The sequence below is a fragment of the Sagittula sp. genome (assembly GCF_052825245.1).
Genome location: NZ_JBRBWD010000020.1, coordinates 1 through 55,456, shown reverse-complemented (window position 1 = coordinate 55,456; position 55,456 = coordinate 1). Strand labels below are relative to the sequence as shown.

At 65.4% G+C, this 55,456-nt stretch carries 56 protein-coding genes (1 of these 56 cut by a window edge); 17 read left to right on the top strand and 39 right to left on the bottom strand.

Translation table 11 applies throughout. The features are described from left to right. The 4 genes from ACU0DV_RS07310 to ACU0DV_RS07295 all read right to left on the bottom strand — a co-directional run. On the bottom strand, positions 1–57 hold the start of the coding sequence (locus tag ACU0DV_RS07310; RefSeq protein ID WP_100931231.1) for an ExbD/TolR family protein. Its footprint begins 393 nt before the window's first position; only the first 57 of its 450 coding nucleotides appear in the window; its start codon is at positions 55–57; its stop codon lies beyond the left edge, outside the window. Between the two features lie 13 nt (positions 58–70). Further along, positions 71–712 (bottom strand): MotA/TolQ/ExbB proton channel family protein, encoded by a 642-nt coding sequence (locus ACU0DV_RS07305; protein ID WP_100931230.1) that lies wholly within the window; start codon positions 710–712, stop codon positions 71–73. Positions 713–774: 62 nt separating this feature from the next. After that, the gene (locus tag ACU0DV_RS07300) at positions 775–1,218 is read right to left on the bottom strand and encodes a hypothetical protein (RefSeq protein WP_370312035.1); all 444 of its coding nucleotides are present in this window, start codon (positions 1,216–1,218) and stop codon (positions 775–777) included. Between the two features lie 132 nt (positions 1,219–1,350). Further along, complete coding sequence (locus tag ACU0DV_RS07295) at positions 1,351–1,890, bottom strand: hypothetical protein (protein WP_446241466.1); 540 nt, start codon at positions 1,888–1,890, stop codon at positions 1,351–1,353. Positions 1,891–2,039: 149 nt separating this feature from the next. Here ACU0DV_RS07295 and ACU0DV_RS07290 point away from each other — a divergent pair, with 149 nt between their 5' ends. The 6 genes from ACU0DV_RS07290 to ACU0DV_RS07265 all read left to right on the top strand — a co-directional run bounded on the left by ACU0DV_RS07290 (position 2,040) and on the right by ACU0DV_RS07265 (position 9,121). Beyond that, positions 2,040–2,456: a DUF1036 domain-containing protein gene (locus tag ACU0DV_RS07290; protein WP_446273536.1), complete on the top strand. Its 417-nt coding sequence runs from the start codon at positions 2,040–2,042 to the stop codon at positions 2,454–2,456. Between the two features lie 149 nt (positions 2,457–2,605). Continuing rightward, on the top strand, positions 2,606–4,099 hold the full coding sequence (locus ACU0DV_RS07285) for a hypothetical protein (RefSeq protein WP_446241464.1): 1,494 nt from the start codon (positions 2,606–2,608) through the stop codon (positions 4,097–4,099). 173 nt (positions 4,100–4,272) lie between these two features. After that, complete coding sequence (locus tag ACU0DV_RS07280) at positions 4,273–5,775, top strand: hypothetical protein (protein WP_446241463.1); 1,503 nt, start codon at positions 4,273–4,275, stop codon at positions 5,773–5,775. A 137-nt stretch (positions 5,776–5,912) separates the two neighbouring features. Continuing rightward, entirely contained in the window at positions 5,913–8,480 is a 2,568-nt protein-coding gene (locus tag ACU0DV_RS07275; RefSeq protein WP_446241462.1) for a peptidoglycan DD-metalloendopeptidase family protein, read from the top strand. A 30-nt stretch (positions 8,481–8,510) separates the two neighbouring features. Next, positions 8,511–8,738 carry a type II toxin-antitoxin system Phd/YefM family antitoxin gene (locus ACU0DV_RS07270; RefSeq protein WP_370312041.1) on the top strand — a complete coding sequence of 76 codons (228 nt, stop codon included), beginning with the start codon at positions 8,511–8,513 and terminating at the stop codon, positions 8,736–8,738. Beyond that, positions 8,735–9,121, top strand: a complete 387-nt coding sequence (locus ACU0DV_RS07265; protein WP_100931223.1) for a type II toxin-antitoxin system VapC family toxin — start codon at positions 8,735–8,737, stop codon at positions 9,119–9,121. The genes ACU0DV_RS07270 and ACU0DV_RS07265 overlap by 4 nt, the downstream gene beginning before the upstream one ends. Positions 9,122–9,198: 77 nt before the next feature. Here ACU0DV_RS07265 and ACU0DV_RS07260 read toward each other — a convergent pair whose 3' ends face one another. The 19 genes from ACU0DV_RS07260 to ACU0DV_RS07170 all read right to left on the bottom strand — a co-directional run bounded on the left by ACU0DV_RS07260 (position 9,199) and on the right by ACU0DV_RS07170 (position 30,141). Further along, a complete protein-coding gene (locus ACU0DV_RS07260; protein ID WP_100931222.1) occupies positions 9,199–9,771 on the bottom strand; it encodes a hypothetical protein in 573 nt (190 codons plus the stop codon). 67 nt (positions 9,772–9,838) lie between these two features. Continuing rightward, positions 9,839–10,642, bottom strand: a complete 804-nt coding sequence (locus tag ACU0DV_RS07255; RefSeq protein WP_446241461.1) for a papain-like cysteine protease family protein — start codon at positions 10,640–10,642, stop codon at positions 9,839–9,841. 349 nt (positions 10,643–10,991) lie between these two features. Next, positions 10,992–13,721: a type VI secretion system ATPase TssH gene (gene tssH, locus ACU0DV_RS07250; protein WP_446241460.1), complete on the bottom strand. Its 2,730-nt coding sequence runs from the start codon at positions 13,719–13,721 to the stop codon at positions 10,992–10,994. A 75-nt stretch (positions 13,722–13,796) separates the two neighbouring features. Beyond that, complete coding sequence (tssG, locus tag ACU0DV_RS07245; protein WP_446241459.1) at positions 13,797–15,542, bottom strand: type VI secretion system baseplate subunit TssG; 1,746 nt, start codon at positions 15,540–15,542, stop codon at positions 13,797–13,799. Then, positions 15,539–17,467, bottom strand: a complete 1,929-nt coding sequence (tssF, locus tag ACU0DV_RS07240; protein WP_100931218.1) for a type VI secretion system baseplate subunit TssF — start codon at positions 17,465–17,467, stop codon at positions 15,539–15,541. Before tssF ends, tssG begins: the two co-directional genes overlap by 4 nt. Beyond that, positions 17,464–18,066, bottom strand: a complete 603-nt coding sequence (gene tssE, locus ACU0DV_RS07235) for a type VI secretion system baseplate subunit TssE (RefSeq protein ID WP_254698493.1) — start codon at positions 18,064–18,066, stop codon at positions 17,464–17,466. Before tssE ends, tssF begins: the two co-directional genes overlap by 4 nt. Positions 18,067–18,200: 134 nt before the next feature. Beyond that, entirely contained in the window at positions 18,201–18,698 is a 498-nt protein-coding gene (locus ACU0DV_RS07230; protein ID WP_100931217.1) for an Hcp family type VI secretion system effector, read from the bottom strand. Positions 18,699–18,756: 58 nt separating this feature from the next. Further along, positions 18,757–20,259, bottom strand: coding sequence for a type VI secretion system contractile sheath large subunit (gene tssC, locus ACU0DV_RS07225; protein ID WP_100931216.1), 1,503 nt, complete (start codon positions 20,257–20,259; stop codon positions 18,757–18,759). Between the two features lie 32 nt (positions 20,260–20,291). Next, positions 20,292–20,801 (bottom strand): type VI secretion system contractile sheath small subunit, encoded by a 510-nt coding sequence (gene tssB, locus ACU0DV_RS07220; protein ID WP_100931215.1) that lies wholly within the window; start codon positions 20,799–20,801, stop codon positions 20,292–20,294. 130 nt (positions 20,802–20,931) lie between these two features. Then, entirely contained in the window at positions 20,932–22,281 is a 1,350-nt protein-coding gene (locus ACU0DV_RS07215; RefSeq protein ID WP_446241458.1) for a type VI secretion system protein TssA, read from the bottom strand. Between the two features lie 41 nt (positions 22,282–22,322). After that, positions 22,323–23,957 carry a type VI secretion system-associated FHA domain protein TagH gene (gene tagH / locus ACU0DV_RS07210; RefSeq protein WP_446241457.1) on the bottom strand — a complete coding sequence of 545 codons (1,635 nt, stop codon included), beginning with the start codon at positions 23,955–23,957 and terminating at the stop codon, positions 22,323–22,325. A gap of 68 nt (positions 23,958–24,025) precedes the next feature. Continuing rightward, on the bottom strand, positions 24,026–24,625 hold the full coding sequence (locus ACU0DV_RS07205) for a DUF6931 family protein (protein ID WP_100931212.1): 600 nt from the start codon (positions 24,623–24,625) through the stop codon (positions 24,026–24,028). 149 nt (positions 24,626–24,774) lie between these two features. After that, the gene (locus ACU0DV_RS07200) at positions 24,775–25,368 is read right to left on the bottom strand and encodes an ABC transporter ATP-binding protein (RefSeq protein WP_198521921.1); all 594 of its coding nucleotides are present in this window, start codon (positions 25,366–25,368) and stop codon (positions 24,775–24,777) included. Beyond that, on the bottom strand, positions 25,365–26,117 hold the full coding sequence (locus ACU0DV_RS07195; protein ID WP_446241456.1) for an ABC transporter permease: 753 nt from the start codon (positions 26,115–26,117) through the stop codon (positions 25,365–25,367). Before ACU0DV_RS07195 ends, ACU0DV_RS07200 begins: the two co-directional genes overlap by 4 nt. A 13-nt stretch (positions 26,118–26,130) precedes the next feature. Beyond that, entirely contained in the window at positions 26,131–27,108 is a 978-nt protein-coding gene (locus ACU0DV_RS07190) for an ABC transporter substrate-binding protein (RefSeq protein WP_100931209.1), read from the bottom strand. A gap of 102 nt (positions 27,109–27,210) precedes the next feature. Next, positions 27,211–27,474, bottom strand: coding sequence for a PepSY domain-containing protein (locus ACU0DV_RS07185; RefSeq protein ID WP_100931208.1), 264 nt, complete (start codon positions 27,472–27,474; stop codon positions 27,211–27,213). A gap of 11 nt (positions 27,475–27,485) precedes the next feature. After that, positions 27,486–27,926, bottom strand: coding sequence for a hypothetical protein (locus ACU0DV_RS07180; RefSeq protein ID WP_198521920.1), 441 nt, complete (start codon positions 27,924–27,926; stop codon positions 27,486–27,488). 44 nt (positions 27,927–27,970) lie between these two features. After that, positions 27,971–28,942 (bottom strand): YVTN family beta-propeller repeat protein, encoded by a 972-nt coding sequence (locus tag ACU0DV_RS07175; protein WP_100931207.1) that lies wholly within the window; start codon positions 28,940–28,942, stop codon positions 27,971–27,973. A gap of 11 nt (positions 28,943–28,953) precedes the next feature. After that, complete coding sequence (locus ACU0DV_RS07170; protein ID WP_370312051.1) at positions 28,954–30,141, bottom strand: ABC transporter substrate-binding protein; 1,188 nt, start codon at positions 30,139–30,141, stop codon at positions 28,954–28,956. A gap of 156 nt (positions 30,142–30,297) precedes the next feature. On the opposite strand from ACU0DV_RS07170, the gene ACU0DV_RS07165 reads away from it, so the two are divergent. The 4 genes from ACU0DV_RS07165 to ACU0DV_RS07150 are packed head-to-tail and all read left to right on the top strand — an operon-like array spanning position 30,298 to position 33,077. Beyond that, positions 30,298–30,786: a DUF3280 domain-containing protein gene (locus ACU0DV_RS07165; protein WP_446241455.1), complete on the top strand. Its 489-nt coding sequence runs from the start codon at positions 30,298–30,300 to the stop codon at positions 30,784–30,786. Continuing rightward, positions 30,783–31,331 (top strand): SRPBCC family protein, encoded by a 549-nt coding sequence (locus ACU0DV_RS07160; RefSeq protein ID WP_100931204.1) that lies wholly within the window; start codon positions 30,783–30,785, stop codon positions 31,329–31,331. The genes ACU0DV_RS07165 and ACU0DV_RS07160 overlap by 4 nt, the downstream gene beginning before the upstream one ends. Further along, positions 31,297–32,271, top strand: a complete 975-nt coding sequence (locus ACU0DV_RS07155; protein WP_446241454.1) for a beta-propeller fold lactonase family protein — start codon at positions 31,297–31,299, stop codon at positions 32,269–32,271. The genes ACU0DV_RS07160 and ACU0DV_RS07155 overlap by 35 nt, the downstream gene beginning before the upstream one ends. Continuing rightward, entirely contained in the window at positions 32,268–33,077 is an 810-nt protein-coding gene (locus ACU0DV_RS07150; protein WP_446241453.1) for a quinoprotein dehydrogenase-associated SoxYZ-like carrier, read from the top strand. The genes ACU0DV_RS07155 and ACU0DV_RS07150 overlap by 4 nt, the downstream gene beginning before the upstream one ends. 82 nt (positions 33,078–33,159) lie before the next feature. Here the strand turns inward: ACU0DV_RS07150 and ACU0DV_RS07145 are convergent, their stop codons facing one another. The 8 genes from ACU0DV_RS07145 to ACU0DV_RS07110 all read right to left on the bottom strand — a co-directional run bounded on the left by ACU0DV_RS07145 (position 33,160) and on the right by ACU0DV_RS07110 (position 40,781). Next, positions 33,160–34,158 carry a hypothetical protein gene (locus ACU0DV_RS07145; protein WP_446241452.1) on the bottom strand — a complete coding sequence of 333 codons (999 nt, stop codon included), beginning with the start codon at positions 34,156–34,158 and terminating at the stop codon, positions 33,160–33,162. Between the two features lie 333 nt (positions 34,159–34,491). Beyond that, positions 34,492–35,040: a PQQ-dependent catabolism-associated CXXCW motif protein gene (locus tag ACU0DV_RS07140; protein WP_446241451.1), complete on the bottom strand. Its 549-nt coding sequence runs from the start codon at positions 35,038–35,040 to the stop codon at positions 34,492–34,494. Beyond that, on the bottom strand, positions 35,037–35,882 hold the full coding sequence (locus ACU0DV_RS07135) for a substrate-binding domain-containing protein (RefSeq protein WP_446241450.1): 846 nt from the start codon (positions 35,880–35,882) through the stop codon (positions 35,037–35,039). Before ACU0DV_RS07135 ends, ACU0DV_RS07140 begins: the two co-directional genes overlap by 4 nt. Next, positions 35,866–36,405 carry a c-type cytochrome, methanol metabolism-related gene (locus ACU0DV_RS07130; RefSeq protein WP_370312055.1) on the bottom strand — a complete coding sequence of 180 codons (540 nt, stop codon included), beginning with the start codon at positions 36,403–36,405 and terminating at the stop codon, positions 35,866–35,868. Before ACU0DV_RS07130 ends, ACU0DV_RS07135 begins: the two co-directional genes overlap by 17 nt. Before the next feature lie 85 nt (positions 36,406–36,490). Next, positions 36,491–38,293, bottom strand: a complete 1,803-nt coding sequence (gene xoxF5, locus ACU0DV_RS07125) for a lanthanide-dependent methanol dehydrogenase XoxF5 (RefSeq protein WP_100931198.1) — start codon at positions 38,291–38,293, stop codon at positions 36,491–36,493. A 112-nt stretch (positions 38,294–38,405) separates the two neighbouring features. Next, positions 38,406–38,810: a c-type cytochrome gene (locus ACU0DV_RS07120; RefSeq protein WP_100931197.1), complete on the bottom strand. Its 405-nt coding sequence runs from the start codon at positions 38,808–38,810 to the stop codon at positions 38,406–38,408. A 27-nt stretch (positions 38,811–38,837) separates the two neighbouring features. After that, a complete protein-coding gene (gene fghA / locus ACU0DV_RS07115; protein WP_100931196.1) occupies positions 38,838–39,662 on the bottom strand; it encodes an S-formylglutathione hydrolase in 825 nt (274 codons plus the stop codon). A gap of 6 nt (positions 39,663–39,668) precedes the next feature. Next, a complete protein-coding gene (locus ACU0DV_RS07110; RefSeq protein WP_100931195.1) occupies positions 39,669–40,781 on the bottom strand; it encodes an S-(hydroxymethyl)glutathione dehydrogenase/class III alcohol dehydrogenase in 1,113 nt (370 codons plus the stop codon). A 166-nt stretch (positions 40,782–40,947) separates the two neighbouring features. Between ACU0DV_RS07110 and ACU0DV_RS07105 the strand changes: the two genes are divergently transcribed. Beyond that, positions 40,948–41,556, top strand: coding sequence for a hypothetical protein (locus ACU0DV_RS07105; RefSeq protein WP_370312057.1), 609 nt, complete (start codon positions 40,948–40,950; stop codon positions 41,554–41,556). On the opposite strand, the gene ACU0DV_RS07100 is transcribed toward ACU0DV_RS07105, so the two are convergent. Next, positions 41,557–42,597 (bottom strand): quinoprotein relay system zinc metallohydrolase 2, encoded by a 1,041-nt coding sequence (locus tag ACU0DV_RS07100; protein WP_446241449.1) that lies wholly within the window; start codon positions 42,595–42,597, stop codon positions 41,557–41,559. It abuts the gene before it with no gap. 123 nt (positions 42,598–42,720) lie between these two features. On the opposite strand from ACU0DV_RS07100, the gene ACU0DV_RS07095 reads away from it, so the two are divergent. After that, a complete protein-coding gene (locus tag ACU0DV_RS07095) occupies positions 42,721–43,527 on the top strand; it encodes a quinoprotein dehydrogenase-associated SoxYZ-like carrier (RefSeq protein WP_446241448.1) in 807 nt (268 codons plus the stop codon). A gap of 4 nt (positions 43,528–43,531) precedes the next feature. Here ACU0DV_RS07095 and ACU0DV_RS07090 read toward each other — a convergent pair whose 3' ends face one another. The 7 genes from ACU0DV_RS07090 to ACU0DV_RS07060 all read right to left on the bottom strand — a co-directional run bounded on the left by ACU0DV_RS07090 (position 43,532) and on the right by ACU0DV_RS07060 (position 51,659). Continuing rightward, entirely contained in the window at positions 43,532–43,846 is a 315-nt protein-coding gene (locus ACU0DV_RS07090) for a hypothetical protein (RefSeq protein WP_446241473.1), read from the bottom strand. A 224-nt stretch (positions 43,847–44,070) separates the two neighbouring features. Next, positions 44,071–44,745, bottom strand: a complete 675-nt coding sequence (locus tag ACU0DV_RS07085) for a hypothetical protein (protein ID WP_283983794.1) — start codon at positions 44,743–44,745, stop codon at positions 44,071–44,073. 14 nt (positions 44,746–44,759) lie between these two features. Next, positions 44,760–47,018 carry a PAS domain-containing hybrid sensor histidine kinase/response regulator gene (locus ACU0DV_RS07080; RefSeq protein WP_283983795.1) on the bottom strand — a complete coding sequence of 753 codons (2,259 nt, stop codon included), beginning with the start codon at positions 47,016–47,018 and terminating at the stop codon, positions 44,760–44,762. Beyond that, the gene (locus tag ACU0DV_RS07075; RefSeq protein ID WP_100931190.1) at positions 47,015–48,181 is read right to left on the bottom strand and encodes an FIST N-terminal domain-containing protein; all 1,167 of its coding nucleotides are present in this window, start codon (positions 48,179–48,181) and stop codon (positions 47,015–47,017) included. Before ACU0DV_RS07075 ends, ACU0DV_RS07080 begins: the two co-directional genes overlap by 4 nt. Before the next feature lie 3 nt (positions 48,182–48,184). Next, entirely contained in the window at positions 48,185–48,913 is a 729-nt protein-coding gene (locus ACU0DV_RS07070; RefSeq protein WP_100931189.1) for a LuxR C-terminal-related transcriptional regulator, read from the bottom strand. A gap of 472 nt (positions 48,914–49,385) precedes the next feature. Then, positions 49,386–50,078, bottom strand: coding sequence for a response regulator transcription factor (locus ACU0DV_RS07065; protein WP_446241447.1), 693 nt, complete (start codon positions 50,076–50,078; stop codon positions 49,386–49,388). 9 nt (positions 50,079–50,087) lie between these two features. Next, positions 50,088–51,659: an ATP-binding protein gene (locus ACU0DV_RS07060; RefSeq protein ID WP_446241446.1), complete on the bottom strand. Its 1,572-nt coding sequence runs from the start codon at positions 51,657–51,659 to the stop codon at positions 50,088–50,090. A gap of 164 nt (positions 51,660–51,823) precedes the next feature. Here ACU0DV_RS07060 and ACU0DV_RS07055 point away from each other — a divergent pair, with 164 nt between their 5' ends. From ACU0DV_RS07055 to ACU0DV_RS07035, 5 genes are all read left to right on the top strand, one after another. Further along, positions 51,824–52,036, top strand: a complete 213-nt coding sequence (locus ACU0DV_RS07055) for a hypothetical protein (RefSeq protein WP_100931186.1) — start codon at positions 51,824–51,826, stop codon at positions 52,034–52,036. Between the two features lie 182 nt (positions 52,037–52,218). Next, a complete protein-coding gene (locus ACU0DV_RS07050) occupies positions 52,219–52,929 on the top strand; it encodes an ABC transporter permease (RefSeq protein ID WP_446241445.1) in 711 nt (236 codons plus the stop codon). Beyond that, positions 52,922–53,665, top strand: coding sequence for an ATP-binding cassette domain-containing protein (locus tag ACU0DV_RS07045; protein WP_446241444.1), 744 nt, complete (start codon positions 52,922–52,924; stop codon positions 53,663–53,665). The genes ACU0DV_RS07050 and ACU0DV_RS07045 overlap by 8 nt, the downstream gene beginning before the upstream one ends. A gap of 27 nt (positions 53,666–53,692) precedes the next feature. Continuing rightward, positions 53,693–54,514, top strand: a complete 822-nt coding sequence (locus ACU0DV_RS07040; protein WP_446241443.1) for a substrate-binding domain-containing protein — start codon at positions 53,693–53,695, stop codon at positions 54,512–54,514. 38 nt (positions 54,515–54,552) lie between these two features. Further along, a complete protein-coding gene (locus ACU0DV_RS07035) occupies positions 54,553–55,422 on the top strand; it encodes a helix-turn-helix transcriptional regulator (RefSeq protein WP_283983800.1) in 870 nt (289 codons plus the stop codon). Positions 55,423–55,456 lie beyond the last annotated feature (34 nt).

Here is a 55,456-nt window from a genome sequence, read left to right as displayed (position 1 = left end):
CATCGCAAAGCGATAATTCCGGGGCCGGACGGGCAGCTTGATCTTCGGTTGAGACATCTCGGATGCCCCGTCAGAGTTTCTTGGTCGGGTCGAGCCGGCCGTGGATCGCCGCCGAGATGACGGTCTCGATCATGTTGCGTTCCCGCTCGATCCGGGATTCGAAGTAGTTGGCGACGAAATAGGCCACCAGCGCGATGGCAAGGCCCGCAGCGGTGGTGGTCAGGGCGGTGTAGATGCCCGCGGCGAGGATCGTCGGGTCGACGGCACCCTCGGCAACCGCAAGGGCCGAGAAGGCGTCGATCATGCCGATCACGGTGCCGAGCAGACCCAGCATCGGGGCGGCCTGCACCACCATTTCCAGCGTGCGCATGCGGTCCGTCATGGTCGCGAGCTCGATGATCGCGGTCTGGCGGCCCAGCTCTTCGGCGTAGGTCGAGTCGCCCGGTTTCGCCTGCACGCCCGAGAACACGGCCTGGAGGATGCGGGCGAGCACGGACTTGCGCTTCTGCGCCTGCTGCAGCGCCAGGTCGGCGCGCCCGGACAGCCAGTTGTCGAGGATCTCTTCGGCGCGTTTGCGGCGGCCGACGCCCAGCATCATGAACTGCACCCATTTGTAGATCGCCACGGCAATCGCGAGGAGCGACAGGAGCCCCAAAGCGCCGAAGACGATGAGGGACGCGATGTTAAAGGACTCGGGGAGAAAGGACTCCATCAATCACTCCTTGAGCGGCGCGCGGGGCGGAATGTGCCCCGGTCGCGCGGATCGTTCTGACGTTAGATACCGAATTGAATCGCGGTGCGCGAGCTTGCGCTGAGCGCCGACATGCATACGTCTGCCTCATTGCCCGTTTCGGCGTCAATGCAGGCCGAGCTGTCGTTGATGACGATACGCGAAATGTCGGAGCACGCGGCCCCGGGCAGCTCGAACTGCAGGACGCGGGTCTTGCCGTCGATCAGGGCGCCGAACTTCAGTACCAGCAGCCGGGTGACGACCCCTTCGCCGTCGAAGATCGCCACTTCGTACTCCGTCCGGTCGAGCGCGGTGCCGGAGTTGTTCTCCGCCACGTAGGTCAACCGGCAGTTGCCGTTTCCGGTTTCGGCGGCGGCGTTCAGTTCCAGTTTGAACAGGTCAGACGCCGGCGTTTCATCCTGGGCGGCCGCGGCCACGGGAACCGCTGCCAAACCCGCAATCCACAAAGCAAAAATACGGTTCTTCATGTTTCACTCCCCCTGAAAATGCATGAAGCCCGGGTAAAACCACCGGGCCCGTTATAGCATCATATTGGCGGGGAAGGTCGCCATCATGTCAACCCGGTTTGCCGGGAATTCACGATCGCGCCTTGCGCTGTGTCAGCGGAACACGCCGTGCATGCCCGACGCGGTGAACGCGCTCGGGTCGGGACGGGAGACGACCGGCACCGGCTGCGGCTGGAAGATCCGCTGGATCAGCGGACGGCTTTCCCGCTCGAACGTGGCGCGGGTCGTTGTTCGGCGCGGAGCCACGACCTGACCATCGCCGCGCGTCACCACTGCGGACTGTGCGACCTGCTCGAAACCGTCGTCGCGCGACACCGGACGCAGGGTCCGGTAGGGGGCGAGACCGTCGCTCAGATCGGCCTGCTGGCTCGACACCGTCGGCTGCGTCAGGCCGCGAGGCTCTGCAACACGGTCGTTGTTCTGAACCTCTGCCTCGACCACACCCTTGGCTTCACTCTCGAACGAGACTGCAACCGCCTGCGTCGACTTGGAGGCCGCAACCGCATGGGCAAGCACGACACGCTCGGGCAGGCGCGGACCGGCGGCCATGGCCGAGTGGCTCGCGAACAGCGCGAGCCCGGTTGCCGCGGAAAGGCCTACGAGGCCGGCACAGGTGAGAATGATGCGTTTCATGGCTTCCAATATAGCGGAAAAGTCGTCAATTTCTTGTCCAAAATGTGGCGACTTTCAGGCTGGATCTCTACGTTGCGAAAAACACACAAGAATTTGGAGCGCGCGTGCCCCGTCACACCCTCTATATAAGGCTTTTTCGCGTCATTGGAGTGCTTCGGGCACTTTTTCGGCTGATTTCTGCCGGTTGTCTGGTCATCCTTTTCTCGCCCACTCAGTCCGCCGCCCAGTTCGCCGTCTGCAACCAGACGCTCAACGTGCTGAACATCGCCGTCGGACGGTACGCCTATGAGAACTTCACCACCTCCGGCTGGTGGACCGTCGGGCCGAACCGCTGTGCCAACGTGATCGATCGCGTGCTGGACGTGCGCTACGTCTACGTCTTCGCTCAGGACGTCTTCGGCAAGGAAATCATGCGCGGCGCGACTCCCATGTGCATCGACACCAAGCGCTTCGACATCGTGGGGGAGGAAGACTGCCTCCTGCGCGGCTACCTCGAGGCGCGGTTCCACGAGGTCGACACCTTCAAGAGCGAACGCTGGACGCTGTTCATCTATCCGCCCTCCTGACCGAAGCGATCGGCGCTTCCTTGCGCTATGGAAAGTCTGACTGGCAAACGGTGCGGCAAGGTTGCAAGATGCGCGGCGCATTCGTGTTGCGGGCCGCGCCCGCGCGAATGCCAGACTGACTGTTTCTCGTTCCGGGAAGGGATTGACCCATGCGCACCGCCGCTCTTGCCCTCACGCTCCTCGGCCTGTCTGCCGCGCCGCTGACCGCGCAGGAGTGGAAGGCCATTGTCGTCGGCCAGCCCGGGCCGGGGACGGAGGTGTCCTATGCCGACGCCCTGCACGCCGGGGCGGCGCTGGAGAAGGGCGGCCTGACGCTGGTCGACACGATGCGCGACAAGCCCCGGGCGCGCCTGACCGACACGCTTTCCACGATGGAGAATGCGCCGCGTCTGGTGTTCTTCTACTCCGGCCAGATGCCATCGGGCAGCGTTGCGATGCAGGACGGCACGATGCCGCTCGACACGGTCCTGCGCGGCGCGGCGGCCGCCGGGACGCAAGAGATGATCCTGATGCTGGAGAACTGCTCGGACGAGTCTCCCATTCCTGCGCGGATCGCGGTGCCCGAAGCGCCGGAGGGCATGGCGCTGATGGTCGTAGCATCCGCCGGTCCGGGCGCGCGCTGCGAGACGGGCGAACGTCTGAGCGACGCCCTGCGTGGGATGTCGGAAGTGGAGCCGCTGACCGGCGACCTGTTGGAGCGGCTCGAAGGCATGTTCACCGTCGGCAGCGTGCCGTCCCCGGTCATCCTGTCCGGCGCCCGTGCGGAGGAGGGCGAGGAACTGGTGGAACTGCTGCCGGAGGATGTGATCCTGCTGCCCGCCCTCGACGGGGATTTCTCGCTGGGCAGCGGCGATGGTTTTGGCGAGACCATCGGCGCGGACGAGGTGATCGAGATCGTGCTTCCCGCACAGATGCCCGACATCTCCGACTTGCCGGAGGTCGTGGAGGACAACACCCCCGTCATCACCTTCGCGGCCCTGCCCACCGCACAGATCGCCGCCCTTCCGATCGTCGCGGGCCTGCCCGATCCCTCCATCCTGGTGGGGCTGATCGAGGGGGTGACCGACGCCTCGCTGGAGGTCGATCCACAGCCTGACGCGCCTTCCACCGCGCTGGCCAGCTTCTTCGACGACAACGCGGAGATCGCCACCTCGCTCGCCACGCTGCGTGACATGCGGCAGAACGATCCGGAGATGTACACGAGCCTTCTGTCCTCTGGCGCCTTCGATCCTGAGGACGAGCGCGTGCTGGCGAAGGTCATCCAGTCGGAGCTTGGCCGGATGAACTGCTATCGCGGTCGGGTCGACGGCCAGTACGGCCCGGGATCGCGCCGCGGCTCGACCAGCTATTTCGAGGAACTGAAGAAGAAGGGCATCGCGGCGCTCGACGATCCGGCGGCGACGGTCGACCTCTTCCGCCTGATCCTCGGCAATGAGGACGTGCGCTGTCCGGACCCGGCAGTGGCCCAGCCCCGGCCGACAAACACCGCCCGCCCGCAGAACACTACGAGCCAGACCCAATCGCGCCCGACCCGCCAGCAACCCACGCAGCAGGTGCAGCGAAGCCAGCCGCAGCAACAGGCCCCGCAAAGCCAGCAGCCCAACTTCTCGGGTGCGCGGTTCGGGTCGGGTATCGGCCGTTAGGCGCGTCCGCCAGCCGCCCGGGGGGTCTGCACTCCGGAGCGGCAGAGCGGACCGCACGTTCGGGCCAAACGCCGAAACCGGGACAAAATACCGTGTGCAGGACTCGTGTTCTGTGCCCGTTCTGATATAAGACATGGGGACTTCAGCACGAACCTGAGCAAGGGAATTGACCCATGCGCACCGCCGCTCTTGCCCTCACGCTCCTCGGCCTGACCGCCGCGCCGCTGGCCGCGCAGGAATGGAAGGCCATTGTCGTGGGCCAGCCGGGGCCGGGCGCCAAGATGTCCTTTGCCGACGCATTCCATGCCGGTCAGGCGCTTGAGAAAGGCGGCCTGCCGCTGGTCGACATGATCCGCGACATGCCCCGCGCACGGCTGACCGACACGCTTGCCGTGCTCGAGGATGCGCCGCGGCTCCTGCTGTTCTACTCCGGCCGCATCCCCTCTGGCAGCGTCTCGATGCAGGACGGCACCATGCCGCTCGACACGATCCTGCGCAGCGCCTCCGTCGCCGGGACGGAAGAGATGATCCTGATGCTGGAGAACTGCACCGACCAATCGCCCGTGCCCGCGCAGGTCATCGTGCCCGAACCGCCCGAAGGCATGTCGCTGATGGTCGTGGCCTCCGCCGGACCAGGCGAACGGTGCGAATCCGACGAAAGGTTAAGTGACGCGCTGCGCCGGATGTCCGAAGAGGGCGAGCTGACCGGCGACCTGCTGGAACGGCTGGACGGCATGTTCATCGTGGGCAGCGTGCCCTCGCCGGTCGTCATGACCGGCGCGCCCGAAGAAGACGTTCAGGAACTGGTGGAACTGCTGCCGGAGGACGTGATCCTGCTTGCCCCACTCGACGGGGATTTCTCGCTGGGCGGCGGTGGCGATGACGGCGGCTTCGAGGAGACCATCGGCGACGACGAGGTGATCGAGATCGTGCTGCCCGCCCGCGTGCCGGACCTGCCGCAGGAGGTCGTGGACAACACGCCTGTCGTGACCTTCGCCGCCCTTCCAACCGCCCAGATCGCCGCCCTGCCTCTGGCGGCCGGACTGCCGGAGCCTTCGATCCTCGTCGGCCTGATCGAGGGCGTGACCGAAGCCTCGCTCGACGTCGACCCGGAACCGGAGGCGGAATCGACCGCACTCGCCAGTTTCATCAACGACAACGCGGCAATCGCGGCCTCGCTCACGACGCTGCGCGAGCTGCGCAAGAACGACCCCGAGATGTACGCCAGCCTGCTCGCCTCCGGCGCCTTCGACCCGCCGGCGGGCGATGTCCTGGCGAAAGTCATCCAGACCGAACTGCGCCGGATGAACTGCTACCTCGGCGGCATCGACGGCGACTACGGCCCGAGGTCGCGGCGCGGCTCCACCAGCTACTATGACGAGCTGAAGAAGAAGGAGATCGCTTCGCTGGAAAGCCCGGACGCCTCGGTCGATCTGTTCCGCCTGATCCTAGGCAACGACGAGGTGCGCTGCCCCGATCCGGTGGTGGCGCAGCCGCGTGCCACGACGACGCGGTCGACCACGTCGCGGAACACCTCGACACGGTCCACCAGCAACACGCGTACGACACGGTCCGCCCCGGCGGCCCAGGCCCCCAGCAGGGCGCCCACCTCTGCGCCCAGCCGGTCGTCCGGCGGCAACTTCTCCGGCGGGTCCTTCGGGGGCGTGTTCCGGTAGGGGCGGCGGCCCGACAGGCCCGCATTTTCGATTCATGACCTTCGGCGCGCCGGAACTCTCTTCCGGCACGCGCTTCCTCTGTTACAGTACCGTCAGCCAGTTGCTTTCAATCCAATTTTCAAGCCCCAAACCCACACATGCCGATCGACGTTGACCCCTCCTTCAAGAAGACCGGCGACAAGGCGCGGGAACGTCAGCTGTGGCGGCAGACCGGAGAGAACGCGCGCAGGCGCCGCCGCAAGCGGATGATGCGCCGCATCGCGATCATGGGCAGCGGCGCCTTTGCCGTTGTCCTGATCGCCTTTGTCGGCTGGATGGTCGCACGGTCCCCGGACGACGGGGGAGGGGGCACCGACGTGGCCGAACTGGGCGGCCTCGACCCCGAGGACGACGACTTCACCATGGTGCAGGCGGACGAGGCGCAGACGGATTTCGCGTCCAGCAGCTTCACCCCTGTTCTGCCCGCCGACCTTCAGGTCGACCCGATGATCCTGCGGATCGCGCAGGAGGGCGAAGGCAACGTGCGGTTCATAGCCGGCCCGCAGGAGTTCCTGCCGGCGCGCGTCGGGCCGCCCGGATCGCAGCGCTTCGCCTACCTGCGCGAACCGCTTGTCGCGGCCGAGCAGACGCTGGAACTGGTACTGCCGTCGTCGCGCGATGACTTTGCCCTGTTTCAGGCGCAGCGCAGTCAGGCCAGCGCTCCGGGCGCCCTGCCGCAGCCGCCTCAGCAACAACCCTCTGCGCCGGTGGAGGCCGGGGACCTCGTCGCGGTCGAGGAAGACAGCAGCTGGGGCGACCTCATCACGACCGACGACGATGCACTGCAGGCGGAGGGCCAGTCTGACCAGGCCGCGGTCTACGTCGAAACGCGGATCGAGAACACGACCTCCACCGTGCTGGCCCTGCGCGAAAGCGAACGGCGCGCGGTCTATGACGATGCGGTGACGGCGCTCCAGACGGAACGCCCGCTGGTGCAGGTGCTGACCTCGAGCGGTTTCAGCGCGACCGACGCTGCCGCCATCGCGCGCGCGGCGGAGGCGCGGATCTCAGCACCCGAGAAGCTGCGCGGCGGGAGCATCGTGGCCGTCCGCTACCGGCAGGGTGATTTCGGGCGCGAGCTGATCCAGATGTCGGTCTACGGGCCGGACGGCTATATCGGCACGCTCGTCCGGCTGGGCGAGGGGCGTTTCGACAGCGGCGCGGACCCGTGGTTCACCGAGAACCTGACGGAACGGACCGGCCAGCTTGTGGCGCAGGCACAGGAGGCCAAGGAAGTCCGCATCATCGACGCGATCTATTCCACGGCGCTGTCGAACGGCCTGTCACAGACGCTGGTCGGGCAGCTGATCCTGATCCTGTCCAAGGATTTCGACCTCGACCGTTTTGCCAGCGACGGCGACTACTTCTCCGTGCTCTACGCCAACACCCCGGGACCGGAAGGCGACGGGCTGGGCCGCGTCCTTTACGTGGGCATCGAAGGGCCGTCCGGAACGCTCACCTGCTACGTGACAGAGGGCGAGAACGAGGGCGAATTCTCCTGCTTCGACTTCAACGCCACGGTGGCCAGCGGCGGCGGAGGCGGCGGCATCGGGGGTGGCATGGTCGTGCCGGTGAAGGGTGTGAAGACCTCGGCCTTCGGTCCCCGTCACCACCCGATCCTGAAACAGGTGCGCAATCACGACGGCGTCGACTGGGCCGCACCCACCGGCACGCCGATCGTCTCCGCGATGGATGGCACGGTGGAATACGCCGGGCCGGGCGGGGGCTATGGCAACGTGATCTACATCGACCACGGCAGCGGCCAGCAGACGCGCTATGCTCACATGTCGAAGTACGGCGCCTTCAAGAAGGGCGACCGGGTGAAGGCGGGCGACGTCATCGGTTACGTCGGCACCACAGGGCGATCCACCGGCCCGCACCTGCATTTCGAGCTTCGCGTGAACGGCACGCCCGTCGATCCGCTCAGCTTCCGCGCCTCTGTCACGGTAGCGACCGTCTCGGACGGCGGACAGCCGGGATCGGCTGCGGTGGAACAGCTGGTCAACAAGATCATCAAGGTCGAGAGCGCGGGCAATGCGCGGGCCAAGAACCCGCTGTCGACGGCGACGGGGCTGGGCCAGTTCATCGAAAGCACGTGGCTCAGGATGATGCGCGACTACCGTCCCGACCTGGCCAACAGCATGAGCCGCCAGGCCCTGCTGGAGCTGCGCTTCGACCCGGCTCTGAGCCGCGAGATGGTGCGCAACCTCGCGCGGGAAGGGGAGGCCTACCTCAGGTCTCGCGGCCATACGATCACGCCCGGCAACCTGTACCTCTGCCACTTCCTCGGCGCCGCCGGTGCGGCCAAGGCTCTGAGCGCGCCGCGCGAAGCATCGGTGCTCGACGTGATGGGCGCGGGCGTCGTGGGGGCGAACCCCTTCCTGCGCGGCAAGACCATCGGCGACCTGATCGCGTGGTCGGATCGCAAGATGCAGATCAAGGGCCAGCCGGTCGTGGTGTCCAGTGCACCCGCCATCCCCGCACCCCGCGCCGTCCCCGAAGAAATCAAGGCGTTCCGGGAAACCGTCGATACCTTGCTGAAGGAGGCCCGCGTCGAAGCGGAAGATGCCGCCGCGCTGGCCGCGGAGGAAGACGCCTCCGACGAGGAAACGACCGAAGAGACCGTTGACGACGAGACCGTTGAAGATGGCAGCAAAAATGACTAAGCTATAGTCAGACTAACCCAAGGTGCTGCCATGATGGCCTCGGTTCACGAAGCGAAGACCAACCTGTCGAAACTGATCGACGCCGTCGAACGCGGCGAGCGGGTGGTCATCACGCGCCACGGCGTTCCCGCGGCGGAACTGGTGATCGCGCGCAAGGCGCAGGTCCGGATCGGGGGTCTGAAAGGCCGCCTCTCTCCACCGCCCGGTAGCTTCACCGCACCGCTTTCCGAAGAGGAATTGCAGGACTGGGGCGCGTGAGCGCTCTGCTTCTGGACACCAATGCCTTTGCCATGGTGCTGACGGACGACCCCCGGCTGACCGATACCGCACGCGGAGCCATCCTCGGGGCAAGCCGCGTGGCGCTGTCGGTCATCAGCCTGTACGAGATCGGTCAGAAGGTCCGGCTTGGGAAATGGCCGGAGATGGACGCCTTTGCGCCCGGACTTGCGGTGCAGGCACAGAATGACGGGATCGACCTGCTGCCCCTGTCACCAGCCGCAGCGTTGCAGGCGGCCCTCTTGGACTGGGACCACCGCGACCCTTTCGACCGGATGATCGCCTGCGTGGCCAGGGCCGAAGGGCTGGACCTCGTGTCGTCCGACACCGCATTCGATGAGCTGACCCTCAGCCGGATCTGGTAGACCGCTCCCGGCCACGCGGACAGGTCCACGACAGCGGGCACCGGCACGGCGCCAGTGCCCCTGCGGGTTTCAGGCCGTCAGCGCGAACGGTGGTGCCAGCGGACCCGGCCGTCCTTGCTGCCCTTCTTCAGGGGCAGAAGCGGGCGATACTGCGCGACCCAGCTTTTCGGATCGTAGTCGCAGACCAGACGGCCCTTCGCGTCACGGATGAAGCAGAGCGCGCCGTTCTTGTGCTTCCAGACCACGCCGCCATAGCTGGCGATGGTCATCGCCTGGATATCATTGTCGCTGGCCCAGAAGTCATAGTCGCCAAGCGGGAAGATACCGTCGCGGACCTCCTTCGGTTCGTCGAGCTTCGCCTCGTCGACCAGCGACTGCGTGTGGTCGTCCACCGCTGCCTTGATCATTCCGGTGACAAATCCGGCTCCGGCAAGGAGCGCACTACCGGCAAGGGTTGCGGCGACGCCGACGCCGTAAAGGAAGCTGTCACCGGCGTCGGGGGCGGTATCGGTCGCGACCCAGACCACCGGCTGGACAATAAGTCCCGCCGCAGAGCCCTTCGTTGCGCCAGCCACACGGCCGACAGCCTTCGACACGGACTGTGCCGCGACCTCAGTGCCGATGCCGGTTACGGAATTCTTGTATGTCATCAGAAACCTCAATCATTTCAGTACAATTCAATCATGGTACTCGCTACACGCGCCGGTGCCCGACGCGTCACTTGTGGAAGACGCGGTACGTCCGCGCCGGGTACTCCTGGACGAACTTCGCGTAATTTTCGGTGGTTTTCGCACCCCTGCCCACCGGAAAAGGATCGTTGTAGGAAATGTCGGCCTTGGTGTCGCGCTCGCCGCTCAGGCCGGTGACAAGGATCCAGTGGCCGCTGGAGGACATGCCCTGACTGTATGGCCCCGCGTGTTCCAGCATGTCGAAGATCAGCGGGCCGCGTCGCAGGTGGGTGCGCAGCTTGGTCACGCTCCAGCTTTGCGGACCGATGTACTGCAGGCCATGTGCCTTGGCATATTCGCGGGTCGGCGTGACCCAATCATTCTCGCCCGAGAAGTTGTCGAGGCTGCCGTCCGGCAGGATCATCGACGCCGGTGTCCGCGCCTTCACCTGCGCCACGGTCTGGTCCAGCAGCATCGCCGTGGCCGCCGCCCAGCAGGAGGTCCCGGTGGGCTGCGGGATCAGCTTCACCTTGTGATGGATCTTGGCGATGGTCTCGGACGGCTGCGGGGCGGCTTTCCAGATCGCTTCCGACGCCGCGTCGTTCAGCGCGGCCAGCGTCCTGCCGTTCGGGTCGACGCGGGAGTCCGGGTTGTTGAACTTCAGCACGCATTTCTGGAAGTCGTAGATCGCGGCACGGGTGAGGGTGCCGCAGATGCCGTCTTCGACCAGCGCGACGCGCGGGGCAGACATCTGTGCGTTCAACTGGCTTTGAACGGCGGCGACATCGGCGGCCTTGTTGCGCCCGTTGCGCCCGACGCTGGATTGCACGTAAATCGTCTGAATAATGCTCATGGCGTTTTATTCTCAATATCTTGCCCCCGGAAGCGAAATTGCGCCCTCATCGGGGAGCGGGGTGAGACTGGATGAAATTCACTCGTACCTGAATGGTGTTCTCCCGGTGACGTAAAATACCGGTTGCGCAATAGGTGGGGCTTTTCAGGACCGGCACAATGGACAGGGCAGGTATTCCATGCCCTTGCCGAGGCCACAATTTTCGCAACCCGTGTCGCCCGCGTTTTTCCTCTCCTCCTGCAAGTCCTTCCTCATATGCCGTTCAAATGCCGCCATTCCGACCACCGCCGGGTTGCAGAAACCGGCGCGCGGGGGCCCTTCTGTGCGGCCCTGCGCGCCGGAAGCTTGTTCAGGCGAAGTCGTACTCGAACCCCTTCTCGCCCACCTTCACCGTCACCTCCTTCATGTCCTCTCCGGACACCATGCGCTGCAGCACCTGGCGGGACAGGTCGGGCAGGATGGAGTTGGTGATGATGTTGTCGATCATGCGGCCACCGCTGTCGGGGTCGCGGCATTGTTCGGTAATGTAGTCGATCACCTCGTCGCCATAGACGAGGTTGGCGCCATGCGCGCCTTTCAGGCGCTTGGCCACCGCGCCGATCTTCAGCTTCGTGATGCCGGCCAGCACGTCCTTACCCAGCGGGAAATAGGGGATCGAGACGATCCGGCCCAGCAGGGCAGGGGGGAAGACCTCGAGCTGGAAGGGCTTCAGCGCGGTTTCCAGTTCATCGAGATCGGGCGTGGTGTTGCCGCCTTCCGCCATCTCCATGATGACATCGGTGCCGACGTTCGAGGTCAGCAGGATCAGCGTGTTCTTGAAGTCGATCCGCCGCCCGTTGCCGTCTTCCATGATGCCCTTGTCGAACACCTGGAAGAACAGCTCGTGCACGTCGGGGTGGGCCTTTTCGACCTCGTCCAGCAGCACGACGCTGTAGGGTTTGCGCCGCACGGCTTCGGTCAGGCGACCGCCTTCGCCATGCCCCACGTAGCCCGGAGGCGCGCCCTTCAGCAGGGAAACGGTGTGCGCTTCCTGGTATTCGGACATGTTGATGGTGATGATGTTGTCCTCACCGCCGTAGATGGCTTCCGCCAGCGCCAGCGCGGTCTCGGTCTTGCCGACGCCCGACGGCCCGCAGAGCATGAAGACACCGATGGGCTTGTTGGGGTTCGACAGGCCCGCGCGGTTGGTCTCGATCCGCTTGGCGATGGCCTTCAGGCCGTGGTCCTGACCGATGACACGTTCCTGCAGATGTTCCGCGAGGTGCAGCACCGCCTCCAGTTCGTCTTGCACCATGCGGCCCGCGGGGATGCCCGTCCAGTCGGAGATGACGGAGGCCACGGCCTGCGCATCGACGTGGGCATAGACCATGCGGTCGTCCGGATTGCCCTCTTCCAGCGTCGCCATGAAGGCGTGCATTTCCTTGCGCGCCTCGTCCGGATCGATCGTCGCCCCCTCGGCCTCTGCCTCCGCGTCGGAAGAGGCGTCTTCCGCTGCGGGACGGTTGTCCATGACCTCGGCGACGTCGTGACCTTGCGAGACGGCGATCTCCTTGCGCAGAAGGATGATCCTGTCGACGATCTCCTTCTCCTTGGCGTACTTCACTTCAAGGTCGGCCAGTTCGGACTCCAGCTTCCCTTTCTCCTCCATCGCCTCGAGAATGCGTTCCTCGTTCGACTCGCCCAGGTCGCGTTCGGACTCCTTCCCGGCGATCTCGACGTCTAGCGCGGCGATCTTCTCGCGGATGTCCTGGATGCGGGCGGGAACAGAGCTTTGCGAGACGGCGACGCGTGCGCAGGCGGTGTCGAGTAGCGACACGGCCTTGTCCGGAAGCTGTCGCGCGGGGATGTAGCGGTGCGACAGGGAGACGGCGGTGACGATGGCCTCGTCCGAGATGCGCACGCCGTGATGCTTCTCCATCGGCTCCAGGATGCCGCGCAGCATGTAGCAGCACTTCTCGACCGAGGGCTGATCGACGTTGACCGGCTGGAAACGCCGGGTCAGCGCCGGGTCCTTTTCGAAATAGGTGCGGTACTCCGACCAGGTGGTCGCGGCGATGGTGCGCAGCGTGCCGCGGGCAAGAGCCGGTTTCAGCAGGTTCGCGGCATCGCCCGTGCCCGCCTGTCCGCCCGCACCGATCAGGGTGTGCGCCTCGTCGATGAACAGGATGATCGGGGTGGGGGAGGACTGGACCTCGTCGATGACCGATTTCAGGCGCTGCTCGAACTCGCCCTTCATGGACGCTCCGGCCTGCATGGCCTGAATGTCGAGCATGTAGAGCTTCGTGCCCTGTAGCTTCGGCGGCACCTCCCCGGCGGCGAGGCGCTGAGCGAAGCCTTCGACCACGGCGGTCTTGCCGACGCCCGCCTCGCCCGTGAGGATCGGGTTGTTCTGGCGGCGGCGCAGCAGCACGTCGATAACCTGACGGATCTCGTCGTCGCGGCCGACGATCTTGTCCATCTTGCCCGACGCCGCATCCGCCGTCATGTCGACGGAGAACCGGCCAAGCGCGGTGGACGCCCCGGGGCGGCCGTCGTCGTCCTCGCCGGGCTGGGCGGCGGAGGGAGAGGACAGGCCGGAACCGTCCATGGGGCGCATCGTCTCTTCCTCTGAATCCTTCCAGAGGCGGCGGCTTTCCTTGGCGAGGATGTCGGCAGAGATGTCCCCGAAGACCGACGAATAGCGCATGATGTGGCGGCGCAGGTGGTCGTCCTGCAGGATGCCGGTGAGCACGTGGCCCGTCCGGATCTGGCTCTCTCCGAACAGCAGCGTCGCGTAAGTCCAGGCGTGCTTCAGCGCGTCGAGGAACTGCTCGGAAATGCCGGGGGCCTCGGTGACGTTCTTGTCCAGCTTGGCGAGCGTGTTCTGCAGATCCTTCAGCACCTGCCCGCGGTTCAGCCCGAGCGCGTTCAGCGTGACCGAAACATCGGAGTTCTTGTTGGACACGACCGGCCACAGCCAGTGGCAGAGGTCGATCTGGCGGTTGCGGTCCCCGCGCGCCTGCCGCATGCCCTGAATGAAGGCATTGTACCCGGCCTGGTTCATCTTGAGAGCGTAGCTCTCGATCTCAATTCCTGACATTGCAATAATCCCTTCTGAAATGTTCCGGCCCGGTTATCGCTCCGGGTCCGGATCTCCCTGTTGTATCCGCGGCCGTCACGCGGCCGCCTTTTGGTCTTGCCCTTTCGGGGGCAGAAGCTTGAACACCGTCACCTGCACCATCACGTCGGGATCGCCCTTCGGCGGCGCGATGCAGGCCATCCAGCCAAGCTGTGCGTTGACGCCCATCACGGCAGGCTGGATCTCGGTCTGCGGCAGCCACAGCACGGTTTCGACTTCGTAGGCCTCGCCGAGATACCAGAACACCAGATCGCGCAGGTCGGGGTGGTCGCCGCCCGACGGCAGCAGTTCGAAGTAGTCCTTGATGGAACGGACATAGAGGTGCACGCGGATCTTCTCTCCGACCGTGCGCACCCGGGACCCGAGGTGCATGTTCATGCCGATGCTGCAGGCCTGGCGACCCATGTGCGACAGGGTGTCGGGCTCGAAATCGAGCCATGTCGGCACCAGTTCCTCGATCTCGACGCGCAGCTTGCCGTCGAAGTGAAGCTGCAGGATCTGGCGCAGGCGCACCGGGCTTTTCACGCGCCCGCCGGCCAAACCCGCGTAACGCGCCTTCACCGTGTCCGACACCTCGTCCCGGTCGCGCATCGCCTTGGTGCCGTTGCCCGCCACCGCCAGAAGGTAGGACTGGAAGCGGTCGTCGGTCGGGTGGTCGAACTGCGTGATGGCATGGGCGTCGGACCACGCGCGGAAGAACAGCTCCTGGAAGCGTTCGGTGAAAATGTCGACAAAGCGGGTAAAGCTCTTGTCGCCGTGGATGAACCACTGCTGGATTTCCTCGGTCCAGTTCAGCGGGAAGGCCCCGAACGGCCCGAAGAACCCCATGAACTGCGCGCGGATCATCGGCACGCGACGGCTGGGATCGTAACGGGCGATATCGGCATTCGGGACACCGGTGAACGGGTCCTGCCCCATGCGCACAAGCTGATCGTGAAGCCGGGTGTTGCGTCCGATGCGCGGCTTGGTCCCGGCGCGGCGTTCAAGCTCCCGCAGGAGGAAGAACAGCCCCTTGCCCATCGCGCGCCACGCGGCTTGTTCGTCCTCGTCGAGGCCGGAGGGCATCTCCGGCTCTTCGTCGAGGTCGTCCATGGCAAGCTGTTCGACCTGAGAGGTGACGAGTTGCCGGAACGTGTCGAGCAGCCCGTCTTCGAGGAAGGCATCCTCGGGGTGTTTCAGCCTCTGTCCGGCCCGGCGGATGAGGTCGTCGCGCAGGGCAGGGGTCAGGCCCTCGGGCGCGCGCCGCGCGGTGTGGCGCAGGGCTGCTGTCAGCCCGTGCCCCAGCAGGGCCTGTTCGATCACCTCGTTCGGGGTCCATGCCTCGCGCGGGATGAATTTCTGGATCGAGGTCTCTGCCCGGGGTAGGCCCGGAAGCGCGGCGAAGACGGTCTTGTCGTCGTCATCCCAGCTACTCTTGGCGGCGGGGGCGGGCTCCTCCTCCGCCTTGGGCGCATCATCGAACCAGTCGAGGTCCGCCATGACGGTCTTCTCGTCGTCGTCCGTCTTGCCACCCATCAACGGCGGCCGGACCGAGGGCAGTTCGACGACCGGCCCGCTGCCGCGCGGCTTCTGCGCCACGCCGGGCAGGGGCGGGAAGGTCGGCTCCTTCACGTCCTTGTCACGCACCGGCTGGGAAAACCCGCCCTTCGGCATCGGCAGCGGTTCGATCTCCTTCGGGTCGCTGTCGTTGTCCTTCGGTGGTGTCTTCGCCTTTGGCTTGCCGGGGTCCTTGTCTAGCCAGGCCATCACCGTCTTTTCGTCGTCGTCCCAGTCGTCGCTCACAGCACGCGCCCTCCGCCCAGCCGGGGCGGCCAGGTCTTCAGGTGCCCGCGCTGGTGCGAGCGGATGACCGTCTTGGTGAACGAATTGACAGAGGCATACTCGGCAAGAAACCGGTCCAGAACGGAGCCGAGCAGCATGATCCCCGACCCCTCGAAGGCCTCCTCGTCGAAGGTCAGCGTGACTTCGAGGCCGCGGGCCGTGTGGAAGCCCTCGGGATGCGGGATCGACGCCGGAACCTGCCGCGTCTCCACCGACTGCAGCCCGTCGATCTGGCTTTCGATGAAGCTGTCCGACAGGTCGGCAAACAGGCGCATCATCTCGCGCAGCGCCTCAGCCGCATCGGCGCCGGTGCGGCCCAGCACGCCGTAGCTGTTCAGCGACATATGGCTGACGAGCCGCCAGTAGACGTCGCCCGACTGCGTCCGGTGGGCGGCGCCGCCCTCCATGTCGGCAAGGCTGTCGCGCGGCGGGGTCGGGCCGTCGATACAGGCCAGCCGGATCGTGTTCTCGTCGCAGAAGTAGAAGTCTTCCTCGCCCTGCTTGATCGGCAGTTCCCCGGCAAGGTGCCGGTTGGAACACAGGCCCCGGATCTGCAGGCGTTGCACCCGCACGTCGTCGGGTGGTTCGTAGATCGACAGGAACGTCTCCGTTCCGCGATAACGCGACCGGGAAATGCCCTGCTTGCGCTCCTGGGCGGTGATCCGGCGCTTCTTCTTGCGGCTGGTATAATACAGCGCGTGCCGCGGGCTGACCTTGTTCGAGGGCAGGGCGTACAGCGGATAGACCCGCGTCTTGGCCTGACTGCCCTGGTAGTGGGCGAAGACCTCGGTCACGCGGTGGAATTCGTAGTGCGTGACGGGCGTGGAAAGGGGCGTGACCACGTATTCGTGGCTCTTGCGGTCCATGCGCAGCGGCGCGGCGGCCTCTTCGAACAGGTTGACCGCCGGGGCACAATGCAGGCGGATGTCCTCCGTCGACAGTTGCGCGGCGAGCTTCTGGCTCGACGTGTCGAACTCGAAGATGATCTGGATGCGCGATCCGGGAACGCGGGCCCAGACGTCGCGCAGGCCCTTGACCCGGAAGCCGAGGAACTTGCGCGGGTAGACGAAGACCTCGCGCAGCAGGGCGAACCCCTCGAACAGGCGATCGTCGTGGGGGAAAAGCCGTTCCGACCGGTCGAAGCCCACCTGCTCGATCTGGTGCGGGGCGAGCGTCTGGTAAACGTCGTCGCCAAGCGCGTTCTGCCAGCGCAGCGACACCTTCACCCGGTCGCAGAAGATCTGTTCGTAGAGCGCCACGGCCTCGTCCATCGGACCGGCGAGGTGGAACTGCAGCGTATCGGCCTGAAGCTCGGTCAACGGTTCGCTGTTGTCGGCCTTGCCCGTCACGCCAAGCCGCGCGATGTCGATGAGCATGCCCGCTTGCACGCCCTTCGCAGGCTCGCGCATCACCGCACCCACCTGCCCGGAGCGTGAGAGATAGCGCACCTCTGCCACGTCGATGGGCCAGAGGCTGAGGGGAGCGGCCAGCGCGAAGCGGCAGGACACGCGCTTCTCCGTGTCGACGTAGCGCGCCTCCATGTAGTCGCCGGGCCTGAAATGGATGCCGGTCACCGTCTTCGGGTCCTCAAAGGGCGCGGCGGCCCGCACGGTCATGACCGAAGGGGTCGGCTCCAGCACGCCGGGCAGAAGCTGGTCCAGAAGTTCGCGCGTGAAGCCGCGGAATTCCTCGTCCAGCTTCAGCTGCACCCGGGCCGCAAGGAAGGCGGAGCCTTCCAGCAGCGCCTGCGCGGTCGGGTCCATGTTCTCTTCGAGCAGCCCGCCAAGGCGGTCGGCAAGGCCGGGATACTCCTGCGCGAATTCGCGGGCACGCTCCTTCAGCAGTGCGAGTTCCCGGTTGTAGGCGTCGCGGAAGGCCTGTTTCACATCTGCACCCGCAGCTTGGACATGCGCATCTTGCCCGCACCAAGGTCCAGCTCCGCGTCGAAGTCGAGCGGGATGTCCACCGGGTCGCCCATCAGGTCGGCCTGCACGAAAAGTTCGAGCCGCTGATCGTTCTGGCTGTCGCTGCGGCGCACCGACACCTCGATGGAGGACGGCACGAGGCGCGGCTCGTGGTCGATGAGCGACTGCTTGATGGAATCCTTGATCGACTCGCCGTTCAGCTCGCGGATCGTGACGCTCGACAGGTCGCGGAAGCCGTAGTTCAGGATCGAGCGCGCGACGTGCGGCGCCTGGTCGAGCGGCAGGGCGGCGTCCAGTCGGATGGTGTTCATCAGGGCGTTCAGGTCCGCCTCGATGTGGTGGCGCAGGGTGCCCTCGGTGACACCTTCGCGGAAATCGATGCGGCGGGTGATCGTCGTCTCGCCGTCTTCCTTCTGGTCCTGCGTGCGTTCGGCGTGCTGCCGGCGGCGGCGGTCATGGAAGCTGGAGCGGAATATCTGCAGGATCGAGACCTTGGCGCGGTCTTCCTTGCGCCAGACGCGGGTCACCTGCGTCGTCAGATCCGGATCGTCGGAGGTCATGTCACGCTCTCGAAATCAAAAGGCCCGAGACAAAACGTAACGGCCATCCCCCGAGCAATCAAAGAAAAGTTAATGCTGGAAGGGCGGGTTTGCCGCCCTTCCCGATATGCGAATACGCCGACAGGGCGAAGCGCTTACGCGCTCCATTCCTTGTCTTCGGCGATTTCCCAACCGGCAGAGAATTCGCCGTCCGGCGCACCCTTCTGGTTCTGCTTGGTGTAGGTGATCTCGAACATGCGGAAGTTCAGGGTGAGGCTTTCCTGGATACGGTCCAGGCCGTCGTTCATCCCGCCGGTGTTGTACGACGTGATCATGACGTCCTTCATCTTGATCTTCATGTAGTCGACGGGCTTGGAACCGCCGGCCTTCAGCACGTGCAGCTCTGCGTCGGAGATGTGCTCGCCCGAGCAGCAGCGCTTGATCAGGTCGTGCGAGGACGCGTCGACGTACTTGGTGAACGCGATGTCACCCACGTCGACCTTGCCGCCGCCGCCACCAGACCCCAGGTGGGTGGTGCCCGACTGGGTCATGCCGACGCTCCAAGACAGAATGTCGATCCAGTCCTTGTGCTGGTCATTCTGGGACTCGCCCTTGATGCCGTTGCCGAGTTTCAAAAAGATATTGACAGCCATTTTGCTTCTCCTTCTGGCTTAAAATCTCACCTACCGCTTAATTGCGGGCGGCAATCACTTATTTGGCAGGCAGTTTCGACACGAGGCTCATGCCGATATCCATGCCTTCCATTTGAAAATGCGGTTTCAGGAAGAACTTGCCGGTGTAGTAACCGGGGTTGAGTTCGTCTTCGACCACTTCGACCTTTGCCCCTGCCAGCGGACGCTTCGCCTTTTCCAATTCCGTCGCGGTGTCAGGGTTACCCGTCACATACTTGTTGATCCAGGTCTGCAGCTCGATCTCCAATTGAGCCCGTGTCGGGCTCTGGCCAATCTTGTCGCGCACCATGACCTTCAGATAATGGCTGAAACGCGACACGGCGAAGATATAGGGGATGCGCGACGACATGTTGTCCGATGCCGTGGCAAGGTCATCCACGTATTTCTTGGGCTTGTAGAGCGACTGCGCACCGATGAAGGCCGCCTTGTCGGTGTTCTGCCGGTGGATCAGGCCGATCAGGCCTGCCTTCGACAGCTCGCCCTCCCGACGGTCCGTGATGGACACTTCCGTCGGGCATTTCATCTGCTTGTCACCGTCGCCGGTGTCGAAGACGTGGGTCGGCAGGTTGGTCACCTCGCCGCCGGAGGTCACGCCGCGGATGCGAACGGTCCAGCCGTGTTCCTTGAAGGCACGGTTGATGTTCGTGGCCATCGCATGGGCCGCGTTCATCCAGGCGTACTGCGTGCCGCCGTGGCCGTCGGTCTCCTCGCGGAAGTCGAATTCCTCCACGACCGAGGTGCTGTCCGGGCCGTAGGGCTCACGGGCCAGCGCGCGGGGCAGGGTCAGCGCGATGAAGCGGCTGATCTCGCTGTCACGCAGCGAATTCCACTGTGCGTACTCCGCGTTCTCGAACATCTCCGACAGGTCCGGCGGAACGGCGATCTCGTTCCAGCTGTCCATGCCCAGCAGGTTCGGCGACGCGCCCGAGATGAACGGCGCCAGCGAGGCTTCGGCGATCCGGCCCATGAAGCGCAGGATGTTCACGTCGGCCGAGGAATGGTCGAAGTGGTAGTCACCCACGAGGCAGCCGAAGGGCTTGCCGCCCAGCGTGCCGAGCTGCTGTTCGTAGACCATCTGGAAGAGCGGCGACTGTTCCCACTTGTTCTTGGGATAGCGCCGGGTCATGGCCGCCAGCTCCGACTTGGAGATGTTCAGCACCTTGACCTGCAGCGTCGCGTCGGTCTCTGCGTTGTTGAGCGTGTAGGCCAGGCCGCGCCACTGGCTCTCGAAATGCTGGAACTCCTCCTGGTGGAGGATCGCGTTCATTTGGTCGCTGAGCTTCTTGTCCAGCTTGGCCAGCATCGCGTCGAGCGTGTCGATCACGTCGTCTTCGATGATGGTCTGGTCGTCGAGCGCCTCGCGGACCAGTGCCACGAGGGCATTGTCCACCTCACGCTCTGCCACGTCGGTGCGCGGCTTGATCGTCTGCTTCAGAATGTCGGAGAATTCCGCAAGTTCGTTTACGGATTCCGCGACCGCGCCGCCTGCGCCTTCTGTATCCAGTTGTGCGTCGTTAGCCATGGTTCATGTCCCTGTTATCGCGTCGCGGTCAGTTATTCTTCGTCTTTGCCGGCCTTCGCCTGCTCGCCGAGGGCGGCCAGCAGTTCGGGGTCGCTCAGAAGCTTCTTGATGTGCTCCTGCGCCTTGGGCTTCGAGGCCATGTAGCGCTGCAGGGAGGCCAGCTGTTCGCGGGCTTCCAGCAGCTTCGCCATCGCCGGAACCTGGCGGGCGATCTGCGTCGGCTCGAGGTCGTCCATGGAGTGGAACTTCAGGTCCACGCCCATCTTGCCGCCGTTCGGGTCCAGCTTGTTCTCCACCATGAAGGACATGCCGGGCTCGATCGAGGACATGTAGTCGTCCAGTGTGTCCTTGGTCACGCCGGTGAAGGTCCGTTCGGTGACGTCCTCCTTCTCGACGCCCGGGTTGTTGCCGGACAGGTCGGAAAGCATGCCCATCACGAAGGGCAGCTCCACCATCTTTTCGCTCTCGTAGGGATCAGCGTACTGGATCGACACCCGCGGAGGGCGATTGCGCTTGATGTAACCGGAACCTGAATCAGACATAAGAAAAACTCCCTGAAGCTTTGTTGCAGTGCTGCAATCTTGTTGAAAATCAAACCGCCAAGCGGACCTAAAGTCAACGATGTAGATATACCAAAAAACCGTACTTGTACACGACGGGAGGAGTACCTACTCAGTCCTCTTCGCGCGGAATAAGCTCGTCTATGATAGACTGAAAATCCCTGTCGAGATAGCTTCTTGCGCGGCTCAGCAGAGTCGGAATCGGGCTGGAGCGCTCGACCCGGCGGAAGTAGTCCTCGACCGACCGGATCGCGACCGCAGCCTCCCCCGCATTGGTCACGGAGACCTCCGGACCGGGCTCCGGCTCGGGGAACGGAGTGTCGGGATCCTCGTGCATGTCCTCCGTCAACGCCCGAATCCGCGCGATTCCAAGCGAGAATCCGGCCGTCGGACTGAAGCTGACAAGCGCCTCCTCGACATTGTCGGGCAGCAGGGTTTCCAGCGCCTCCAGGAGCGGCTTGCCGATCAGCGACCGGGCCTGCGTCACCAGAAGCAGCGTGGCCGACGACGGCTCGTAGGTTCGGTAATAGGCCTCGCAGGCCTGCAGCAGGCGCTTGGCGTGCAGGTGGCTGACCACCTCGGCGCCACCGCCCTTGGCCGCAGCCGCCGCGGCAGAGAACGCCGGTCCGCCGCCGCCGCTCCCTTCGCTTCCGCCCTCGTCATCATCGCCCCCCTCTGCGACCGGCTCCTCGACCTGCGCGACCGAGGCGAGGTCGGATCGGGAGTTGGTGATCGCCTCGATCATCTCGGTGATGGTCGGCCCGACGCGCGAGAAATCCGGAGAGAACTTCGCCGTGCTGCTCGACTCGCAGGCTGCCTTGATGCGGTTCATCGCGTCGCGCAGTTCGACCAGTGTTTCCAGCGTCTTTTCGACGTGCTTGGCGTTGCCCGCCGAGGACAGCGCGTCGAGGATCGGCGCCTGTTCGATGTCCTCTTCGGACTGCAGCGCCGTCAGCTCGCCGCGCGCCACCTTCAGCCGCCGCAGCGTCGCATCGCCGGTCGGCGTCAGCGGGGTGAAGTAAAGCGGCTGCACCACGCTTGTGTTGTCGTTGAGATCGTTGATCGTGCTGCGCCGGTCCACTGAGTCCGTCGGGTGCACGTCTGCATCGAAGGTTTCCAGAAGCCCCGCGACCCAGGCCGCGGATTCCGTGAACTTGGCCAGGTTGCCGGAGAGGATCGCCCATTGCGCCCGCAGCACCACCAGCCGCAGGTCCTTCGACCGCTCCAGCACCGGGTCGATCAGCTTTATCTCGTCGCGGAAATTGACCGACTTGGGGTCGAACATGTTGTCCGGCGTCATGCTGCCGTCGGGCTTCTCGACGCCGGGCCGGTAATAGAATTCCGGCAATTCGCCCATCCGGTCGAAATAGGCTTCGTCGAACTGCGGGTCACCCTCGGGTTCGAGGTCGGGACCGCAGGGGGCATCCTCCGAAATCGGCTGGAGAAGCTTTTCGAGATCCATTCAGGCGCTCCGTCAGTGGCCCGCGACGATGCGGGCAAATATCATTTTCTGTTGTTGGCCTCCGCGTAGGCCTTTGCAAATGCTTGCAGGAACGCGTCCAGAATTCCGTGTTCCCCGGCTTGCGCCTTCTCGTCCCACCGCTCCACGTAGGTCGGCCACTGTTTGCCCGACCGCTTGCCGCCCAGAAGGTTGGAACCGGTGCTTTCGCAGGCCGCCTCGATCTCTTCGGGGGACAGGCCGCGGAACACCTCGGCCAGCGCAGGCTGCAGCGCGCGGAAGACCGCCTCCTGATGCTGACGGATGTCGCCGAGCGCGTCCTTGAAGCTGTCCGGCCCCATCATGAACCCGTCGCGCGGTGCCACGAACATCAGCTCCAGAGCCTGCTGGCTGTCGGGCATGAACTTCATCGGATTGTTGGCATTGGCCGACAGCATGGTGCGCACGCCGCCGCGCGTGAAATTCTTCACGTCGGCACGCGCCTTGAGCATCATCATCGTCTCTTCGGTCGCGATCCGCACGCACCGGCCCAGCATGTGCATGAGCTGCACGGCGTTTTCCGACTTCACCGCCTTCGGGTCGAGCCCGGCACCTTCGCAGAACGCGCGCAGGGCAGGGCCCACGTCACCGCCGCCGCCCGCCGCAGAGGGCGCGGGCCCCGGAGCGTGCGCCGCCGGTTGCGGAGAGACCGGGCGCGGCTCGGGCCTCGGCTGTGCCGAGGGCGAAGGCTGCGGCGGCATCGGCCGGGGCATGGGGATCTGCGACGGCGACATGGCGCGACGCGGTTCCTCCGGCGGATGCTCGGGCGGGCGGTATTCGGGGCTGAAATCCTCGTGCTGCGGCATCTGCCGCGCCTGCGGCGGGTTGGCCGGGGCCGAGGGCGGCGGCGTCTCCTGCCCAAGGCTGGGCTGGTAGGCGGGTGTATGCGGATCCTGGGGGGCGTCCTGCCCCAGCGACGGCGTGTAGGGCGGCACGTCGCCCGGGGGCGGTGCCTGGCGCTCCGGCGGGCGGGCAGGTTCCTGCGGCGCATCCCGGCCCAGCGTCGGCACATAGGCCGGCTGCGGCTCGGACGGGTGCTGCGGCGGTGCGGGCTGTTGCGGCGGCCCCCATCCCGAAGGCGTCTGCAGCGACCCCTGACTGTGTGACACCGAAGGCGCGCTGCCCGGCGCGGGCGTGTTGTGCATCGGAAGCTGGAGCGAGGTTTCGGTCTTCAGCCCGGCGCTGGCGCTCGGGCGCTGCACCTGGATGAAACCGTCGTTCAGCGCATCGAGCCCGGCACCGCGACCACCCGAGACCGGCTGCATGTTCGAAGGATTTGGCGACCCGAAGGCGCCCCACGGATCGTCGTCCGGATCGGGCGCGGCGGCACCGGCGGCCTGCTGTACCTCAACCCCTACGATGTAGTGGCCGACGATCAGCCGCTCTCCGCCGCGCAGGGCCAGCTTGCCCTCCAGCCGGTGTCGCTGACCGTCCACGAAGGTGCCGTTCATCGACACGTCGGTCAGGTAATACGTCCCGCCCTCGAACGTGATGTCGAAGTGGTGGCCGGAGATCATCTTGGACGGATCGGGCAGCGACCAGTCCATGGAGGCGCGCCGTCCGACGCTCGCACCATGGCCGTCGAGACGGAGAGACGTCGGCCCACCGTTCTCGAGCTGATCGAAGTTTTCGATTCGCAATACAAGTGTCATCGCACTCAATTAACCAGTTGTCCGCAGCCTAAGCCAGTGGCCACACGATCAAAATTTCAGAATGGACGGAACAGCGCCGAGGCCTGGTCAATGAACCTCGCCAGCCGCACGGGGCGCTGCTGAAGCTCTGCACGGGCGAGACAGGACAACACGGCAGAGTTGATTGCACGTGGTGCACGATGGGCCGGAACAGCGGCGCTGTCGTTTGGCGCGATGGGTCCGCCCGACCAGCCCACGGCCAGGCCGAGGAAGACCGCCGGGCTGCGCACCGGGGCATAAAGCGACCGGCTCATCACCCGGTATCGGTTCTCGTTGTCGGAGTAGCTGCACCAGTTGGCCACATGCTCCATCAGTTCGCGGTCGGCGGCGGTCATGTCGTCGCTGGCGATCCGCAGGCATTCGTAGGCCCACCAGATCGCCATCGCAGGAACCGCTGCGAAGGCAGCGAAGGTCACCGCCTCTTCGGGCGTCGTGGACCCGGCGAGACGGTTGAGATACTCAAGGTTCTCTTCGTCGTCCCGCGGGCGATGCTGGGTCATCTGCTTGACCTGAGGCATCTCGGAATAGAGTTCGAAAGGGGTCTCGTACCGCAGCGCCGACATGGGCGGCTGGGTCTTGTCCTGGTCTTCCGTGATGTCCTGCACGTCGTTTGCCATGTTTCGACTGTTTCCCGTCGCGCCGTGCCGGTCAAGTAGGGTTTCACCGACCATGCGCATTATCCCCCATGTTGTGTGGCTGCCCGGCCCGGTCACCCAACATGCTGCACCGCAGCCCCTGCTCTGGAGCTCCGATAAGCGGAATTATGTCAAGCAGCCAGCGTCGCGGGTTTGCCGCCGAGTTCAAGGATGCGGTCGGCGAGCCGCTCGGCCTCGGCGCGCGCATGGGTCACGAACAGCGTGGCGGGCCGGGTCTGGGCGATCAGCGCCTCCGTCAGGGCCATCATCTGGTCGGCCATCTCCGGGTCGAGCGAGACGAAGGGTTCGTCCATGATCAGAAGCTCGGGCCGGCCGGCGAAGGCCCGCGCAAGCGACAGCCGCCTCTGCATGCCCAGCGACAGCTCGCCCGGAAAGGCCGCGCCACGCCCGGCCAGCCCGACCCGGTCCAGCGCCGCCTCGGCCCCGGCGCGGTCGAGGTCGGTATGGGTCAGGAGCAGGTTGTCGACGGCAGAGCGCCACGGCAGCAGCGTCGGTTCCTGGAAGACGATGGCCATGTTCTCGGGCCGCTGCACGGTACCCTCGAACCGGGTGTCGATGCCCGACAGGATGCGAAGGATCGTCGACTTGCCGATACCCGAGGGCCCGACCAGCGCGACCGTCTCGCCCGGCTGGATGTCGAAGCGCACGGGGCCAAGCACCTGTGTGTTGCCGAAGTGCTTGGACTGGATGTCGATCCGGATCACGTGCCCCTCCACCGGCGCACGCGCCGTTCCCAGGGTTGCAGGACCAGCCATTCCACCGCCAGCATCACGGCGATGAAGGAGAAGGCGTAGACCAGCACCATCCGCACGTCGAACAACTGGAAATACAGGTGGATCTGGAAACCGACGCCGGACGACCGTCCGAGGAATTCGACCACCAGAACGATCTTCCAGATCACCGCGATACCGGACCGCGCGGCGGCGGTCAGGAAGGGCGCAAGCTGCGGCAGGGTCACGTGTCTCAGCCGCGCCCACGCCGACATGCGGTAGACCTTCGCCATGGCGTCGATCTGCGGATCGAGTGCGCGGGCGCCCTCGCGGATCACGGTGGCGACGTTGGGAATCTTGTTCAGCGTGACGGCCAGGATCGCCGCCGTCTCGTTCAGCCCGATCCACAGGTAGCACAGCACGATCAGCACAAGCGCGGGCAGGTTGAGGAAGATCACCAGCCACGGGTCGAGCCAGTGGTTGACCGCCGGATACCGTCCCATGACCAGACCCAGCGCCGTGCCCACGGCCATCGCCAGGGTAAACGCCCAGATCACCCGGATCAGCGTCGACCCGAGGTGGTACGGCAGTTCGCCCGACACCGTTTCCCGCCAGAACGGCTGCAGCAGCGACCACGGCTGCGGCAGGACGGTCGCGTCCGCGGTCAGCCACGCCGCAACCACCCATAACAGCAACAGCCCGAAGAGAGACAGGGCCGTCACGCCCGCTGAGGTGTCCTTCATCGGGCTGACTGCCTCATTTCAGATCGGCAAAGAGCCCTGCGGGCACTTCGGTGGCCTGACCGACCAGTTCCTCGCCGCCCAGCTCGTTCATCAGGGCCAGCATCTTGTTCGCGCCCTCGATGTCGATCGGGCCGCGCGCAGGGATGCCCGCGATCCAGTCGGCCTTGAGCTGCTCGAACTCTGCGTCGTCGCTGGCGTTCATGTCAGGGCGGATCGCTTCCCACGCTTCGTCGCTGGTGGTCAGCAGGTCCTTGGCGTCGCGGCTGGCGTCGTAAAGCGCCTGTGCAAGCCCCGGATTTTCCTCAAGGAAGCTCTCCTTGAAATAGTAGCCCAGAAGCGGCGTGTCGGTGTTCAGCCCCAGTGCCTGGCCCGCCGTCTCGACCGAGATCACCTCTTCCATGCCGGCGGCCTTCATCTTGGCGAGGAAGTGCCAGAAGTTGATGGCGCCCTGCGTCTCGCCGCCAAGCGCGGATTTGAAGATCAGCGGGGGTGCGCCGAAGACCTGCTCCGTCTCGGCCTTCAGGTCCATGTCGTATTCCTGCTGCGCGTAGGCACGCAGGATCAGCCACGACTTGTCGAGCGGCCCGCCAGCGATGCCGATCTTGCCGCCGGCCAGATCCTTCAGGCTTTCGATCCCGGCGTCGGGTTTGGCTACAAGGCCGCCGACCGCCTTCGAGTACGGCACGAACACGTAATCCTTGCCCTCGGCGCGCTGCCGGGCGACCCAGATCCAGTCCGCAACCGCGATGTCGGCCTCGTCCCCTTCCACCGCGACACGGGTCGCGCCGTTGTCGGCGTAGGGCTTCATTTCAAGGTTGAACCCGTGCTTCTCGTCGAAGCCCTGGTCGATGATGGTCTGCAGCTCCCAGTTCACCGTACCGATCTTGAGCGTGGCGGCACGGATGGTCGGCAGGTCCTGCGCAAAGGCCGGCATCGCCACGGCCAAAGCGGCCAGCGCGACAGAGCCTGCGCGTGTCAGAATGTCGAACATGTCTTCCTCCCCTTGAGACAAGGGGGAGGCTGTCGGGCCTCCCCACTCGTATTCTATGTCACGGGTGGCAGTCTTCACCCGGTTCTTTGGTCGCAGGCGCGCCTATTCCGCGCGGCGGCCGACCTCGTTCAGATCGGCGTCCAGCTCGATATCGAACTGGTTGCCACCCTTGCAGATGACGTCGTCCAGCTCGTAGCCGCCGTCGTCCTCCATCTCGATGTCGTCGGGCGCCATCTGGCACTCCATGTCGGTCAGCATCGACATGATGGCGTCGACGGTCTCCTGGGGGATACCGCCTTCATGGCTTTCGGCGAACACGGGCGTGGCCAGGGCAAGGGCGGCGCAGGCAAAGATGATACGTTTCATGGATGGTTACCTCACTGGATGGAAATCTTGATCTGCTGGGTTTCGCCGGTGGAGCCGGGGATCCTCAGCACGTGCGTACCGGGCTTGATCGCGATGAAGGACATCTCGACCACGCCCGCCTTGTCGAACTCGATCGAGTCGATGGCCATGGGCCGGACCTCGATCTTATTGATGACGATCTCGTTCATCCAGATCGCCCGGAAGAAGGACGCGCCCTCCACCGCAAGTTCTGCCGACCCGTCCGCCTCGATCACCAGCGTGTAGTAGGCGCCGGATTGCAGCACCACGTCCTCGCCGAGCGGCTTGCCGGAGGCCAGCGTGATATTGATGTCCTCGCCGCGGTTGCAGGCGGCCAGCAGCCCGGCAAAGCCCATGTCGTCGCATAGCGGCGCGGCCATGGCGGGCGCAGCCAGTGTGGCGGCCACGAAAGCGGCGGTCAGGCGTCGGATCATTTGGTCTCTCTCCCTTGTCGTGTTTGCACCGGCGAAGGACCGGCCTATTCGATCACCACCACGCCCCAGGGCTGCTGCCCGACCTGGACGGACTTGATGGCCTTTTCCTCGGCCACGTCGATCACGGTGATATCGTTGGAATTGCCGTTGGTGGTCAGCAGGTACTTTTCGTCGGGCGTGAAGGCGAGCTGCCATACCCGCTGGCCGGTCATGATGTAGTCGATCACCTCGAGGGTCTCGCCGTCGATCACCGCCACCCGGTTGGCGGGGCCAAGCGCCACGAAGATGCGGCTGCCGTCGCTCGTGACCTTGACCCCAACGGGCTGCAACCATTCCGGCAGGACGCCCGGCACTTCGAAACCGATCTTCTTGATCAGGTCGGGGGTGCCGTCCTCCGCGATGTCCATGACGGAGACGGTGCCGCCGATCTCGGACGACACGAACAGCCGCTTGCCATCGTCGGTGTACTGCGCGTAGCGCGGGCGCTGATCGACCAGCACGTTGTGCTTGATCTTGTAGTCGTCGGTGGAAATGAAATGCGCCATGTTGGTGGTCTCGGACGTGTTGACCACCCACTTGGCATCCGGGCTCATGCCCATGCCCTCGGGTTCGACACCCACCGGCACCTCCGCGATGATGGTGTGCGTCTCCGTATCCGTCACGGTCACGAGGTTGTCGTCCTCGTTCGCGATATACAGCCGCTTGCCCGACGGCTCGATGATGAAGAGTTCGGGGTCGGGGCCGGAGGGCAGGCTTTCCAGTTCCTCGTAGGTCTCCGTGTCGAACACCCGGACGAGGTTGTCGTCGGAGGCGCAGACATAAAGCTTCGTCCCGTCCGGCGACACGGTGATGCCGCGCGGACGGTTGCCGCCCGGAAACTCGGTCAGGACTTCCCAGGTGTCTGTATCGACCACGGTGATGGTGTTGCCCCTCTCGTTGGAGACGAAGGCCTTCCCGGCCACCGCAGGTGCGGCGGAGAGGGCAATCAGGGCGGTGGCGAGCATGAGGCGTTTCATGGCGGACTCCGTCAGTTGAAGGCGGTGCATTGGGATTCGGGCCGGTCCAGACCCAGCGTGTCGAGGCTGGACACCTGGTGGAGGAAACCGTCCTGGGGGCTGACGCTCACCGTGATCATGCCGTCGTACAGCAGGATCGGCTGGCGCAGCTGGCCGTTCCAGTTGCGGAAGGTCACCTTCTGCCCCTTGAACGCCGCCAGTTCGAACTTGTCCGACAGCACGTAGGCCTTGATCTCCATCGGGTCGGCGGTGCTGGCGCGGGTCACGGCCTCGCCGATCACGCGCAGGGCGAGCCAGACGTTGTAATCCTCCGGCTGGACGTATCGGCGGGTCAGTTCCTCGAACCGGGTGTGGTACTGGGTCGCGCCCCATGCCTCATGCGCGCCGTGGAAGGTGACCGGGCGCAGGCCGCCGGACCCCATCACCGGGCGCGGATCCCAAAGGTTGTAGGACAGGTAGCGCGCGAAATAGTCGGTGGCGTCCGCGGCGATCACCACGTCGTGGCGCGATGCCCCCTGCGTATCGAGCGGCAACTGACGCTGCACCAGCGCGTGGCCCGTGTCGGTGCGCCGCGCACCGCCGGTGTCCTCGATGGTGCGCTCTTCGACGATGCGGGCGCCGAACTTGTTGGCCGAACGGCGGTAGGATTCAGCCAGCGACAGGTCCGCCGGGTTCGAACCGGAGATCAGGAACCAGCGGTCCCACTTTTTCCATATGGCGAACTGCGCGACGGCGTCGGTGGTCATCTGGTCGGAGGGTGCGATGTGCAGAAGATTCGACCGGCAGGCGCCGTTCCTCAGGACGGTGTCCGGGGCGGTGGCATTCAGGACCAGTGCGCCCTCTTCCCCGGCGCGCCTGGTCAGGCGCAGCAGGTCCTCGCGCTCGGCCATCACGACGATCAGGCGGCGACCGTCGGCCAGGATCGCCTCCAGCGCCGCATCGGCCTCCTCGGGGGGAACGGCCACGGTCGTGGTGTCGTAGGTGTTGCCAAGGAAACTGCCGGTCGTGTTGTTGTCCTCGTCGGCCAGCATCGCCCCCGCGAACCCGAGGTCCGGCGCCTTCAGGTCGTAGCGCGAAATCGGCAGAAGGCGCGGGTAGTCGATGCGCAGCACGGCGGCCCGCACCTCGACGGCCATGGCCCGGCCCGGGGCCGAAACGATCATCAGCGCCGCCAGAAGCAGCGTCAGCAGTCGTGCCATTTGATCCTCCCTTCGCCCGTCTTCGAGGACGGGTCTGTCGGAAAAAGACCCTTTCAAAACGGGGCCTTTTCGCAACCGATACCTTTGGGCGTGTTGCCAGCCAAACCCTAGCCCAGCCACGATGTGTCTCGACTCTTAATTTCTAAGAAGGGGGCCATGCGGCGCTTCGCGATCTTTCTGTGCCTGACTCTGGCCGCGCCCTGCGCAGCCGACGAGAAGATTGCGTTCTTCGGAATCCCCCTCCTCGACGGTTCGCTCCAGACCGCGACGGGCGGCCACGAGGCGGAAGAGGCCCGTATCGAGGCGCTGGAAACCCTCGTCGCCGACCGCTTCCGGGAAGAAGGCTACGACCTCGTCGACATCGCGCCGGTGCAGGAGAAACTCGACCGGGTGGCCAACCCCGCCAAGTGCTACGGCTGCGATGCCCGGATGGCCACGGAACTGGGCGCCGACTTCGCGCTCGTGGGAGAGGTGCAGAAGATCTCCAACCTCATCCTGACGATGAACCTGCAATTGCGCGACGCGGAAAGCGGCGAGACGGTGAAGGGCCGCGTCGTCGACATCCGCGGCAACACTGACGAATCCTGGACGCGCGGCATGCGCTACATCCTGAAGACGGCATTTTTCGAAAGGGAGGAAAAATGAAGAGACGTCATTTCCTGATGACCGCGGCGGCCATGGCCCTCGTGCCCGGCATGGCGCTGGCGCACGGGCCGACCCGCCAGAAGGTCACGCTGACCGCCGAGGTCGCGGCCGAGCCGGCCGAGGTCTGGGCGGCCATCGGTGATTTCCAGGACATGTCCTGGCACCCGGCGGTCGTGTCCTCGACCGGCGAGAACGGCAACGAGATCGACGCCACCCGAGACCTTTACCTGTCGGACCAGGGTGCGGACGGCCCGCTCCTGAAAGAGGTGCTCTACAAGTACGACGCCGACAAGATGACCTATTCCTACCGCATCCGCGAGGACAACGTGGATGTGCTGCCGGTCACCAACTACTCCTCCCACCTGACGGTCAAGCCGCGCGACGGCGGCGGGTCCATCGTGGAATGGCGCGGGGCGTTCTACCGCGGCTACCCGAACAACGATCCGCCGGCAGAGTTGAACGACGAGGCCGCCATCGCGGCGGTCAGCGGCGTATACCAGGCCGGGCTCGATGCCCTGGTCGAGCGGTTCGGTGCGGCGAGCTAGCCTCGCCCTGACCGCGGCCCTCGCCGCTGCGGTGGTCGGAACGGGACCGCTGGCGGCGGGGGATCGCGCCTTCGTCACCTGTCAGAACGGCGACGCGCTGAGCGTCATCGACCTCGGGACGGGCGAGGAAGTCGCGCGCTGGGACGTCCCCGGCAAACCGGCGGGGGTGGCCGTGGCCTCCGATGGTTCGGTCTACACGGTCTCGCCGGACAGCAAGACGGTCCGACACCTGTCGACCGATGGCGCGCTCCTGGCCGAAACCACGCTGGACGGCGGCCCCATCGGCATCGTGCTGGACGAGGCGCGCGAACGGGTCTTCGTCTCCGACTGGTACAACGCCCGGATCTGGGAATTGACAGCCGTCAACCTGTCAACGCTTTCGCAACTTTCGACCGGAGAGGCGCCAGCGGGCCTGTCCCTCTCGCCCGATGGCCGGTTCCTTGCCTCCGCCGACAAGGACGCCAACCAAGTGTCTGTCTTCGACGCGGACACGCTGGAGGTCGCGCATCGGGTCAAGGTCGGCACCCGCCCCTTCGGCCTGCGGTTCGCGCCCGACGGGCGGCTGTTCGTCGGCAATGTGGGCTCGAACGATGTGACCGTGCTCGACCCCGCAAGCGGCGAAATCCTGGCCACGGTGCCGGTGGGCGAACGCCCCTACGGGGTGGCCTTTGCGCAGGGGCGCGCCTTCGTCACCAACCAGTACGCCAACACCGTTTCGGTGATCGCGCTCGACGACCTGTCGACCGTCGCCACGCTCGATGTCGGGGAATACCCGGAAGGCATCGACACAACGCCGGACGCGGCGCATGTGGTCGTCGCCAACTGGTTCGAGAACACGGTCGAAGTGATCGACGCACAGAGCCTCGAAATCGTCGACGCCATCGAGACAGCCGACGGTCCCCGCGCCTTCGGCCGCTTCATCACGGGAGGAACGGAATGAGACATCTGGTTTTCGCCGCGCTGCTCGGCGCCACTGCCCTGCCCGTTTCGGCCGAGGAGGCGTGGGACTCCATCGCGCTGCAACTCTACGGGGACCGCGCCCTGCTGGACGGCGGCGATGTGATCGCGATCGACGCGCCCTACCGGACGCAGAACGACAGCCGGACCCAGATCGCCGCCATGGTGCGCGCCCCCGAAGGCCTGAACATCGGCACGGTGACGCTGGTGCTGGACGAGAACCCCATGCCGGTCTCGGCGGTGTTTGCGCTGGAGACCCCCCTGCCCTCCTTCTTCTTCGACGTGACCATGCGGGTGAACGGCCCGACGCCGCTGCATGTCGTTGCCGAAACCACCGATGGCCGCCTCTGGATGGCCGAAGGTTTCGTGAAGACCTCTGGGCAGGGCGCCTGCGCCGCCCCTCCGGGCACCGACCCGAAGGAAGCGCTGGCCACTCTGGGCGAGATGGAGCTGGAACTGGCTGACCTTCTGCCCGGCGCCGACGCCAAGGGCCGCCTCGAAGCGCTCGCCACCCGGCAGAAGCGGCTCGACGTGGACATCTCGCATCCCTCGCATTCGGGCATGCAGATGGACCAGATCACCCTGCTCTACATCCCGATGCGCTACGTGGAGGACGTGCAGATCGACCTCGACGGCGCAGGCTACGTGGATGTGACCGGCTCGATCTCCCTGTCGGAAAACCCGCGCCTCGGCCTGTCCGTCCCGGGCCGGACCCGTTCCGTCGACGTGACGATGACCGACACGGACGGCACCGTGACCACGGCACACAAGGACATCGCCGGGTTCTGACCCCGTTGCGCGCCTTGAGGGGTGCGCGGTCACCCGTCAGCACAACGGCTGCCAACGCCCCCCCCCGTTGGCGCGACCATCCCTAGGTGGACGGCGTCGGCAGCGGATTTTCCACGATGGTAGCCATGAACGTCTGGCTCTGCTGTGACTGAGAGATCATGGACCCGAAATCCGTCACCTGAAACGCGAATCCGTCGGTCGATGGCGGCCAGGCGCCACCGGAAGAACCGAAGTACCGGTCGGTGTCCCCCACGAGCCGCTCCGGGCATTGGCCGAAACAACTTCCCACCGGTTTCACCGCGAAGGCGAGGTCCGCAAGCTGCTGGTAATCGGACTGCGCGCCGGTCTGCAGCAAAGTCACATGCATGTCGTGCAGGCTGTCGACAAGCGACTTCACGTCAGAGTTGGCGCACTGGCAATAGGGCCCCGGCTGGTACGAGGCCTTCAGCATCTTGTCCTCGCTCATCCAGTGATCCCGGAAATAGTATTCCTTCCGGTGATCGTCTTCCTTCACCGGTTCGACGTCCCCCATCCGCGCAGGCTGGATCTGTCCGATCACCGCGGCAACCCGGTCAGAACAGGACTGAGCATAGGATGTGACGTTCTTTATCTCGGCCGCTTTCTGGGTGTCGTCGGGGGCATAGCGGGCGCGCGCCTGGTACAGAGCGATGCAGGCAGCTGCCAGAAGCATGTAGATCGGCAGCGTCTGCACCGTCTCGTCGTCATCCAGCGAGTACTGCAGCATGGTGTCCATCTGATCCTCCATGGCGGTAAGATGGTTGCTGCCGTCGCCGGTGCTCAACAGGGCCCAGATATCGGCTTCGCTTTCACCGCTGGTGACCGCGTCCTGGTAATCGGTGTTGATGAAGTCGAGACCGGCCTGCAGAACGCCTTGGGCCTCCTCTATGGCGGCTTGGGTCAACTCCTGGTGCAGGATGGTGGTGATCGCGTTTTCCAGTTCGCTCACGACCTTCGCGAGGTTGAGTTTGTCCGGGTGAAAGATCTGGTAGATCTTCTCGCCCATCGCGACCAACTTCAGAATGGTGTTGATCGTCTGATAGACCATCAGAAAAGTGCCCATTCTCTTCTCCCCCCTTGAGTGAATGAATGCCGGTTCAGGCAACCTCCCGTTTATCGGCGGCGCCATGACCCGGCAGATTGACGTTGGGGCAGTTAAATAGCAAACCTTTTTGGGCAGGGAGCGTGGTGGCGGATCAACGGTTTTTGCGTATGAGCTTCAACGCCTTGTTCCAGATGAGCCATCGCTTCCGGTCAAAGTGCAGGTCAGGCCCGTCAAGACAATCAGTCAGCCTCCGGTTCCGGCTTTGGTCGCGGCATAGCCATTGAAGATACGCGGTGCATACTCGCTACAATCCGTTTGTCCGAAATCACACGTGCCCGGAAAAACCCTGCTTCAGGGCTGCGGCTCCTCAGGCTTCACCACTTCCAGCGGGTAATCCATGAAGGACCAGCCGTCCGTGCCTTCGGGCAGCCAGTAAACCTCTTCGTATCCCCATTCGATGGCCCGCTTCGCGGCGTTCCAGCTCATCCAGCAGTCGTCCAGACAGAAGAACACTACCGGGCGGGAAGGATCGTCGCCGGTGGCCTTCTTCAGTCCGCGGCGGAAGTACTCGGCGGTGACGTCGGCAATCGCGCCGTAGCCCACGTTGGGCAGCCAGATCGCACCGGGGATCGTGTCGCGGGGCTTGTCGCGCCAGATCGTGCCTTTGGGCAGGTTCGGAGGACGGGGAGCCTGCGGCAGAACGTCGATGAAGGCGGCTTCGCCGGCTTCCCAGATCCGGTGCGCCTCTTCCGGGTCGATCACCGTGCCGCCGGTCAGCGTATCGGGCACGGGCGCGCGGAACTCTTCCATGCGATATACGTCGGGCTCCGGCACCCCCTCGGCGCAGAGCGGCGCGGCGAGGCCTGACAGGATCAGGACCAGCGCCGCGACGGGTTTCATTGCGTGACGTCCAGAACCGCGTCGCCCATGTCGTTGACCATCGGCACGCCCGCCTCGGCCAAGACCGCGTTGATCTCGTCCTGGTGGCGGCGGATCAGGGAATTCAGCTCGCGCTGCCAGACCTTCTCGCCCTGCCGGACGCCCATCGTGATGCGGTAGTACATCTTGGGCGGCAGCGTTTCTTGGATCAGCGGAATGACCTTCAGGTCCGGGTGGTCGGACTTCACCAGCGGACCGCCGATCGGACCCCAGAGGATCGCCGCGTCGATGGTGCCTGCGTCGAGGTCATTCAGCATGTTCTCCGCCGGGCTCTCATACCGGCGATCGACCACCAAGGCGTAGGGTTTCGCCTTTCCGATGAGGCCGTTGCGGGCCATGTGATCGGCCGGGGGCGAGCCTGCGATGACGCCGATCCGCTTGCCCTTCAACGCCTCGTCGGAAAGCGTGGTCACGTTGGCCAGATCGCTCTCCTTCGGCACGATCAGCGTGAAGACGGAGGTAAGGTAGTGGTTGGTGTTCAGGACCAGCTCGTGCCCCTGGGCGTAGCCCATGATGACGTCGCACTTCTTGGCCTTCAGCGTGTTGCGCACGAAGCCCGTCGCCATCGGATACCAGGTGTAGGTGACGGGCAGGTCCAGCTTCTCGCCGATCAGGTCGGCCAGCTTGTTCTCGTACCCGCTCTCGTCCTTGCCGGACATGGGCAGGTTGGCCGGGTCGGCGCAGACGCGCAGGCTCGACGTGGACACGAGGTCCGAAGTCTGCGCCTCGCCGCGCGCGGCCCAGCCGAGAAGGCCGGACAGCGCAAGCGTGAGGCACAGGGTCAGCTTAGCCCATGCATGCATCTTCCTGCTCTCTGATGAGGTCGGATTTTGCTTCCTTCTTCGGCGGGCGGCCGCGCGGCACAGCGTCCATGCCGCGGGCGGCAAGATAGACGTAGATGTCGTTGAGGTAGCACATCACGTTCTGGTTGTCGCCGAAGTGGGGCATGACGGAGTTGCCGTTCTGCCGCCCGTTCACGACGACGTCGTAGAAGTCGTAATAGCCCATGTGCACGGCAGAGTTCTTGATCTTCGGTGCGTAGGAGGACCCTTCGCCGTCCGGGCCGTGGCAGACGTGGCATTCGGAGTGATAGCGGCGGAAACCGGAGAAGGTCAGCCAGTCGACGGTGCCGTCCTCGGCCACGTTGTAGGTCGGGATGTCCTCTTCGTTGTAGTAGATGCCGCCGTCCTCGTAGGACACGGTAAACTCTCCTTCGTGGTCTGCGGGCTTCACCGGCTGGTCGCTCCAGCTCTGTGCGGCCGCCACGGTGGGAAGCAGCGCCGAGGCGGCCACTGCTGCAAGAATTCGGGATGCGTGGCGCATCATGTGGGTTCACCTTTCGGCTGTAACTGGGAAGGAGGGGCCGGCACGCGGCCTAGGCGTGCCGGCCCCCTTTTACGGACTGGTCAGATCAGTCGGGCAGTGCGAACACCGTCAGCTGACCACCCAGAGCGGTGTAGTCGCTGAGGGCCGCGTAGCCGCCCACGGCGCCGAGACCGTCGTTCGGGTTGGTCAGACCGGCCGCGAGGCCGATGCCGGCCCAGCCGCCGATGCCGGACAGGATGCCGATGTACTGCTTGCCGGCCTGCTCGTAGGTCATCACGTTGCCGATGATGCCCGAGGGGGTCTTGAAGCGGTAGAGTTCGTCACCCGTCTCGGAGTCGACAGCCTTCAGGTAGCCTTCGAGCGTGCCGTAGAACACCACGTCACCCGCGGTTGCCAGGGCGCCCGACCACACGGAGAACTGCTCCGGCAGCGACCACTTGATCTCGCCGTTGATGTTGTCCCATGCGATGAAGTTACCCATGCCGCCATGGCTGTCCGGTGCCGGGTACATCGACAGGGTCGCGCCGACGTAGGGCTGACCTGCGGTGTAGGACACGCGGAACGGTTCGTAGTCCATGCAGACGTGGTTGGTCGGAACGTAGAACAGCTCGGTCTTCGGGCTGTAGGCCGCAGGCTGCTGGTCCTTGGAGCCAAGCGCCGCCGGGCAGATGCCGGTGGAGTTGACGTCTTCGCCGTTCTGCTCGGTGGAGTACTGCGCCACCACGGCCGGACGGCCATAGGTGTCGGATGCCGGGTCCATGTCGACGCCGGTGGTCCAGTTCACCGCCGGGTCGTACTTCTCGGCCACCAGCAGTTCGCCGGTCACGCGGTCCAGGGTGTAGCCCAGGCCGTTCCGGTCGAAGTGGGTCAGCAGCTTGCGCTCTTCGCCGTCGATCTCCTGCTCGGTCAGGATCATCTCGTTGATGCCGTCGAAGTCCCACTCGTCATGCGGGGTCATCTGGTAAACCCACTTGGCCATGCCGGTGTCGATGTCGCGGGCCATGATGGTCATGGACCAGCGGTTGTCGCCGGGACGCTGCGCCGGGTTCCACGTCGACGGGTTACCTGTGCCGTAGTAGACGAGGTTCTCTTCCAGATCGACCGAGTACCAGCCCCAGGTGGTGCCGCCGCCGATCATCCACTGATCGCCTTCCCAGGTGTTGGTGCCGGAGTTCTCGCCGACAGGCTCGCCCAGGTGCGTGGTGTTCTCCGGATCCATCAGGATGTCTTCGTCCGGACCCATGGAGTAGGCGCGCCATTCCTGCTCGCCGGTTTCCATGTTGTAGGCCGTGACCGAACCGCGGACGCCGAATTCGCCGCCGGAGATACCGACGATGACCTTGTCCTTGACCGGAAGCACGGTGGCGGTGTTGGTCTCACCGATGGACGGGTCGCCGTTCTGCACTTCCCAGACCACTTCGCCGGTCATCGCATCGAGCGCGACCACCTTGGTGTCGGCCTGGTGCAGGAAGACCTTGCCGTCGGCATAGGCCACACCGCGGTTCACGGTGTCACAGCACATCACCGGGATGACTTCCGGATCCTGCTTCGGCTCGTACTTCCAGATGATCTTGCCTTCCTGCGTCAGATCGAGCGCGTAGACAATGTTCGGGAACGGCGTGTGGACGTACATCACGTCGCCGATCACAAGCGGCGAACCCTCGTGGCCGCGCAGAACGCCGGTCGAGAAGGTCCACGCAACCTGCAGGTCGCCGACGTTGTCCTTGTTGATCTGGTCCAGTTCGGAATAGCGCTGGTTCTTGTAGTCGCCGGTCTGGATCGCCCACTGAGCTGGGTTGTCCATCTGCTCCACGAGATCGCTGTTTGCCATCGCCGTCGTGGCGCAGCAAAGGGCGATGCCCGATGTGAGTAGTTTTAACGATTTCATTGTCTTCCTCCCGATGTGGCGTATTTCGCCGTTTTCTGGCTGGGCCCCTGGAGCCCTGCCGGTTGACACCGCGCCGCCGGTTCTCTCCCACCCGGCGGCACGGCGAATTCCCTTATTCGCCCATTTCGTGGGTCTTGAGGAACGCGATCACGTCTGCGCGCTCTTCTTCCTTGCGCAGGCCGGCAAAGGCCATCTTGGTGCCCTTGGCATAGTCGCGCGGCTTCTCGAGGAAGGCGGCGAGTTCTTCGGCCGTCCACGTCTTGCCTTCCGCGCCCATCTCCTTGAGGACGTCGGAGTATTCGAACCCTTCGACGGATGCGATCTCGCGGTCGACGACGCCGTTCAGCACCGGGCCGACCTTGTTCTCTGCGCCTTCACCCACGGCGTGGCAGGCCTGGCACTTGCGGAACACCCGCTCGCCCTTCTCGGCGTCGCCTTCCATGCCGCCATGGCTTTCGGCCGCGGCGAGGACGGGCAGCAGGGTCAGAATCGATGCGCCGATGATGTGTTTGATCATGTTCTTTCCTTGGTCAACTGGGTTGCTCTAGTGGAGCCGCTCTGCGTGCCAGGCGACGTGGTCTCCGGCGAATGAGTTAACGAAGAAGTACGAATGGTCGTATCCCTTCTGCATCCGGAAGGTCCCTGGTTGGCGGCGACGGGTCATCATACCCGCCAGGGCATCGGGTTTGAGCAGTTCGAGAAACTGATCGGCCCCCCCCTGATCCACCAAGATATCTCCTTTCCAGCCCTTGTCCTCTAGTAACAAAGTCGCATCGTGGTCCGACCACGCCGCCTCGTCATCGCCCAGGTAGGCGGACAGTTGCTTGCGGCCCCAGTCGCTTTGCGTCGGGTTGGCGATCGGAGCGAAGGCGGACAGGCTTTCGAACAGGTCCGGGTTGCGCATCGCGATGGTCAGCGCGCCGTGCCCGCCCATCGAATGGCCGGTGATCCCGTGCCGGTCGAGCACCGGGAACCCCTTGGTCACGATGTCCCGCAGTTCGTTCACGACGTAGTCGTACATGCGGAAATGCGGTTTCCACGGGCTGCGCGTCGCATTCACGTAAAAACCCGCACCCTGCCCCAGGTCGTAGGCGTCGTCGTCCGCCACACCATCGCCGCGCGGCGAGGTGTCGGGAAAGACCACCGCAAGCCCGTGGCGCGCGGCATGTTCCTGGAGACCGCCCTTGGTCATGGCGTTCTCATGCGTGCAGGTCAGGCCGGACAGATACCACAGCACCGGCACCGGGGACTCCTCTGCCTGCGGCGGCAGGTAGACCGCAAAGGTCATCTCGCATCCGCAGGTGTTGGAGTCGTGCTTGTAGACGCCCTGCACGCCTCCGAAGCAGCGATTCTCGGAGATGGTTTCCATGACGCCTCAGAACTCCACGACTGCGCGGATGGACTTGCCCTCGTGCATCAGTTCGAACCCGTGGTTGATCTCTTCCAGCTTCAACTTGTGGGTGATCATCGGGTCGATCTCGATCTTGCCCTGCATGTACCAGTCGACGATCTTCGGAACGTCCGTGCGCCCCTTGGCGCCGCCGAAGGCCGTGCCGCGCCAGACGCGCCCGGTGACAAGCTGGAACGGACGGGTCGAGATCTCGGCCCCGGCGGGTGCCACGCCGATTATGATCGACTCGCCCCAGCCCTTGTGCGCGCATTCCAGCGCCTGCCGCATGACCTTCACGTTGCCCGTGGCATCAAAGGTGTAATCGGCACCGCCCTTGGTCAGTTCCACCAGATGCGCGACCACGTCGCCGTCGATTTTCGACGGGTTCACGAAGTCTGTCATGCCGAAGTGGCGGCCCATCTCTTCCTTGTCGTCGTTCAGGTCGACGCCGACGATCTGGTCCGCTCCGGCAAGGCGCAGGCCCTGGATGACGTTCAGGCCGATGCCGCCAAGGCCGAACACAACAGCGCGGCTGCCGATTTCAACCTTCGCGGTATTGATGACGGCACCGATGCCAGTCGTGACGCCGCAACCGATGTAGCAGACTTTATCGAACGGCGCGTTCTTGTCGATCTTCGCCAGCGCGATTTCCGGCACAACGGTGTGGTTCGCGAAGGTCGAGCAGCCCATGTAATGGTGAATCGGCGTGCCATCGAGCATCTTGAATCGGGTGGTCCCGTCCGGCAGCAGACCCTGACCCTGCGTCGCCCGGATGGACTGGCAGAGGTTGGTCTTCGGATGCAGGCAGTATTCGCATTCCCGGCATTCGGGGGTGTAGAGCGGGATCACGTGATCGCCGACCTCAAGGCTGGTCACACCCTCGCCGACTTCGATCACGACACCCGCGCCCTCGTGGCCGAGGATGGCCGGGAAGATGCCTTCCGGATCGTCGCCCGAGCGGGTGAATTCGTCGGTATGACAAAGGCCTGTGGCCTTGATCTCGACAAGAACCTCACCCTTTTTCGGGCCGTCCAGTTCCACTTCCATGATCTCGAGGGGTTTGCCGGCCGCAACGGCCACGGCAGCGCGTGTTCTCATGTCTGTCTTCCTCCCTGGCCCGGGCGTCAATGCACCCCGGCTGTTTGATCCGAGTATGGTGGGCTGCGGCATACCGACACAATGCAGACCATCGGATGCATTCGGTCGGCATGGACAGCCGGGGGTGGGCTTTGGCATCCTTGCGCATCAAGGGAGGACTTCCACCATGCTGACACGCAAGGCGCTTGCTGCGCTGGCCTTATGTGCCGCCACACCGCTTTCCGCCGCCGACTACTCCGACCCGACCTGGCCCTGCATTCAACGCAAGGTAGAGCGGCTTTCGGAAGGTCTGATGTGGCCGCACCCGATTCCCGAAACCATGCCCGAGGATCCCGCCCTCCGGCGGGAGATCGAGCAACTCGCCGCAAAGCTCGCCATCCGGCGTCTCGAGGTCTCCGAGCTTCAGGCGGACGTGACGGCCTTTGCCGAACGCAACGGCGGCGATCCGGCGCTTCTGGGGCTGGTCTTCGAAGAAACCTTCTCCAGCCTGAGCGGCCGCCGGTCCCGGATCATCGACGGCATCGGGAAATTCTCGCTCAGCCAGATTTCACTGTCCGAGCGGATCGAGGCCGCCCGTCAGGACATGGAGGCGGAGATGGCGCTGGAGGACCCGGATTTCGACAAGGTCGACGCGCTGGAGGAACAGCTCGACTGGGACCAGACGATCTACACCGACCGCCAGCAGTCCATCACCTACCTCTGCGAGACACCCGTGCTGCTGGAAAAGCGGCTCTACGCGATCTCGCAACTTTTGCAGGGCGTGGTCTCGGGCTGATCACTCCCATTCCAGTTCGGTGAAGGCGACAGTGGCGTTGCGGGGATTGTAGGCGTCGAACAGCGCCCAAGCGTCACCCTCGCTTTCTGCGATGTGCTTGACCGCCTCGCCGAGCCGTTCGCCCGCGTCGATGGCGGCGCGGGTGTCGCGCGCCAGCGTGTCGAGGTAGCGCTTCAGCGCCGTGCCACCTTCGGGCCATGGCAGCAAAGCGTCGCCATGGCCGGGCACCACATGAGTCCCCTGCCCTTCCAGTTCGGCCAGCGCCGCTTGCCAGCCGCGCAGGCTGCCGTCGAGCGCGGGCGTGTGCCGGTGGAACAGGAGATCTCCGGCCAAGAGCGTCCCGGTCGCCGCGTCGAAGACGGTCAGGTCCACGGTCGTGTGCGCGGCGGGCCAGGCGTCCAGACGCAGGACACGCCCGCCGAGGTCGATCTCTGCCGTGTCGGTGACCGTCTCGGTCACCTCCGGCGGTTCGGTCCCGAGCATCCGCTGCGCACCCACCAGCCGGTCGAGGCTGTCGAGGTAGTTCTCCTCCCGGTCCGCCAAGGCGCGCGGCAGCCCTTCGTGGCCGACGACCTCTGCCCCGGCCTCCGCAAGGACACTTGCGCCGAAGACATGGTCCGGGTGCACATGGGTCAGGATGACGTGGCTCACCGGCAGGTCGGTCCTTGCCCGAATCGCCCGCCAGAGCGATTCGCCGATCCAGCGCGCCGACCCGCTGTCGATCACCGCGACACTGTCCTCGCCGATCACGATCGCGAGATTGGAGACATCCCCGCCGTTCTCGGCGTCCGGCTCCTCGATCAGCCCCTCGTGCACCCAGAGACCCGGGGCCACCTCTGCGAGGTCCAGCACGGGCCCGGCGGACACACACCTTGGGTCCCCCTCGACCGAACCGCGTGAAAACGCCGGTACCTCAGGCGGTTGCGCCGCGATCCTTGCCGCGCACTCCGCCTGTGTGCCGCCTTCGTACCCCGGCAACAGCACATCGCGGCAGGTGTCGCCCCCCGCCGCCAGACACAGCATGACAACCGCTTCGAACATCTCCCATCCTCCCCCTGCCAGCCTGCCACAGCCGTGCGGCCAGACCACACAGACTTAATGCCCGCTATCGCGATGGCGGTCCGCGTGGCACGCTTCGCGACACACCATGCAAAAGGAGGAGGCATGGCCCACACTTTGAGACTGGCCACCGCGCTGGCCCTGTTGATGACCGTCCCCGCCGTGGCCGAGACGGTCGAGAACCCGCTTGTCCCGAGCGAGACGTGGGAAGACCTGCGGTTCGACGTGATCGGCGACACCGTCATTTCCGACGCCGAAAGCCCGCTCTCCATCGACGCCCCCTACCGCGCGCATGACGCTGCGACGGTGCCCATCGTCCTGACGCAGACAAACCTCTCCGCCCAGATCGACAAGGCCACCGTGGTGATCGACGAGAACCCGGCCCCGGTCGCGGCGGAACTGACCTTCGGCCCCGCCATGGTGCCCGTCGATTTCGAGCTGCGTGTGCGGGTGAACCAGTATTCCAACGTCCGCGTGCTGACGGAGACGCCGGACGGCACCTTCATGTCGGGCCGGTTCGTGAAGGCCTCCGGCGGCTGTTCCGCCCCCGCCTCCCGCGATCCCTCCGAGATGATGGCCACGCTCGGCCAGATGAAGCTGCGCCTTTTCGGCGAGCCTGAGATCTCCACCGCCCGGCGCGAGGCGCAGATCATGCTGCGCCACCCGAACTACTCCGGCCTGCAGCGCAACCAGGTGACGCAGCTTTTCATCCCGGCTCACTTCATCGACCACATGGAGGTCTGGCAGGGCGACGAGATGCTGTTCACCATGGACGGCGGCATCTCGATCTCCGAAAACCCGGCGTTCCGGTTCTCCTACACCGACAACGGCGCACCCGCGCTGACGGTGAAGGCCACCGACACCGAGGGCAACGTCTTTGAGCAAAGCCTGTCCAAGGACGCGCAGGGGTAACGGATCAGAAGCAGACGACCTCGGCCTCGGCCTGCGCGCGGCGCAGGTCGGTAACGAGGTTCTGCGCGGCCACCGCACTGTTGAACACGGCCATGCGCTCCCCCCCGGCGCGGCGCATAGAAAGCACCGTTTCGGCCTGCAGGTATTTCTCGTAGGGCAGGATGGAGGCGATCTCGTCGATCGAGCAGGAGCATTGTTCGAGCGTCAGCCGCGACCGGCCGTTCGTCGCCATGCAGGCAAAGACGTAGTCCGCCCGCGCGGCGGTGGGATAGTCGTTGTACCGCTGCGCGATGTCCTGCGCCTGCACGCCGCCCGGCATCAGGGACAGGGCCGCCGCACAGAGAGCCGCGCCCAGCAGCGACCCGCGCAAGCCCCGAAATCCTGGCAATCTTCGAAGCAAATCGCGTCCGCGGACACCGGACCTTAAGACCTCGCCCCGGATGATAGGGGCGGGAGGACGGGGGAGTAACCGTTTCTTTGCGACTATCTGCGCGGCGGAATCTGCCCCCGCGCGGCTGCACCGGTCTTCAAGATGCGGATGGGTCATTCCGCGCCCTCCGCCTCCAGGCTTTCGAAGTCGATCTCCGAGCGGTAGACCGGCGCGCCTTCTTCGCCCGGCACCTCCGCGACAAAGCTCATGTACCAGCCCGGCACATCTTCGGACATGGTGACGGCCAGCGCCAGTTCGCCAAAGCCCTGCATGCGGTCACTGTTGGGATCGCCTTCGAACGGGTGCAGCACCACGGTCTTGGTCGGTACGGTTCGGCCATCCAGCGTGGCTTCGCCCTCGACCACTTCGCTCGGACGGATCAGTGCCTCCTTCACGCGGTTGCGGATGTAGAACGGGCTGCCGCCCGCCGCCTCCGCCATGTCCCGAACCACGGATTCGTAGAAGAACATGATCATCGGGTTGCCCACGCTGGCCGGGAACTTGCCCAGACCCCGGTGCTTGCCGTTCTGGAGGAACTCCAGCTCCGCCATCATCGCCTGCTGCTCCTCGAAGGACAGGCGTATCGTGCCGGTGTCGCGCACCGCCGATTCCGGTTTCAGCGCGTTCACCACCTCGCGCGTGTAGCTCAGCGCCTTGTCCTTGCCCACCGGGTCGAGCGTGCCCGAGCGGAACAGCAGGTCGTAGGTCTCCTGACCGTCCAAAGTCTCTGCGGCGGCCGGTCCGGCCAGCCCGAGACAGAGCGCGGCGAATAGCATCGTCTTGCGCATGTTGAAATCCTCCCTCACCCGAGACTAGCCGCAGGCCCGGTCCTGTCATTGCCGACTTTCGGCTCGGTCCCCGCGGCGCCGCCCCGGATCTTCCAGTCGATCAGCGGGCGCAGGCGCGACACCTGCACCGGTTTCGTCATCACGGAAAAGTCCTGTTCAGCCCCCGCCCGCAGCAGCCGGTCGCGCCGGTCGGCGGTGATCATGATCGCGGGCACGTGGGTTCCGAACTCCGCCCTGACCCGCGCGATGGTCGACAGACCGGTGTCGTCGCCGTCGAGCTGGTAGTCCACCAAGAGGATGTCGGGCGGGATGCCCATGTCGCGCAGATGCCCGACCGCCTCCTCCGTCGAGCGCGCGCCCAGCACGCTGGCGCCCCAGGTCTCGAGCGTCTGGCAGGTGGCGAACAGCACGTTCTCGTCGTTCTCCACCACAAGCGCGATGAAACCCTCGAGGCTCTCCTCGCTTTGCATCGGAACCTTGGGGGCGGTCAGCGCCGTGGCGGCGTCCACCACGTCGAACTCGATGCAGAACTTCGACCCCACGCCCACCTCGGACGACATCCACAGCCGGTGGCCGAGGTGACGGCATGTGCGCTCCACGATGGACAGGCCCAGCCCCACGCCGGAGCCAACAGGCACGTTGCCCGCGCGGGCGAATTCCTCGAAGATCCGGGACTGGTCCTCCGGGCCGATGCCGATGCCGGTGTCCAGCACCTGAAGCTCGACCTTGTCGCCCCGCCGGCGACAGCCCAGCACCACCTTGCCACCCGGCTCCGTGTACTGGATCGCGTTCACCACGAGGTTCTGGATGGAGCGCAGCAGATACACCGGGTCGGACCTGACCCAGGACATGCAGGGCACCATCCGCAGCGCCACGTTGCGCTTCTGCGCAAGCGGCATCTGGTCCTCGAAGATCGTCTGCATGATCTGGCCAAGGCACAGCGTCGTCGGATGCACCGTGTCGTGGTCGGCGCTGTCCAGCCGCGAGATGTCCAGCAGCGCGTGCAGCAGTTGTTCGATGGAGGTGAAGGCCCCCTTCAGCCGGTCCACCATGGGTTCGTGTTCCGACCCGGCAGAGTTCGTCTGCAAGGTGGCGATCAGCAGTTTGGCGGCGTTGATCGGTTGCAGCAGGTCGTGGCTGGCGGCTGCGAGGAACCGTGTCTTCGACGAAACCGCCGCCTCCGCCCGTTCCTTGGCAACGCGCAGCTCTTCCTCGACGCGGGCCTTCTCCTCGTATTGCTGGGTCAGGCGTGCGTTCGTCTCCGTCAGTTCGCGGGTGCGTTCCAGCACGCGCTTTTCCAGCGTCTCGGTCGCGCGGATCTCCAGCGTCACGTCCTTCAGTTCGACGAGGAAGCCGCCGTCCGGCAGCCGGTTGCCCTGCAGGTCGAACACCTGCCCCGACCGGCTGCGCACCTGCCGCCGGAGCCGCCCCTGCCGCAGCAACTGCCGCCGCCACTCGTCCACCTGCAGCAGCGAATGGTCGGCGATGAAGCCGCGGATCGACATGAGCTGCAGCAGCCGGGCCATGTTCATGCCCTTCTGCAGCACCGTCATCGGCAGGCCGGTCAGCTTGCGGAACTGCTGGTTGTGCATCACCACGTCGCCGTTGGCGGAAAAGCTGCAGACGCCGCTGGTCATGTTCTCGAACACCGCCTGAAGGTAATCGGCCTGCCGGTCGATCAGGTGTTCCTTCTCGCTCCGGTTCTGGCGGACCACGGCTGTGATATCGCTCAGCAGCAGCACCGTGTTGTCCATCGAGGTGCGCTGCGTCGACAGCTGGTAGAAGCGGTCCTCCGTCACCTCGATCACCATCGAGGCCCCGGGCAGCGGGCCGTCGTTCGCGCCGATCTGCCGGTCTGTGGAGATCACGAAACGGCTTTGCGCCAGCAGCTCGAAATACTCCGGAAGCGGCAGCCCGGGCACGATGCGGTCCGACACGTCCGGCAGCAGGTGCTGGAACAGGTCGTTGCAGATGGCAAGCTGGCCCTCGGTAAAGAGCGCAAAGCCCTCGCCCATGGCCGCCAGCGCCTCGTCGAGGTTGCGGCGCGTGCGCTCCCGTTCGAAACGGGTGGTCTCCAGCTCGTCGGCGGCGCGTTCGAGGTCGCGCGTCTTGGCCGCGACCTGTGCTTGCAACTCAATGGCCGACTGGAAGGCGCTGTAGGCCGTCTGGCCCACGTGGTTCTGCCGCATGGCGCGGCGCACCAGCGCCTCGATGATCCTGTCCTGCCTGAGAAGCTGGAGCTCGGGCGGTTCCAGCGGGTCGATCAGGTTCACGGCAGAAGGCTCCCCCTCGGGCCGAAGAAGGCGACACCCACGAAGGTCTGGTTCATGTGGAGGCCGCAGTGCTGTTCGCCGTAGGTGTTGAAGCCCAGCACCTTGCGGCGCCGGAAGATCTCCGACACCTGGCCGTCCAGCTTCTTCTCCTCGATCTCAAGCTTTCGCAGAACGCAGTCGAAGGCGAGGATGAAGTCCGGTTTCCGGCCCATGGAATCCGTGACGTCCAGCTCGGCTTCCAGCGTCTCGATGATCTCCTTGCCGCGGCCCATCACCATGATCAGACCGTCGTCGATGGCGGCAAGAAACGACAGCGTGTTGCCCTCAAGCACGTCGGCGATGGCACGGACGTAATGCGCCTGCTTGTGGCAGACCAGCATGGGGTTCTCGGCAAAGACCTGCGGCGTCAGCTCGGCGACCGAGCAACCCACCAGCCGGGCGTATTCCTTGGCCGCCGGCGCGCCGTTGATCTCCGTGACCAGCCGCTCCTCAGTGTTGGCCTCGGTGATGACCAGTTCGTGCCCCTCCGGCAGGAAGTGGTCGAAACTCACGCCTTGGAAATGCAGGTCGGTCTCGATCAGCAGCACCAGCGCGGCGTTGTCGTGGAACTGGCCCTTGTGCAGGATCTGCGTCCGCTCGAAGGCCATGCCGTCCCCGGCGGAGCCACCGAACACCGGCACGCCTTCCAGCACGCTCTCCAGCACCGACGCCAGAAGATCCTCCTGCTTCGACAGCCCGTCGGCAAAGACCAGCGCCAGCCGGTTCCAGCCCGCCGTGTGGATGAACTTGCCGTTGTTGCGGGTCATCGTCTCGAAGATCTGGGCGATGGACAGCGGCTTCAGCGGCGTGATCAGCGTGGACGCGCAGCGGAAATGCTCCTTGCGGAAGCCGATCAGCAAAAGGGCGTCGTTCTCGTATCCGAAGGGGGTGATCTGCCCGGCGGTGGTGCAGCCGAAGACCGGAACGCTTTCCAGTTCCTCGGCGAAGACCTCGGCCACCGCGTCGGAATCCATCGCCGCGGGGATCAGGGCGATGACGAAACAGAGTTCATGCGCGCTGACGGCCCGCGCGGCCTCTCGGGCAGCACAGGCCGGGTCCGCGTTGTCGGACCGTCCAACGGTGACATAGGCCGGAAGATCCGGCCCGATTTCATCGCGCGCCATGCCTCAGTGACACAGGAAGTTGCGCGCTTCCGGCTCTGCCTCGATACCCGGGGCGGCCGCCTTGTTCGCCGCCTCGACCATCAGCGCCGCCTGCGTCCGGTTGTTGACCCCAAGCCGCCGCAGAAGCGCGGTGATGTGGGCCTTGACCGTCGCCTCCGCCAGTTGAAGCTCGTAGGCGATCTGCTTGTTCGGCTTGCCCGCGCAGATCAGCTTGATGACCTTCTTCTGCTGGGGGGTCAGCGCCGCCAGCTTGGCGTTCATGTCGCTGCCGGGGGCATCCGGTGCATCGGACACGGTGTTCTGGCGATACTCCATCGGCACGTGCTTGCGGCCATTGGCGATCTCCAGAAGCACCTGCTGCAGGTCCTCCACCGGCGTGTCCTTCGTCAGGAAGCCGGAGGCGCCCTCGTCCATAAGCGCATGCACCAGGGCCCGCGAGGTCAGCGAGGAAATCACAAGGACCGGCGTGTCGGGCACGCGCCCGCGCATCGTCACGAAGCCGGAAATGCCCTGCACGTCGGGCAGCTTCAGGTCGAACATCACGAGGTCGGGCGAAAACCCGTCGTCCAGAACCTTCAGTGCGTGTTTGAGAGAACGCGCCTTCTCGAAGCGGCAGAGCGGGAAAACCCCCTCAAGCGCCGAGGCCAACGCGTCACTGAATAGTGGATGGTCGTCCACGATCAGCACGGACGAAATCCCTTCGTCACGCGCTGCAACTTTGAAGTGTTGCATGTCAAAGCCTCCCTGTTGAAAAGCTAGACCAAGCACATCGTTTTGCAACTGTTTCCGAATGGAACAAGTTAGGCTGAGAGGGGGTTGCGCGCAACAATGTTGCGAAGACCCTTTGTGGCAAGGGGTTGACGGGTTTTGTGCGGCTGGCGGAAAAACTCCGCTGCACCGCAGAAAATAAGGACAATTTTCCGCGCCGCCCTGAAAGGTGATTCGCAGATCGGCCATTTCGATCCGCCAGCCTTGAAAAAGCCCGTTCCGAACGTGGCCCGCGTGGACGATCCCTGCGGGCACTCCAGCCCGTGGAAAACGCACAACCAAAGCGCGAGTAACGGCGCCCCGCGGCGCACGGTCGGGCACCGGTATGGGAGAGACGGACCCGGTCGGGGCCGCGGGGCGTCGGGAAGACAAGGGGCCCCAGCGGACCCCGATGCCCGCACCCTGCCCCGCGACGGACGGAAACGGAATTCTTAATTTATGAGAGGATCTGCGGCGCGGTGCCCTCGATGCAGAACCCCTTGTTCCGCACCGTGCGAATACCGAACCCGAAATCCTGCGCGGCCAGCTTCTTGCGGACATAGCCGATGTAGACATCGACGACGTTCTCGTTTCCCGCCCCGTCCGCCCCGCTGTCGGAGGCCCATAACGCGTCAAAGATGGCACCCCGCGCCAAGGGCTCTCCGCCCTGCCGGACAAGCAGCATCAGCAGGTCGGCCTCGCGTTCCGTCAGCGTGGCCTCGGCGTCGCCGAGGCAGAGCAACCGGATGGACTTGCGGAAGATGGCGGGCTGCGGACGGCGTGCCTCCGCGCGCTTTTCCTGCACCCTCAGGCGCGCGACCAGTTCGTCGAGCGAGAACGGCTTCACCACGTAATCGTCCGCCCCGGCCTCCAGCCCTGCGGCACGCTGTTCGACCTCCGACAGCGCGGACAGCATCAGGACGGGCACATCCACCCCTGCGGCGCGCGCTTCCCGGACAAGGTCGATGCCGCTGTCTTCGCCCAGCATCACGTCCACGATGGCGGCAGCGAACCCGCCGCCCAGCAATTGCGCCAGCGCCGTATCGGCCCGCAGTTCGGTCTGTGCCTCATAGCCATGGATCGCCATCCCCCGCGCAAGGGCAGAGGCGATGCCGGGGTCGTCGTCCACGATGAGCAGCCGCAAGGTCATCGCCGCACCCTATCCTTCCGCAACCGGCAAGCGAACCGAAACTTTCGTCCCCGGTCCGTCGCCAAGCCGCTCTGCCTCGGGCACCGGGCTGGTGACGGAGATCTCACCGCCCTGCGCCTCGATCACCCATTTCGCCAGCGCGAGGCCAAGCCCGAAGCCGGCGGAATCCTTGCGCCCCTGGCCGAAGCGTTCGAAGACCCGCATCTGCGCCTCTGCCGGGATGCCGGGACCGTTGTCGATCACCGCCGCCACGCCGCCCTGCGCCACGATCCGTACCCTGCCGCCCTCTCGGGCGTGGCGGATGGCGTTGCGGACCAGTCCGGCCAGCACCTGCCGCAACCAATTCGGGTCGGCCAGCACGGTGCCCTCTCGGGCCTGCGTGTCCAGCGTCATCCCGGCGCTTCGGCATTCCGCTTCTACCTCTTCGACCACCGCGCGCACCGTTTCCGGAAAATCCACCTTTCCCGGGTCCAGCGCCAGTTCGCCGCTGTCCGACCGCGCCACCCGCAGCAGGTCGTCGATGCGCCGGTTCAGCCGCGCCGCACGGCTCTCGATCGTCCCGAAGATCTCCGCTCCGTCCGCAAGGGTCTGCCTGCCGATCTGCGCCTCCATCAGGATGACCGTCAGGGGCGTGCGCAACTCGTGACTGACATCGGCAAAGAACCGGCGGCGGCGGGCATCGACGGCTTCGAGCTGGGCGTTGGCGGCGCGGAGCTCGGCCGTCCGCTGGGCGATCTCCTCCTCCAGCCGGCCCCATTCCGCCTGCACATGGGCCTGCCGAGCGGCCAGCGCGGCAGCCATGCGGTTGGTCTCCGAGAAGAGCGCGCCGATCTCGTCGCCGCGGGTTTCCGGCAGGGCCACGTCGAAGTCCTCCGCCCCGATCCGCCGGGCGGCGCCCCGGAGTTGCTCCAGCCGGCGGAACTGTGGCCGGACAAGCCCCAGCGTGAACCCCGCCACCATCAGGAGCGACAGAACCACCATCGCAGCCGCCGCCCAGATCATCCTCTGGCGGAGCGTCTCGATCCCCTTCAGGGTTTCGCGGCGAAACATCGCCTCCCCGTTGAGAGCCTCGTTCAGAAGCGGATCGAAGGTGCTGGCGAAGGCGTCGATGTGGGCGCGCAGGACCGGCACGTCCTGACCGCCACGGCCCAGCCCGGTCAGCGTGGAGCCAAGCTGCGCCTCCATACGCGCCAGCGTGATCGACTGCGTGGCATGGCGCGACTGTCGGTCGATGCCGGAGGCCTCCGCCTCCTCGACCGCGCGCTCAAGGTCGCTGCGGATCAGCAGGAAGGTCGCGCCAATGTTCTCGGCCACCGGCTCCAGCCGCTGCATCCGTTCCTCTCGGGGCAGGCCGCGCTGCACCGCCTCCGTGGCGATCACGAGGAAGGTGGACACCTGCGAGGACAGCGTGCCGTAACGCGTCATCCGGGCCTCGGCGTTCAGCGCCGCCTGCATCCGGTCGCCCACCCGCTCCATGCCCCAGAACAGGGTCAGGGCCGTCAAAAGGGTGACCGCGCTCAGCGCCACGGCACCGGCGGTCAACCGCGCGCGCAGCGACCAGGGCTGGCCAAGACGGGTCATCGCCCCAGTTTCGTGATGAAATGGTGGGCAAGCATGGCGGGACTGAGCATTCCTTACGCTGTTCTCCGGACAATTCGAGCCACCGCCCGCCCGGTTAACGGAGTTTTCCCTTACCGCGCGCATAGTGAAACTACGACTAAAGGATGTATTGATAGAGGCCCCCGATGATCGAGCTGCTTTTCGTAACCTGCATGGCGACAGCCCCCGGCGACATGGACACCTGCCGAGAGCGTAGCCTTGTCTTCACCGATGTCACCCCCATGGCCTGCATGATGGGCGCACAGCCGCAACTGGCACGCTGGGTGAACGAACACCCGAACGAGCGGATCCAGAGCTGGAAGTGCCGGACAGTCGACCATTCCGAGCGAGACGCCTGATCGTCGCAGCCTTCCGCCACCCTGCATAATCCTGCAGAATTTCCGGATGGACTGGTGCCCGCTGCCAATCTGTCCGACACTCCGACCGGGCGCCTACTTGCGCCGGGCCATCGTTACCCTTGCCGTATTCGCCGCCTGAGACCTAAAATGGCACTCAGGACGACGGGAGGCGTACGGAATTCATGCAGGACTTCGGCGAAGCATTCTCGCTGGCTTTCGGGCTGGTGCTGCATCCGTCCGCGGACCTGATCGAGATCGTCTCGCTCTCGCTGCGTGTCAGCCTGACGGCGACGGTGCTGGCCTGCCTGTTCGGACTGACGCTGGGCGCGGTCCTTGCCATCGCGCGCTTTCCGGGGCGCGGCGCTGTGCTGATCGTGCTGAACGCGCTCATGGGCCTGCCACCGGTGGTCGTGGGCCTTCTGGTCTACCTCAGCCTGTCGCGCGCCGGGCCGCTCGGCTTCCTTGGCCTGCTCTACACTCCCACGGCGATGATCGTGGCGCAGACCATCCTGATCACCCCCATCGTCGCCGCGCTGTCGCGGCAGGTGCTCGAAGACCTGCACGACGAATACCGCGATCAGTTCCGCTCTCTCTGCCTGTCGCGCGTGCAGGTGGTGCAGGCGCTCCTGTGGGACGGGCGGATCGCGCTCACCACGGTGGCGCTGGCGGGCTTCGGCCGCGCGGTGGCAGAGGTCGGCGCGGTGATGATCGTCGGCGGCAACATCGACCACCTCACGCGGGTCATGACCACGGCCATCGCGCTGGAAACCTCGAAGGGCGAACTGGCGCTGGCGCTGGCCCTCGGCATCGTGCTGATGGGCATCGCGCTTGGGGTCAACGCGCTGGTGCAGACCCTGCGCCTGTCGTCGGAAAGGCAGCAGGCCCATGCGTGATCTGACCGAACAGGATCTGAAGACCGCCTGCCATGCGGAGGCCCCCTGCCTCAGGATCGAGAACCTGACCCTGCGGCTCGGCGGCAAACCCGTGCTCGATTGGCTGGACCTGACGCTGGAGGGGCGCGGCCTGACCGTGATGCTGGGGCCGAACGGTGCCGGGAAAAGCCAGCTTCTGAAGGTGATGCACGGGCTGACCCGCCCCGACCAGGGCCGCGTCACATGGAATGGCCGCCCCGCCCAGCAGGCCACCCGCCAGCAGGCGCTGGTCTTCCAGAAACCCGTTCTGCTGCGCCGGTCGGTCGCCGCGAACATCGACTTCGTGCTGAAGGCGCGCGGGCGCGCCCGGTCGGAACGTGACACACTGCTGAACCACGTGGGCCTTCTGGACAAGGCGCGCCAGCCCGCCCGGGCCCTGTCCGGCGGAGAGGCTCAGCGCCTGTCGCTGGCCCGGGCGCTCGCGCTCGACCCTCAGGTGCTGTTGCTGGACGAACCGACCGCCAGCCTCGACCCCGGTTCGGTGCTGGCCATCGAGCGCATCATTCAAGGCGCCCACGACCGCGGCGTGAAGGTGATCCTCGTCACCCACGACATCGGGCAGGCGCGGCGGCTCGCCGACGAAGTCGTCTTCCTCCATCGCGGCCGGATCGCCGAGCAGGCCCCTGCCCATCGTTTCTTTTCCACCCAGGACAGCGCCGCGGCGCGTGACTTCCTGCACCACAGGATCGTCGTCTGAACTGACTTCATGACATAGGGAGACTTCATGAAACCCGTTAAATTCACGCTGGCCGCGCTGCTGGCGCTGGCCCCGCTTGCCGTTTCGGCACAGGAGTCCATCATCGTGCAGTCGACCACCTCGACCGCCAATTCCGGCCTCTACGACTACCTGCTGCCGATCTTCTCCGACAAGACGGGCATCACGGTGAACGTTGTGGCGGTCGGCACCGGGCAGGCGATCAAGAACGCCGCCAACTGCGACGGCGACGTGCTGCTGGTCCACGCCAAGCCCGCCGAGGAGAAGTTCGTGGCCGATGGCGGCGGTACCTCGCGCACCGATCTGATGTACAACGACTTCGTCATCGTGGGGCCGGCCGACGATCCGGCAGGCGTGGCGGGCACCTCGGACGTCGAGGCGGCCCTGAAGACGATCGCCGGGAAGGGTGCGGTCTTTGCATCCCGCGGGGACGATTCCGGCACCCACAAGAAGGAAAAGGCGCTTTGGCAGGCCGCGGGTGTCGATCCGGCGACGGGCTCCGGCGACTGGTATCGCGAGACCGGCTCGGGCATGGGCGCGACCCTGAACGCGGGCATCGGCATGGGTGCCTACGTGATGACCGACCGCGCGACCTGGATCAGCTTTGCCAACAAGCAGGACTACCGGATCGCGGTGGAAGGCGACGACGACCTCTTCAACCAGTACGGCGTCATCCCGGTGAACCCGGAGAAGTGCCCGGCGGTGAAGATCGAGGCGGCAAAGGCGTTCTCGGACTGGCTGATCTCCGACGAGGGGCAGAAGGCCATCGCGGGTTACACGGTGGACGGGCAGCAGCTGTTCTTCCCCAATGCGCCCAAACAGGGTAGCTGAGAACCGGGGCACGATCTGCCCCGCCATGGGGCAGAGCGATGCATGAACCGGAATTCCTGACGGTCCCCGAACTGGCGGACCTGTTGCGGATCAAGGAGCGCAAGGTCTACGACCTCGCCGCGTCGGGCGAGGTCCCCTGCACGCGCGCCACCGGCAAGCTGCTGTTCCCCTCGGTCGCGGTGCGCGACTGGCTGGAGGCGCATTCCTCGGGCCACGTGGTCAAGACGCCAAGGCCCCCGGTGGTGCTGGGCAGCCACGATCCGCTGCTGGACTGGGCAATCCGCGAAAGCCGCTGCGGGCTGGCCAGCTACTTCGACGGGTCGGCGGACGGGCTCGCACGGTTCAACCGGCGCGAAGGCGTGGCGGCGGGCCTGCACCTGCACGACGCGGAAGGGCGGGAGTGGAACATCCCCAGCGTGGCGCGCAGCTCGGCCAACCAGAACGCGGTGCTGGTGCGGTTTGCCACCCGCGCCCGCGGGCTGGTGCTGCGGCGGGAACTGGAAGGTGTCAGCGGCATGGCCGACCTGGCCGGACGGCGCGTGGTGCCGCGTCAGGGCGGATCGGGCAGCGACGTGCTGTTCCGGCAGCTTGCGGCGAAGGACGGGCTGGATGTGGATGCGCTGGACCTGACGGAGGTCGCGCGGACAGAGACCGAGGCCGTGCAGACCCTCGCCCGGGGCGACGCCGACGCGACGCTGGGCTTGGAAACGGTCGCACGGGATTTCGGCCTGCCCTTCGTGCCTCTGGTGGAGGAACGCTTCGACCTTCTGGTGAACCGGCGCGCCTGGTTCGACACGCCGATGCAGCGGCTGATGGTCTTCTGCCAGTCGGAGGCCACGCTGGCCCGGGCGGAGAAGATGGGCGGTTACGACCTGACGGGGCTGGGCACGGTGCGCTGGAACGCCTGAGCGTTTTCGGGGCGCTGCCGCGCGCCCCGACCCG

Bases quoted from the DNA above. Each gene is read 5' to 3' on its own strand.
- ACU0DV_RS07305 (WP_100931230.1), bottom strand. From the start codon at position 712: ATGGAGTCCTTTCTCCCCGAGTCCTTTAACATCGCGTCCCTCATCGTC.
- ACU0DV_RS07300 (WP_370312035.1), bottom strand. From the start codon at position 1,218: ATGAAGAACCGTATTTTTGCTTTGTGGATTGCGGGTTTGGCAGCGGTT.
- ACU0DV_RS07295 (WP_446241466.1), bottom strand. From the start codon at position 1,890: ATGAAACGCATCATTCTCACCTGTGCCGGCCTCGTAGGCCTTTCCGCG.
- ACU0DV_RS07285 (WP_446241464.1), top strand. From the start codon at position 2,606: ATGCGCACCGCCGCTCTTGCCCTCACGCTCCTCGGCCTGTCTGCCGCG.
- ACU0DV_RS07280 (WP_446241463.1), top strand. From the start codon at position 4,273: ATGCGCACCGCCGCTCTTGCCCTCACGCTCCTCGGCCTGACCGCCGCG.
- ACU0DV_RS07275 (WP_446241462.1), top strand. From the start codon at position 5,913: ATGCCGATCGACGTTGACCCCTCCTTCAAGAAGACCGGCGACAAGGCG.
- ACU0DV_RS07270 (WP_370312041.1), top strand. From the start codon at position 8,511: ATGATGGCCTCGGTTCACGAAGCGAAGACCAACCTGTCGAAACTGATC.
- ACU0DV_RS07260 (WP_100931222.1), bottom strand. From the start codon at position 9,771: ATGACATACAAGAATTCCGTAACCGGCATCGGCACTGAGGTCGCGGCA.
- ACU0DV_RS07255 (WP_446241461.1), bottom strand. From the start codon at position 10,642: ATGAGCATTATTCAGACGATTTACGTGCAATCCAGCGTCGGGCGCAAC.
- tssH (WP_446241460.1), bottom strand. From the start codon at position 13,721: ATGTCAGGAATTGAGATCGAGAGCTACGCTCTCAAGATGAACCAGGCC.
- tssE (WP_254698493.1), bottom strand. From the start codon at position 18,066: ATGACCTCCGACGATCCGGATCTGACGACGCAGGTGACCCGCGTCTGG.
- ACU0DV_RS07230 (WP_100931217.1), bottom strand. From the start codon at position 18,698: ATGGCTGTCAATATCTTTTTGAAACTCGGCAACGGCATCAAGGGCGAG.
- tssC (WP_100931216.1), bottom strand. From the start codon at position 20,259: ATGGCTAACGACGCACAACTGGATACAGAAGGCGCAGGCGGCGCGGTC.
- tssB (WP_100931215.1), bottom strand. From the start codon at position 20,801: ATGTCTGATTCAGGTTCCGGTTACATCAAGCGCAATCGCCCTCCGCGG.
- ACU0DV_RS07215 (WP_446241458.1), bottom strand. From the start codon at position 22,281: ATGGATCTCGAAAAGCTTCTCCAGCCGATTTCGGAGGATGCCCCCTGC.
- ACU0DV_RS07205 (WP_100931212.1), bottom strand. From the start codon at position 24,625: ATGGCAAACGACGTGCAGGACATCACGGAAGACCAGGACAAGACCCAG.
- ACU0DV_RS07195 (WP_446241456.1), bottom strand. From the start codon at position 26,117: ATGAAGGACACCTCAGCGGGCGTGACGGCCCTGTCTCTCTTCGGGCTG.
- ACU0DV_RS07190 (WP_100931209.1), bottom strand. From the start codon at position 27,108: ATGTTCGACATTCTGACACGCGCAGGCTCTGTCGCGCTGGCCGCTTTG.
- ACU0DV_RS07185 (WP_100931208.1), bottom strand. From the start codon at position 27,474: ATGAAACGTATCATCTTTGCCTGCGCCGCCCTTGCCCTGGCCACGCCC.
- ACU0DV_RS07180 (WP_198521920.1), bottom strand. From the start codon at position 27,926: ATGATCCGACGCCTGACCGCCGCTTTCGTGGCCGCCACACTGGCTGCG.
- ACU0DV_RS07175 (WP_100931207.1), bottom strand. From the start codon at position 28,942: ATGAAACGCCTCATGCTCGCCACCGCCCTGATTGCCCTCTCCGCCGCA.
- ACU0DV_RS07170 (WP_370312051.1), bottom strand. From the start codon at position 30,141: ATGGCACGACTGCTGACGCTGCTTCTGGCGGCGCTGATGATCGTTTCG.
- ACU0DV_RS07165 (WP_446241455.1), top strand. From the start codon at position 30,298: ATGCGGCGCTTCGCGATCTTTCTGTGCCTGACTCTGGCCGCGCCCTGC.
- ACU0DV_RS07160 (WP_100931204.1), top strand. From the start codon at position 30,783: ATGAAGAGACGTCATTTCCTGATGACCGCGGCGGCCATGGCCCTCGTG.
- ACU0DV_RS07155 (WP_446241454.1), top strand. From the start codon at position 31,297: ATGCCCTGGTCGAGCGGTTCGGTGCGGCGAGCTAGCCTCGCCCTGACC.
- ACU0DV_RS07150 (WP_446241453.1), top strand. From the start codon at position 32,268: ATGAGACATCTGGTTTTCGCCGCGCTGCTCGGCGCCACTGCCCTGCCC.
- ACU0DV_RS07145 (WP_446241452.1), bottom strand. From the start codon at position 34,158: ATGGGCACTTTTCTGATGGTCTATCAGACGATCAACACCATTCTGAAG.
- ACU0DV_RS07140 (WP_446241451.1), bottom strand. From the start codon at position 35,040: ATGAAACCCGTCGCGGCGCTGGTCCTGATCCTGTCAGGCCTCGCCGCG.
- ACU0DV_RS07135 (WP_446241450.1), bottom strand. From the start codon at position 35,882: ATGCATGCATGGGCTAAGCTGACCCTGTGCCTCACGCTTGCGCTGTCC.
- ACU0DV_RS07130 (WP_370312055.1), bottom strand. From the start codon at position 36,405: ATGATGCGCCACGCATCCCGAATTCTTGCAGCAGTGGCCGCCTCGGCG.
- xoxF5 (WP_100931198.1), bottom strand. From the start codon at position 38,293: ATGAAATCGTTAAAACTACTCACATCGGGCATCGCCCTTTGCTGCGCC.
- ACU0DV_RS07120 (WP_100931197.1), bottom strand. From the start codon at position 38,810: ATGATCAAACACATCATCGGCGCATCGATTCTGACCCTGCTGCCCGTC.
- fghA (WP_100931196.1), bottom strand. From the start codon at position 39,662: ATGGAAACCATCTCCGAGAATCGCTGCTTCGGAGGCGTGCAGGGCGTC.
- ACU0DV_RS07110 (WP_100931195.1), bottom strand. From the start codon at position 40,781: ATGAGAACACGCGCTGCCGTGGCCGTTGCGGCCGGCAAACCCCTCGAG.
- ACU0DV_RS07105 (WP_370312057.1), top strand. From the start codon at position 40,948: ATGCTGACACGCAAGGCGCTTGCTGCGCTGGCCTTATGTGCCGCCACA.
- ACU0DV_RS07100 (WP_446241449.1), bottom strand. From the start codon at position 42,597: ATGTTCGAAGCGGTTGTCATGCTGTGTCTGGCGGCGGGGGGCGACACC.
- ACU0DV_RS07095 (WP_446241448.1), top strand. From the start codon at position 42,721: ATGGCCCACACTTTGAGACTGGCCACCGCGCTGGCCCTGTTGATGACC.
- ACU0DV_RS07090 (WP_446241473.1), bottom strand. From the start codon at position 43,846: ATGCCGGGCGGCGTGCAGGCGCAGGACATCGCGCAGCGGTACAACGAC.
- ACU0DV_RS07085 (WP_283983794.1), bottom strand. From the start codon at position 44,745: ATGCGCAAGACGATGCTATTCGCCGCGCTCTGTCTCGGGCTGGCCGGA.
- ACU0DV_RS07075 (WP_100931190.1), bottom strand. From the start codon at position 48,181: ATGGCGCGCGATGAAATCGGGCCGGATCTTCCGGCCTATGTCACCGTT.
- ACU0DV_RS07070 (WP_100931189.1), bottom strand. From the start codon at position 48,913: ATGCAACACTTCAAAGTTGCAGCGCGTGACGAAGGGATTTCGTCCGTG.
- ACU0DV_RS07065 (WP_446241447.1), bottom strand. From the start codon at position 50,078: ATGACCTTGCGGCTGCTCATCGTGGACGACGACCCCGGCATCGCCTCT.
- ACU0DV_RS07060 (WP_446241446.1), bottom strand. From the start codon at position 51,659: ATGACCCGTCTTGGCCAGCCCTGGTCGCTGCGCGCGCGGTTGACCGCC.
- ACU0DV_RS07055 (WP_100931186.1), top strand. From the start codon at position 51,824: ATGATCGAGCTGCTTTTCGTAACCTGCATGGCGACAGCCCCCGGCGAC.
- ACU0DV_RS07050 (WP_446241445.1), top strand. From the start codon at position 52,219: ATGCAGGACTTCGGCGAAGCATTCTCGCTGGCTTTCGGGCTGGTGCTG.
- ACU0DV_RS07045 (WP_446241444.1), top strand. From the start codon at position 52,922: ATGCGTGATCTGACCGAACAGGATCTGAAGACCGCCTGCCATGCGGAG.
- ACU0DV_RS07040 (WP_446241443.1), top strand. From the start codon at position 53,693: ATGAAACCCGTTAAATTCACGCTGGCCGCGCTGCTGGCGCTGGCCCCG.
- ACU0DV_RS07035 (WP_283983800.1), top strand. From the start codon at position 54,553: ATGCATGAACCGGAATTCCTGACGGTCCCCGAACTGGCGGACCTGTTG.